At 70.6% G+C, this 57,213-nt stretch carries 51 protein-coding genes and 3 pseudogenes (2 of these 54 only partly in view); 37 read left to right on the top strand and 17 right to left on the bottom strand.

All coding sequences use genetic code 11. From position 1 onward, the window contains the following. Nucleotides 1-1,267, bottom strand: the 5' portion of a protein-coding gene (locus tag OG972_RS29995) for an oxidoreductase (RefSeq protein ID WP_266986712.1). The gene continues 335 nt to the left of window position 1, outside the view; the window shows 1,267 of its 1,602 coding nt (coding positions 1-1,267); it begins with the start codon at nucleotides 1,265-1,267; its stop codon lies beyond the left edge, outside the window. Nucleotides 1,268-1,436: 169 nt separating this feature from the next. Between OG972_RS29995 and hisD the strand changes: the two genes are divergently transcribed. The 10 genes from hisD to OG972_RS30045 all read left to right on the top strand — a co-directional run bounded on the left by hisD (nucleotide 1,437) and on the right by OG972_RS30045 (nucleotide 9,210). Beyond that, a complete protein-coding gene (gene hisD / locus OG972_RS30000; RefSeq protein ID WP_266986714.1) occupies nucleotides 1,437-2,786 on the top strand; it encodes a histidinol dehydrogenase in 1,350 nt (449 codons plus the stop codon). After that, a complete protein-coding gene (locus OG972_RS30005; RefSeq protein WP_266986716.1) occupies nucleotides 2,783-3,904 on the top strand; it encodes a histidinol-phosphate transaminase in 1,122 nt (373 codons plus the stop codon). Before hisD ends, OG972_RS30005 begins: the two co-directional genes overlap by 4 nt. Then, complete coding sequence (gene hisB / locus OG972_RS30010; protein ID WP_030919430.1) at nucleotides 3,901-4,497, top strand: imidazoleglycerol-phosphate dehydratase HisB; 597 nt, start codon at nucleotides 3,901-3,903, stop codon at nucleotides 4,495-4,497. The genes OG972_RS30005 and hisB overlap by 4 nt, the downstream gene beginning before the upstream one ends. After that, a complete protein-coding gene (locus tag OG972_RS30015; protein ID WP_266986719.1) occupies nucleotides 4,494-4,661 on the top strand; it encodes a hypothetical protein in 168 nt (55 codons plus the stop codon). Before hisB ends, OG972_RS30015 begins: the two co-directional genes overlap by 4 nt. Before the next feature lie 11 nt (nucleotides 4,662-4,672). Continuing rightward, nucleotides 4,673-5,314 (top strand): imidazole glycerol phosphate synthase subunit HisH, encoded by a 642-nt coding sequence (gene hisH / locus OG972_RS30020; RefSeq protein ID WP_266986721.1) that lies wholly within the window; start codon nucleotides 4,673-4,675, stop codon nucleotides 5,312-5,314. Beyond that, complete coding sequence (gene priA, locus OG972_RS30025; protein ID WP_266986723.1) at nucleotides 5,314-6,042, top strand: bifunctional 1-(5-phosphoribosyl)-5-((5-phosphoribosylamino)methylideneamino)imidazole-4-carboxamide isomerase/phosphoribosylanthranilate isomerase PriA; 729 nt, start codon at nucleotides 5,314-5,316, stop codon at nucleotides 6,040-6,042. Before hisH ends, priA begins: the two co-directional genes overlap by 1 nt. After that, nucleotides 6,039-6,437 (top strand): RidA family protein, encoded by a 399-nt coding sequence (locus OG972_RS30030; RefSeq protein ID WP_266986725.1) that lies wholly within the window; start codon nucleotides 6,039-6,041, stop codon nucleotides 6,435-6,437. The genes priA and OG972_RS30030 overlap by 4 nt, the downstream gene beginning before the upstream one ends. Beyond that, nucleotides 6,434-7,189 carry an imidazole glycerol phosphate synthase subunit HisF gene (hisF, locus tag OG972_RS30035; RefSeq protein ID WP_266986727.1) on the top strand — a complete coding sequence of 252 codons (756 nt, stop codon included), beginning with the start codon at nucleotides 6,434-6,436 and terminating at the stop codon, nucleotides 7,187-7,189. The genes OG972_RS30030 and hisF overlap by 4 nt, the downstream gene beginning before the upstream one ends. A 162-nt stretch (nucleotides 7,190-7,351) precedes the next feature. Continuing rightward, the gene (locus OG972_RS30040; RefSeq protein WP_266986729.1) at nucleotides 7,352-7,939 is read left to right on the top strand and encodes a transcriptional regulator; all 588 of its coding nucleotides are present in this window, start codon (nucleotides 7,352-7,354) and stop codon (nucleotides 7,937-7,939) included. A 26-nt stretch (nucleotides 7,940-7,965) separates the two neighbouring features. Next, nucleotides 7,966-9,210 carry an MFS transporter gene (locus OG972_RS30045; protein ID WP_266986731.1) on the top strand — a complete coding sequence of 415 codons (1,245 nt, stop codon included), beginning with the start codon at nucleotides 7,966-7,968 and terminating at the stop codon, nucleotides 9,208-9,210. A gap of 16 nt (nucleotides 9,211-9,226) precedes the next feature. On the opposite strand, the gene OG972_RS30050 is transcribed toward OG972_RS30045, so the two are convergent. Continuing rightward, nucleotides 9,227-9,859, bottom strand: a complete 633-nt coding sequence (locus OG972_RS30050) for a TIGR03085 family metal-binding protein (protein ID WP_266986733.1) — start codon at nucleotides 9,857-9,859, stop codon at nucleotides 9,227-9,229. 85 nt (nucleotides 9,860-9,944) lie between these two features. On the opposite strand from OG972_RS30050, the gene hisI reads away from it, so the two are divergent. The 12 genes from hisI (at nucleotide 9,945) to lgt (ending at nucleotide 20,524) form a co-directional block, all read left to right on the top strand. Further along, on the top strand, nucleotides 9,945-10,325 hold the full coding sequence (hisI, locus tag OG972_RS30055) for a phosphoribosyl-AMP cyclohydrolase (RefSeq protein WP_266986735.1): 381 nt from the start codon (nucleotides 9,945-9,947) through the stop codon (nucleotides 10,323-10,325). Nucleotides 10,326-10,336: 11 nt separating this feature from the next. Next, on the top strand, nucleotides 10,337-11,824 hold the full coding sequence (locus OG972_RS30060; protein ID WP_266986737.1) for an anthranilate synthase component I: 1,488 nt from the start codon (nucleotides 10,337-10,339) through the stop codon (nucleotides 11,822-11,824). A 14-nt stretch (nucleotides 11,825-11,838) separates the two neighbouring features. Then, nucleotides 11,839-12,492, top strand: a complete 654-nt coding sequence (locus OG972_RS30065) for a TIGR02234 family membrane protein (RefSeq protein ID WP_266986739.1) — start codon at nucleotides 11,839-11,841, stop codon at nucleotides 12,490-12,492. A gap of 179 nt (nucleotides 12,493-12,671) precedes the next feature. Next, complete coding sequence (locus OG972_RS30070) at nucleotides 12,672-12,923, top strand: HGxxPAAW family protein (protein ID WP_266986741.1); 252 nt, start codon at nucleotides 12,672-12,674, stop codon at nucleotides 12,921-12,923. A 186-nt stretch (nucleotides 12,924-13,109) separates the two neighbouring features. Next, nucleotides 13,110-13,514, top strand: coding sequence for a DUF2752 domain-containing protein (locus OG972_RS30075; RefSeq protein ID WP_266986743.1), 405 nt, complete (start codon nucleotides 13,110-13,112; stop codon nucleotides 13,512-13,514). A 115-nt stretch (nucleotides 13,515-13,629) separates the two neighbouring features. Continuing rightward, nucleotides 13,630-14,439 (top strand): indole-3-glycerol phosphate synthase TrpC, encoded by an 810-nt coding sequence (trpC, locus tag OG972_RS30080; protein WP_266986745.1) that lies wholly within the window; start codon nucleotides 13,630-13,632, stop codon nucleotides 14,437-14,439. An 8-nt stretch (nucleotides 14,440-14,447) separates the two neighbouring features. Continuing rightward, nucleotides 14,448-14,666 carry a tryptophan biosynthesis modulator TrpM gene (gene trpM, locus OG972_RS30085; RefSeq protein WP_266986747.1) on the top strand — a complete coding sequence of 73 codons (219 nt, stop codon included), beginning with the start codon at nucleotides 14,448-14,450 and terminating at the stop codon, nucleotides 14,664-14,666. A 135-nt stretch (nucleotides 14,667-14,801) separates the two neighbouring features. Further along, on the top strand, nucleotides 14,802-16,088 hold the full coding sequence (gene trpB, locus OG972_RS30090) for a tryptophan synthase subunit beta (protein WP_266986749.1): 1,287 nt from the start codon (nucleotides 14,802-14,804) through the stop codon (nucleotides 16,086-16,088). Beyond that, a complete protein-coding gene (trpA, locus tag OG972_RS30095; protein WP_266986751.1) occupies nucleotides 16,085-16,897 on the top strand; it encodes a tryptophan synthase subunit alpha in 813 nt (270 codons plus the stop codon). Before trpB ends, trpA begins: the two co-directional genes overlap by 4 nt. Before the next feature lie 76 nt (nucleotides 16,898-16,973). After that, complete coding sequence (locus OG972_RS30100) at nucleotides 16,974-17,801, top strand: thioredoxin domain-containing protein (protein WP_266986753.1); 828 nt, start codon at nucleotides 16,974-16,976, stop codon at nucleotides 17,799-17,801. A 183-nt stretch (nucleotides 17,802-17,984) separates the two neighbouring features. Continuing rightward, entirely contained in the window at nucleotides 17,985-19,424 is a 1,440-nt protein-coding gene (locus tag OG972_RS30105) for an NF041680 family putative transposase (protein WP_266986755.1), read from the top strand. Between the two features lie 134 nt (nucleotides 19,425-19,558). After that, nucleotides 19,559-20,524, top strand: coding sequence for a prolipoprotein diacylglyceryl transferase (gene lgt / locus OG972_RS30110; protein WP_266986757.1), 966 nt, complete (start codon nucleotides 19,559-19,561; stop codon nucleotides 20,522-20,524). Between the two features lie 126 nt (nucleotides 20,525-20,650). Here lgt and OG972_RS30115 read toward each other — a convergent pair whose 3' ends face one another. Genes OG972_RS30115 through OG972_RS30145 form a run of 7 tightly spaced genes read right to left on the bottom strand, consistent with a single transcriptional unit; the run spans nucleotide 20,651 to nucleotide 28,629 of the window. Then, nucleotides 20,651-21,472, bottom strand: coding sequence for a CoA ester lyase (locus tag OG972_RS30115; protein ID WP_266986759.1), 822 nt, complete (start codon nucleotides 21,470-21,472; stop codon nucleotides 20,651-20,653). Continuing rightward, nucleotides 21,469-22,668, bottom strand: a complete 1,200-nt coding sequence (locus tag OG972_RS30120) for a CaiB/BaiF CoA-transferase family protein (RefSeq protein ID WP_266986761.1) — start codon at nucleotides 22,666-22,668, stop codon at nucleotides 21,469-21,471. Before OG972_RS30120 ends, OG972_RS30115 begins: the two co-directional genes overlap by 4 nt. Continuing rightward, nucleotides 22,665-23,549 (bottom strand): ribokinase, encoded by an 885-nt coding sequence (rbsK, locus tag OG972_RS30125; protein ID WP_266986763.1) that lies wholly within the window; start codon nucleotides 23,547-23,549, stop codon nucleotides 22,665-22,667. Before rbsK ends, OG972_RS30120 begins: the two co-directional genes overlap by 4 nt. Then, nucleotides 23,546-24,922, bottom strand: coding sequence for an ADP-ribosylglycohydrolase family protein (locus OG972_RS30130; RefSeq protein ID WP_266986765.1), 1,377 nt, complete (start codon nucleotides 24,920-24,922; stop codon nucleotides 23,546-23,548). The genes rbsK and OG972_RS30130 overlap by 4 nt, the downstream gene beginning before the upstream one ends. Further along, the gene (locus OG972_RS30135) at nucleotides 24,919-26,112 is read right to left on the bottom strand and encodes an ADP-ribosylglycohydrolase family protein (protein ID WP_266986767.1); all 1,194 of its coding nucleotides are present in this window, start codon (nucleotides 26,110-26,112) and stop codon (nucleotides 24,919-24,921) included. Before OG972_RS30135 ends, OG972_RS30130 begins: the two co-directional genes overlap by 4 nt. Next, nucleotides 26,075-27,313, bottom strand: a complete 1,239-nt coding sequence (locus tag OG972_RS30140) for an ADP-ribosylglycohydrolase family protein (RefSeq protein ID WP_266986769.1) — start codon at nucleotides 27,311-27,313, stop codon at nucleotides 26,075-26,077. The genes OG972_RS30135 and OG972_RS30140 overlap by 38 nt, the downstream gene beginning before the upstream one ends. Next, nucleotides 27,310-28,629, bottom strand: coding sequence for an ADP-ribosylglycohydrolase family protein (locus OG972_RS30145; protein WP_266986771.1), 1,320 nt, complete (start codon nucleotides 28,627-28,629; stop codon nucleotides 27,310-27,312). Before OG972_RS30145 ends, OG972_RS30140 begins: the two co-directional genes overlap by 4 nt. A 204-nt stretch (nucleotides 28,630-28,833) precedes the next feature. Here OG972_RS30145 and OG972_RS30150 point away from each other — a divergent pair, with 204 nt between their 5' ends. The 3 genes from OG972_RS30150 (at nucleotide 28,834) to OG972_RS30160 (ending at nucleotide 36,365) form a co-directional block, all read left to right on the top strand. Continuing rightward, nucleotides 28,834-29,568 carry a VIT1/CCC1 transporter family protein gene (locus OG972_RS30150; protein WP_266986772.1) on the top strand — a complete coding sequence of 245 codons (735 nt, stop codon included), beginning with the start codon at nucleotides 28,834-28,836 and terminating at the stop codon, nucleotides 29,566-29,568. 775 nt (nucleotides 29,569-30,343) lie between these two features. Beyond that, on the top strand, nucleotides 30,344-34,912 hold the full coding sequence (gltB, locus tag OG972_RS30155) for a glutamate synthase large subunit (RefSeq protein ID WP_266986773.1): 4,569 nt from the start codon (nucleotides 30,344-30,346) through the stop codon (nucleotides 34,910-34,912). After that, a complete protein-coding gene (locus OG972_RS30160) occupies nucleotides 34,905-36,365 on the top strand; it encodes a glutamate synthase subunit beta (RefSeq protein WP_266986774.1) in 1,461 nt (486 codons plus the stop codon). Before gltB ends, OG972_RS30160 begins: the two co-directional genes overlap by 8 nt. 154 nt (nucleotides 36,366-36,519) lie before the next feature. On the opposite strand, the gene OG972_RS30165 is transcribed toward OG972_RS30160, so the two are convergent. Next, nucleotides 36,520-37,455 (bottom strand): rhomboid family intramembrane serine protease, encoded by a 936-nt coding sequence (locus OG972_RS30165; RefSeq protein ID WP_266986775.1) that lies wholly within the window; start codon nucleotides 37,453-37,455, stop codon nucleotides 36,520-36,522. Between the two features lie 200 nt (nucleotides 37,456-37,655). Between OG972_RS30165 and OG972_RS30170 the strand changes: the two genes are divergently transcribed. Both OG972_RS30170 and OG972_RS30175 read left to right on the top strand, forming a co-directional pair. Beyond that, nucleotides 37,656-38,375 (top strand): VWA domain-containing protein, encoded by a 720-nt coding sequence (locus tag OG972_RS30170; protein ID WP_266986777.1) that lies wholly within the window; start codon nucleotides 37,656-37,658, stop codon nucleotides 38,373-38,375. Beyond that, a complete protein-coding gene (locus tag OG972_RS30175; RefSeq protein ID WP_266986779.1) occupies nucleotides 38,372-38,968 on the top strand; it encodes a HutD family protein in 597 nt (198 codons plus the stop codon). The genes OG972_RS30170 and OG972_RS30175 overlap by 4 nt, the downstream gene beginning before the upstream one ends. Here the strand turns inward: OG972_RS30175 and OG972_RS30180 are convergent. Continuing rightward, nucleotides 38,944-39,234, bottom strand: a complete 291-nt coding sequence (locus OG972_RS30180) for a hypothetical protein (RefSeq protein WP_266986781.1) — start codon at nucleotides 39,232-39,234, stop codon at nucleotides 38,944-38,946. The two genes, OG972_RS30175 and OG972_RS30180, sit on opposite strands and share 25 nt — an antisense overlap. Before the next feature lie 161 nt (nucleotides 39,235-39,395). Between OG972_RS30180 and OG972_RS30185 the strand changes: the two genes are divergently transcribed. From OG972_RS30185 to OG972_RS30210, 6 genes and pseudogenes are all read left to right on the top strand, one after another. Next, entirely contained in the window at nucleotides 39,396-39,899 is a 504-nt protein-coding gene (locus tag OG972_RS30185) for a pyridoxamine 5'-phosphate oxidase family protein (protein ID WP_266986783.1), read from the top strand. Between the two features lie 94 nt (nucleotides 39,900-39,993). Then, nucleotides 39,994-40,095, top strand: a pseudogene (locus OG972_RS30190) (short chain dehydrogenase); the annotation flags it as partial. 54 nt (nucleotides 40,096-40,149) lie between these two features. Then, nucleotides 40,150-40,761 carry a TetR/AcrR family transcriptional regulator gene (locus OG972_RS30195; protein WP_266986785.1) on the top strand — a complete coding sequence of 204 codons (612 nt, stop codon included), beginning with the start codon at nucleotides 40,150-40,152 and terminating at the stop codon, nucleotides 40,759-40,761. 34 nt (nucleotides 40,762-40,795) lie between these two features. Then, nucleotides 40,796-41,083 (top strand): annotated as a pseudogene (locus OG972_RS30200) (acetyl-CoA C-acetyltransferase); the annotation flags it as partial. A gap of 354 nt (nucleotides 41,084-41,437) precedes the next feature. Beyond that, nucleotides 41,438-41,641 (top strand): cold-shock protein, encoded by a 204-nt coding sequence (locus OG972_RS30205; RefSeq protein WP_003969786.1) that lies wholly within the window; start codon nucleotides 41,438-41,440, stop codon nucleotides 41,639-41,641. Nucleotides 41,642-41,869: 228 nt separating this feature from the next. Beyond that, nucleotides 41,870-43,510, top strand: a complete 1,641-nt coding sequence (locus OG972_RS30210; RefSeq protein ID WP_266986787.1) for a DEAD/DEAH box helicase — start codon at nucleotides 41,870-41,872, stop codon at nucleotides 43,508-43,510. 159 nt (nucleotides 43,511-43,669) lie between these two features. Here the strand turns inward: OG972_RS30210 and OG972_RS30215 are convergent. After that, a pseudogene (locus tag OG972_RS30215) lies at nucleotides 43,670-43,858 on the bottom strand (nitronate monooxygenase); the annotation flags it as partial. 92 nt (nucleotides 43,859-43,950) lie between these two features. Between OG972_RS30215 and OG972_RS30220 the strand changes: the two are divergent. Then, entirely contained in the window at nucleotides 43,951-45,003 is a 1,053-nt protein-coding gene (locus OG972_RS30220; RefSeq protein ID WP_266990790.1) for a HisA/HisF-related TIM barrel protein, read from the top strand. On the opposite strand, the gene OG972_RS30225 is transcribed toward OG972_RS30220, so the two are convergent. Both OG972_RS30225 and OG972_RS30230 read right to left on the bottom strand, forming a co-directional pair. Continuing rightward, nucleotides 44,963-46,465: an ankyrin repeat domain-containing protein gene (locus OG972_RS30225; protein ID WP_266986789.1), complete on the bottom strand. Its 1,503-nt coding sequence runs from the start codon at nucleotides 46,463-46,465 to the stop codon at nucleotides 44,963-44,965. The two genes, OG972_RS30220 and OG972_RS30225, sit on opposite strands and share 41 nt — an antisense overlap. Before the next feature lie 48 nt (nucleotides 46,466-46,513). Further along, nucleotides 46,514-47,422 carry a hypothetical protein gene (locus OG972_RS30230; RefSeq protein WP_266986791.1) on the bottom strand — a complete coding sequence of 303 codons (909 nt, stop codon included), beginning with the start codon at nucleotides 47,420-47,422 and terminating at the stop codon, nucleotides 46,514-46,516. 189 nt (nucleotides 47,423-47,611) lie between these two features. Between OG972_RS30230 and OG972_RS30235 the strand changes: the two genes are divergently transcribed. After that, nucleotides 47,612-48,388, top strand: a complete 777-nt coding sequence (locus OG972_RS30235) for a trypsin-like serine protease (protein WP_266986793.1) — start codon at nucleotides 47,612-47,614, stop codon at nucleotides 48,386-48,388. 22 nt (nucleotides 48,389-48,410) lie between these two features. Here the strand turns inward: OG972_RS30235 and OG972_RS30240 are convergent, their stop codons facing one another. Continuing rightward, nucleotides 48,411-50,225, bottom strand: a complete 1,815-nt coding sequence (locus tag OG972_RS30240) for a beta-galactosidase family protein (protein WP_266986795.1) — start codon at nucleotides 50,223-50,225, stop codon at nucleotides 48,411-48,413. Nucleotides 50,226-50,479: 254 nt separating this feature from the next. On the opposite strand from OG972_RS30240, the gene OG972_RS30245 reads away from it, so the two are divergent. Continuing rightward, a complete protein-coding gene (locus tag OG972_RS30245; protein ID WP_266986797.1) occupies nucleotides 50,480-51,379 on the top strand; it encodes an AraC family transcriptional regulator in 900 nt (299 codons plus the stop codon). Between the two features lie 11 nt (nucleotides 51,380-51,390). Continuing rightward, nucleotides 51,391-51,726 carry a chorismate mutase gene (locus tag OG972_RS30250; RefSeq protein WP_266986799.1) on the top strand — a complete coding sequence of 112 codons (336 nt, stop codon included), beginning with the start codon at nucleotides 51,391-51,393 and terminating at the stop codon, nucleotides 51,724-51,726. A gap of 283 nt (nucleotides 51,727-52,009) precedes the next feature. Here the strand turns inward: OG972_RS30250 and OG972_RS30260 are convergent, their stop codons facing one another. Continuing rightward, the gene (locus tag OG972_RS30260) at nucleotides 52,010-56,053 is read right to left on the bottom strand and encodes a ThuA domain-containing protein (RefSeq protein WP_323135907.1); all 4,044 of its coding nucleotides are present in this window, start codon (nucleotides 56,051-56,053) and stop codon (nucleotides 52,010-52,012) included. Nucleotides 56,054-56,337: 284 nt separating this feature from the next. Then, nucleotides 56,338-57,213, bottom strand: the 3' portion of a protein-coding gene (locus OG972_RS30265) for a multicopper oxidase domain-containing protein (RefSeq protein ID WP_266986801.1). The gene runs 102 nt beyond the window's last position; the window shows 876 of its 978 coding nt (coding positions 103-978); its start codon lies beyond the right edge, outside the window — the gene reads right to left on this strand; its stop codon occupies nucleotides 56,338-56,340.

The raw sequence follows: 57,213 nt of genomic DNA on the forward strand, positions 1-57,213 counted from the left end.
GCGGCAGTGTCTCGCGCCGGCGCCGCTGTTTGGCGAGCAGCACCTCGCGGGCGTCCGCGTCCTCCCCGCAGCTGCGCAGCACCGTCGCCAGCCGTTCGTACGGCTCGGGTACGTACTCGGGGGTCGCCGCCGCCAGCCACTCCAGGCGGCGGGAGAGCGGGAAGTGCCCGTACGGGACGAGGTTCTCGTAGACGAAACCGCCCATCGCGAGACCGCCGGGCCCAGGCCAGCTGGTCGACACGTCGATCAGCGTGACGACCTTCGCGCCGTTGAGCACGACCCGGCCCTCCTCCGGGCGCTCCGCGTTGAACCGCAGCTCCGGGGCGACGATCCGGCGCAGCGACAGCTCCTCGCGGGGCGCCAGCACGAACCTGGCCTTGTGCAGGTCGACCGCGTCACCGAACCGCCCGTCGTCCAGCCGCACCCCGCCGCGGCACTCGAAGACCTGCGCCCGGGTGCCGTGTGCCGGGGCGTGGGCCATGACGATGCCGTACGGGGGAGTGGTGCCCAGGTTCCCCGTGTCGACGCTGACCCATGCCTCGGTCATGTACAAGGTCCGCTCCACCGTCAGCTGCGGGGCGTTCAGTGCGCGCCGGCCAGGCCCCGCCCGCAGCCGGCTGCCGCGCAGACTCAGCGAACCGCCGACCTTCGCGCCGCGCAGACTCAGCTCGCCACGCGTCTCGACCATCTCCGCCTGCAGGTCCTGCGCGACCGTCAGACCGTCCCCGGCGAGCGCGCGGCCCTGCCGGTCGGCCCCGAGCTCGATCTGGTTCAGCAGCAGATCGGTGCCGATATGGGCGTCGGTGAGCCGGATCCCGCGCTCGATCCGGCAGCGCGGCAGATGCAGATCGCCCTCGGTGCGCAGCCGTGCCGCCTCCAGCCGCGGCACCGCGCAGCCGACCATCCGCAACGTCGTGACGTGACACTCCGGCAGGACCACCTCCTCCTCGAAGCGGCAGCCCGTCAGTTCCACGTACGGAGCGACACGCCCGCCCGCGAGATCGAGCGTCCCGGTGATCCGTACCCCCCGGAGCTTCAGCGCGGCGACCCGTCCGGGCCGGGCGGGCGGCCCGCTCAGCAGCAGCCGGGCGACGACACGGGCGTCCACACTGCGCTCGGCTCCCCAGACCGTCGGCGCGAACGGGTCGTCCCGCATCGGGTCGCGGGCGCGCAGATCGTAGGTGCTGCCGTTCCGGAACGCCTGCCACATGCCCAGTTCCGCCGTGCTGAGGCTGCCCGGGATCTCGCTGCCCTGCGGTTCGGTCACCGGGGCCCCTTCCGCTTGCAGCTGTTATTCCCTCTGTGTTCCCTCTGGGTGACGGCGTGAACGCCGACGGTCAGTAGTGGCCGGGAGTAGTCGGCCGTGACGGCCGGGTCATGTATCAGCCAGTGATACGGGCGAACTGCCGCCGGAGGCGGTCTGAGAGAATTGGGGTGTGATTTCTCGAATCGATCTGCGCGGCGATGCCCTCCCCGAGGGCGGCGACCTGCGCGACCTGCTGCCCCGAGCCGAGTTCGACGTGGAAGCCGCACTGGAGACGGTGCGCCCCATCTGCGAGGACGTACGCCATCGTGGCTCAGCGGCAGTGATCGAGTGGGGGGAGAAATTCGACGGCGTACGGCTCGACTCGATCCGGGTCCCGGCCGCGGCCCTCTCCGAGGCGCTGGACCGGCTCGACCCCGCCGTACGGGCCGCCCTGGAGGAGTCGATCCGCCGCGCCCGTCTCGTCCATCACGAGCAGCGCCGCACGACCCACACCACGCAGGTCGTCCCCGGCGGCACCGTGACCGAGAAGTGGGTGCCCGTCGAGCGCGTCGGTCTGTATGTGCCGGGCGGGCGCTCCGTCTACCCGTCGTCCGTGGTCATGAACGTCGTCCCGGCGCAGGAGGCGGGTGTCGAGGGCATCGCCGTCGCCTCCCCGCCGCAGAAGGCGTTCGGCGGTCTGCCGCACCCCACCATCCTCGCCGCCTGCGCCCTCCTCGGCGTCGACGAGGTGTACGCCGCCGGTGGCGCCCAGGCCGTCGCGATGTTTGCGTACGGAACGGCCGAATGCCTCCCGGTGAACCTCGTCACCGGTCCCGGCAACATCTACGTCGCCGCCGCCAAGCGCCTCCTCAAGGGCCGCATCGGCATCGACGCCGAGGCCGGGCCCACCGAGATCGCGATCCTCGCCGACTCCACCGCCGACCCGGTGCACGTCGCCGCCGATCTGATCAGCCAGGCCGAGCACGACCCGATGGCCGCCGCCGTCCTCGTCACCGACTCCGAGGAACTGGCCGCCGCCACCGAGGCCGAGCTCAAGCCGCAGATCGCCGCCACCAAGCACATCACCGACCGGATCGAGCCGGCGCTGGCCGGCCGTCAGTCCGCGATCGTCCTGGTCAACGATCTGGAGGACGGCCTCAAGGTCGTCGACGCGTACGCCGCCGAGCACCTGGAGATCCAGACCGCCGACGCCGCCGCAGTCGCGGACCGGGTCCGCAACGCCGGAGCGATCTTCGTCGGCCCGTGGGCCCCGGTCTCGCTCGGCGACTACTGCGCCGGCTCCAACCACGTTCTGCCCACCGGTGGCTGCGCCTGCCACTCCTCGGGCCTGTCCGTGCAGTCCTTCCTGCGCGGTATCCACATCGTCGACTACACGCGCGATGCGCTCGCCGAGGTCACCCACCATGTCGTGACCCTCGCCGAGGCGGAGGACCTCCCCGCCCACGGCGCCGCTCTCAAGGCCCGTTTCGCCGAAGGTGAACTGGACGAGCACAGTGGCTGGAAGGTTCCGCAGCAGTGACGAACAGCAACACCACCCGTATCGACGACCTGCCGATCCGGGACGAGCTCCGTGGTCAGTCCCCGTACGGCGCGCCCCAGCTCGACGTGGCCGTGCGGCTGAACACCAACGAGAACCCGTACCCGCTCCCCGAGGCGCTCGTCGACCGTATCGCCGAGCGTGTCCGCGAGGCCGCTCGCGACCTCAACCGCTACCCCGACCGGGACGCCGTCGAGCTCCGTACCGAACTGGCCCGCTACCTCACCCGCACCGCCGGGCACGCGGTCGGTCTCGCCAACGTCTGGGCGGCCAACGGCTCCAACGAGGTGCTGCAGCAGTTGCTGCAGACCTTCGGCGGCCCCGGACGCACCGCGATCGGCTTCGAGCCCTCGTACTCGATGCACGCTCTCATCGCGCGCGGCACCGGCACAGGCTGGATCTCCGGACCGCGCAAGGACGACTTCACGATCGATGTCGACGCGGCCTGCGAGGCCATCGCTGAGCAGCGCCCGGACGTCGTCTTCATCACCTCGCCCAACAACCCCACGGGCACCGCGGTCGACGCCGCCACCGTCGTCGCGCTGTACGACGCCGCCCAGGCCGCCAGGCCCTCGATGGTCGTCGTCGACGAGGCGTACGGCGAATTCAGCCACCACCCCTCGCTCCTCCCGCTGATCGAGGGCCGGCCGAACATGGTGCTCTCGCGCACCATGTCGAAGGCGTTCGGCGCCGCCGGACTGCGCCTCGGCTATCTCGCCGCCGACCCGGCCGTCGTGGACGCCGTCCAGCTGGTGCGGCTGCCCTACCACCTGTCCTCCGTCACCCAGGCCACGGCACTCGCCGCCCTGGAGCACACCGAGACGCTCCTCGGATACGTCGCGCAGCTCAAGAGCGAGCGCGACCGGATCGTCACCGAACTGCGCGCCCTCGGCTTCGACGTGACGGACTCGGACGCCAACTTCGTCCAGTTCGGCCGCTTCGCCGACAGCCACACCGCCTGGCAGCAGATCCTCGACCGGGGCGTCCTGGTCCGGGACAACGGCGTACCGGGATGGCTGCGGGTCTCCGCAGGAACCCCGGCAGAGAACGACGCGTTCCTCGATGCGGTACGCGAACTCAAGAAGGAGCACGACGGATGAGCCCCCGCGTAGGCCGCGTGGAACGCACCACCAAGGAAACGTCGGTGCTCGTCGAGGTCAACCTCGACGGCACCGGAAAGGTCGACGTGTCGACCGGGGTCGGCTTCTACGACCACATGCTCGACCAGCTCGGCCGCCACGGCCTCTTCGACCTCACGGTCAAGACCGAGGGCGACCTGCACATCGACACGCACCACACGATCGAGGACACCGCCCTGGCCCTCGGCGCCGCCTTCAAGCAGGCGCTCGGCGACAAGGTCGGCATCTACCGCTTCGGCAACTGCACCGTCCCGCTGGACGAGTCGCTCGCCCAGGTCACCGTCGACCTCTCCGGCCGCCCCTACCTGGTGCACACCGAGCCGGAGAACATCGCGCCGATGATCGGCTCGTACGACACCACGATGACCCGGCACATCCTGGAGTCCTTCGTCGCCCAGGCACAGATCGCCCTGCACGTCCACGTCCCGTACGGCCGCAACGCCCACCACATCGTGGAGTGCCAGTTCAAGGCGCTCGCCCGCGCCCTGCGGTACGCCTGTGAGCACGACCCGCGCGCTGCCGGAATTCTTCCTTCCACGAAGGGCGCGCTGTGACAGGCCTCAACACCGTTCTGATCGTCCTCGGCCTCTTCCTGGCCGGTGGCGTCTACTCCTTCTCGAAGCAGAAGATGCCCAAGGGCGTCATCGTGCTGCTCGGGATCGCATCCGTGATGTGCCTGGTCGCAGGTGTCATGCGGATCCAGGGACTCTGGGACTGAGGGAGCGACCCGTGAGTGAGAAGAAGAAGGTCGTCGTCTTCGACTACGGCTTCGGCAACGTCCGTTCCGCCGAGCGCGCCCTCGCCCACGTCGGCGCGGACGTCGAGATCACCCGCGACTTCGACCGGGCGATGAACGCCGACGGGCTACTGGTGCCCGGCGTCGGCGCGTTCTCCGCCTGCATGGAGGGGCTGAAGAAGGCCCGCGGCGACTGGGTCATCGGCCGCAGGCTCTCCGGCGGCCGGCCCGTGATGGGCATCTGCGTCGGCATGCAGATCCTCTTCGAGCGCGGCATCGAGCACGGCGTGGAGACGGAGGGCCTCGACGAGTGGCCCGGCACCGTCGCCCCGCTGAAGGCCCCGGTCGTCCCGCACATGGGCTGGAACACCGTGCGGTCCCCCGAGGACTCCGAGCTCTTCGCCGGTCTCGACCCCGAGGCCCGGTTCTACTTCGTGCACTCGTACGCGGTGCACGACTGGAGCCTCGAAGTCACGAACGCCAGGATCAGGGCCCCCCGGGTCACCTGGGCCACCCACGGCGAGCCGTTCGTCGCCGCCGTGGAGAACGGCGCCCTGTGGGCCACCCAGTTCCACCCCGAGAAGTCCGGCGATGCCGGCGCCCAGCTGCTGACCAACTGGATCGGAACACTCTGATGTCCACCACGCTTGAGCTCCTCCCCGCCGTCGACGTCCGCGACGGCCAGGCCGTCCGTCTCGTGCACGGCGAGTCCGGCTCCGAGACCTCGTACGGCGACCCCCTGCAGGCCGCCCTCGCCTGGCAGAAGGCGGGCGCCGAGTGGCTGCATCTCGTCGACCTGGACGCCGCGTTCGGCACCGGTGACAACCGGGCGCAGATCGCCGAGGTCGCCCGCTCCATGGACATCAAGGTCGAGCTGTCCGGCGGCATCCGTGACGACGCCTCGCTCGCCGCCGCCCTCGCCACCGGCTGCACCCGGGTCAACCTCGGCACCGCCGCCCTGGAGACCCCCGAGTGGGTCGCCAAGGTCATCGCCGAGCACGGCGACAAGATCGCCGTCGGCCTCGACGTCCGCGGTACGACGCTCCGCGGCCGCGGCTGGACCCGCGACGGCGGCGACCTCTACGAGACCCTCGCCCGCCTCGACTCCGAGGGCTGTGCCCGCTACGTCGTCACCGACATCGCCAAGGACGGCACGCTCCAGGGCCCCAACCTGGAGCTCCTGAAGAACGTCTGCGCCGCCACCGACAAGCCGGTCGTCGCCTCCGGCGGCGTCTCCTCGCTGGACGACCTGCGGGCGATCGCCTCGCTCGTGCCGGACGGTGTCGAGGGCGCAATCGTCGGCAAGGCGCTGTACGCGAAGGCGTTCACCCTCGAAGAGGCGCTGCAGGTGGTCTCCGGATGACCGACTCCGTCAATCGCATCTCCTCCGGCGCACCCTGGGAGGACAAGTTCGGCTACTCCCGCGCGGTGCAGCTGCCGAACGGGCTGGTCCTGGTCGCCGGCTGCACGTCGGTCGTCAACGGACAGATCTCCGCGGGCGGCCCGTACGAGCAGGCCGTCGTCTCCTTCAACGTCGCCTTCGACGCACTGAAGCAGGTGGGGCTGGGCCGCGAGGACGTCGTCCGTACCCGGATGTACATCACGCACGCCCGGGACGTGGACGAGGTCGGCCGCGCCCACAAGGAGCTGTTCGATGACGTCCGCCCCGCCGCTTCCATGATCATCGTCTCCGGTTTCGTCGATCCCAGCCTGGTCGTCGAGGTCGAGATCGAGGCCTACCGGGAAGGTGCGCAATGAGTCTCGCGGTACGAGTCATCCCGTGCCTGGACGTCGACAACGGCCGGGTCGTCAAGGGTGTCAACTTCCAGAACCTGCGCGACGCGGGTGACCCCGTCGAGATGGCCAAGCTGTACGACGCCGAGGGCGCCGATGAGCTGACCTTCCTCGACATCACCGCGTCCAGCGGCGACCGGGAGACGACCTACGACGTGGTGCGCCGCACCGCGGAGCAGGTTTTCATCCCGCTCACCGTCGGCGGCGGTGTCCGTACCGCCGACGACGTCGACAAACTGCTGAGGGCCGGCGCCGACAAGGTCGGCGTCAACACCGCGGCGATCGCCCGCCCGGACCTCATTCGGGAGATCGCCGAGCGGTTCGGCCGACAGGTCCTCGTGCTGTCCGTGGACGCCCGGCGTACCCCCGCGGGCACCTTCGAGGTCACCACGCACGGCGGCCGCAAGGGCACCGGCATCGACGCCGTCGAGTGGGCGCACCGGGCCGCCGAGCTGGGCGCGGGCGAGATCCTGCTCAACTCGATGGACGCCGACGGCACGAAGGACGGCTACGACACCGAGATGATCGCGGCGGTCCGCACTCATGTCACCGTCCCCGTCATCGCCTCCGGCGGCGCGGGCCGGCTCACGCACTTCGCACCGGCCATCGCGGCAGGCGCCGACGCGGTGCTCGCCGCGTCCGTCTTCCACTTCGGCGATCTGCGGATCTCCGAGGTCAAGGGCGCCCTCAGAGAGGCCGGACACCCGGTCCGCTGACCGCAGTACTCCATCGATCGCCGGACGAGCCGTTGTGGCCCGTCCGGCGATCGGCGTTTTGCGGGCCGCTCCCTCACGGCATCAGGGCGGTATCCGAGATTCCGCAAATTTTATTGCACAATAAATATTGTGCAAGTTTTCTTTTCTGTCTACGGTGAGGGCATGGCAAGCAATGAATCCCGCCGGATCTCGGACCTGGAGACCCTGAAGGCGTTCGGGCACCCCCTGCGGATGAAGCTCTACCGGGCGCTCTACATCTCCCGTAAGGCCACCGCCTCCCAGCTCGCCGAGCAGGTCGACGAGGCGGTCTCGCTGGTCAGTTACCACCTGCGCAAGCTCGCCGACCACGGCCTGATCGAGGAGGCCGAGCAGCAGGGCAAGGACGGCCGCGAGCGCTGGTGGCAGCCGGCCTCGAAGGGGCTGAACGTCCATGCCGAGGATTTCAGTGACGCGCCCGAGAAGGTCGCCACGCATACCGCCATCGGTCGGCTCTCGTTCGACCAGCACGTCGAGCTGTACCGCAGCTACATCGACTCGGCCCAGAGCTGGCCACTGGAGTGGCGCAGCGCCGCCTCCGGCTCCGAGTACCTGGCCCGGCTCACCGCCGACGAACTCGCCGCGCTCGGCCGTGAGGTGCACGAACTGATCGACCGGTACGAAGAGCTCGGCCGCGCCCGCGACGAGGCCGGAGACACGGAAGGCCGCGAGAACGTCGCCATGCACCTGTACGCATTCCCGTTCCGCACCTGAGTCGCCGCCCCGGGAGGACGACCCTCATGACCGTCACCGTCACGGCCACGAAAGCACCCGAACGCCCCGCCCACCGCGACGGCAACGTCCTGCGCTGGCTCGGCGCCTACACCGCGTCGATGATCGGCGACAGCGTCTACTACATGGCGCTCGCCTGGGCCGCCGCCCGCAGCGGCAGCGCCACCCAGACCGGCCTCGTCCTCGCCGTCGGCTCCATACCCAGGGCTGTGCTGATGCTCGGCGGGGGAGTGCTCGCCGACCGGCTCGGCCCGCGCCGCGTCGTCATCGGCAGTGACGCCGCCCGCTGCCTGGTCGTGCTGGGCCTGGCAGGCGCCCTGCTCGCCACCTCGCCCGCCGTGTGGATGCTGGTCGCCGTCGCGCTCGTCTTCGGCGTGGTCGACGCCCTCTTCCTGCCCGCGGTCGGTGCCCTGCCGCCCCGGATCACCGCCGCCGGACAGCTGGCCCGCGTCCAGGGACTTCGCGGACTCGCCTCCCGTGCCGCCAATGTCGTCGGAGCCCCGCTCGGTGGCGCCGCAGTGGCTTTCGGCGGCCCGACCCTCGCGTTCGCCGCGGCCGGGGTGCTCTTCGCCGTGTCGCTGCCGTTGCTCCTTGCCCTGAGGATCAGCCCGCTGCCCACCGAGGAAGCCGCCGAACCGTCCGGCACCGCCTGGCACGACCTGACCGACGGGCTGCGCCACATCCGTCGTCACCCGGTCCTCGGGCCGCTGATGCTCGTGACCGCCGTCAGCGAGCTGGGCTTCACGGGGCCGCTCAACCTCGGCCTGATCCTGCTCGCCGGGCAGCGCGGCTGGGGGGCGTCCGGCATGGGCTGGATCGTCGCCGCGTTCGGCATCGGGGCCGGTGCGTCGGCCCTGCTGCTCGCGGTGCGGGGCCGGGTGCCGCGCGCCGGGCTCGTGATGTGCCTGACGGTGCTGATCGGCGCGGTCGCCATAGCGGCCCTTGCCCACGCCCCCTCGGTGGGCCTCGCCGTCGCCGTCGCCGTCTGCATCGGGCTCTTCGCCGGCCTCGGTGGCGCCCTGTGCGGCGCTCTGACCCAGACCGTCACCGACCCCGCCTACCTGGGTCGGGTCACCTCGGTCTCGACGCTCTTCACCCACGCGATCGCGCCGCTCAGCTACCCAGTCACGGGAGCCGCGGTCGCCGCCTGGGGGACGGGTCCGGTCTTCGTCACCAGTGCAGTGGTGTGCGCGGCCGGGGCGACGACCGGTCTGGCCTTCACCCGGCTGCGCCGCGCGGAACTTCCGGACTGACCCGCACCCGTACGCCCTACATCCCCAGCTCCGCCGTCCGCAGCCGGGCCACCGCCTCCTTGTCGCCCTCGACCTCCACCCGGGCACCGTCCTGCCGCCCGGACGCGAACAGCAGCAGTTCGCCCGGCTCGCCGGTGACCGTCACCACCGGAGTGCCCTTGTGCGCCACCGCGGTCTGCCCGTCCGGGCGGCGCAGCACAAGACCCACCGGCGCCTTGCGCCCCATCAGCCGCGCCGCCTTCTCCATACGCGACCAGAGCGCATCGGCGAAGACCGGGTCCAGCTCCCGCTGCGACCAGTCGGGCTGCGCCCGGCGCACATCCTCTGCGTGGATGTAGAACTCCACCGTGTTGGCCGCCTCGTCCACCTGCTTCAGCCCGAACGGCGACATCCGGGGCGGTCCCGTACGGATCAGCTGGATGAGTTCCTCGTACGGCTTCTCGGCGAACTCGGCCTGCACCCGCTCGAGCCGGTTCTTCAGCGGGCCCAGCAGCACCCCGGCCGCCGCGTCCGGTCGGCGCTCGCGCACCACGACATGGGCCGCCAGGTCCCGGGCCGTCCAGCCCTGGCACAGGGTGGCGGCTTCGGGGCCCGCCGCCTCCAACAGGTCGGCAAGCAGAAGACGTTCGCGCTTCGCATGGGTCGACATGCTCGCCAGCGTACGACCGGGTCCCGCGGTCCGCCCAGTGGACGCCTCACGGAACCGCCCTCGCGGCCACGGCAGAATGGGACCCATGACCAGCATGCCCGCGCCCAGCACCCCGCCCGCCAGCAGCCTGGACCCCGCCATCGCCGCCCGCCTCAAGCGCGGCGCCGACGGACTGGTCCCGGCCATCGCCCAGCAGTACGACACCGGCGAGGTGCTCATGCTCGGCTGGATGGACGACGAGGCCCTGCACCGCACCCTGACCACCGGCCGCTGCACCTACTGGTCGCGCAGCCGCCAGGAGTACTGGGTCAAGGGCGACACCTCGGGCCACATCCAGGTGGTCAAGTCCGTCGCCCTCGACTGCGACGCGGACACCGTCCTCGTCAAGGTCGACCAGACGGGTGCCGCCTGTCACACCGGTGACCGGACGTGCTTCGACGCAGACGTACTCCCGCTGGGGCAGTAGGGTCAGCCGCCATGGATCTTGAGACCTTCCGCAAGCTGGCCGCCGACCGGCGTGTCATTCCCGTCAGCCGCCGACTCCTCGCGGACGGCGACACCCCGGTCGCGCTCTACCGCAAGCTCGCGGGCGAGCGCACCGGCACGTTCCTCCTCGAATCCGCGGAGAACGGCCGCACCTGGTCCCGCTACTCCTTCATCGGCGTCCGCAGCGCCGCCACCCTCACCGTCCGCGACGGGCAGGCGCACTGGCTCGGCACCCCGCCCGTCGGCGTCCCCGTCGACGGGGATCCGCTGGACGCCCTGCGCGCCACCGTCGAGGCCCTGCACACGCCGCGCGACCTGCACTCCGGCATGCCGCCGTTCACCGGCGGCATGGTCGGCTATCTCGGTTACGACATCGTGCGCCGACTGGAGCGGATCGGCGAGCACGGAGGCGACGACCTGCAGCTCCCCGAGCTGACGATGCTCCTCACCTCGGACCTCGCCGTCCTCGACCACTGGGACGGCAGCGTCCTGCTGATCGCCAACGCGATCAACCACAACGACCTGGAGACCGGGGTCGACGAGGCGTACGCCGACGCCGTCGCCCGGCTCGACGCCATGGAGGCGGACCTCTCCCGTCCGGTCGAGAGCGCCCCCGCGGCCCTTCCGCCGTCCGAGCTCCCGCCGTACACCGCGCTCTGGGGCGGCCAGGCCTTCCAGGACGCGGTCGTCGACGTGAAGGAGCGCATCAGGGCCGGCGAGGCGTTCCAGGTCGTCCCGTCCCAGCGCTTCGAGACCCCGTGCACGGCAAGCGCGTTGGACGTCTACCGGGTGCTGCGCGCGACCAACCCGTCGCCGTACATGTACCTCTTCCGGTTCGACGGTTTCGATGTCGCGGGCTCCAGCCCCGAAGCCCTCGTCAAGGTCGAGGACGGACGCGCGATGGTCCACCCGATCGCCGGGACCCGGCCCCGCGGCGCCACCCCGCAGGAGGACCAGGCACTCGCCGACGAGCTCCTCGCCGACCCGAAGGAACGCGCCGAGCACCTGATGCTCGTCGACCTCGGCCGCAACGACCTGGGACGGGTCTGCGTGCCCGGCAGCGTCGAGGTCGTCGACTTCATGTCGATCGAGCGGTACTCGCACGTGATGCACATCGTCTCCACGGTCACCGGCCGCGTCGCCGAAGGCCGTACCGCCTTCGACGTCCTGACCGCGTGCTTCCCGGCCGGGACTCTCTCCGGCGCCCCCAAGCCGCGCGCCATGCAGATCATCGAGGAGCTCGAACCCACCCGCCGCGGACTGTACGGAGGCTGCGTCGGCTACCTCGACTTCGCCGGGGACTCCGACACCGCGATCGCGATCCGTACGGCTCTGCTGCGCGACGGCACCGCGTACGTCCAGGCCGGAGCGGGAATCGTCGCCGACTCGGACCCGGTCGCCGAGGACACCGAATGCCGCAACAAGGCCGCCGCGGTCCTGCGCGCCGTCCATACCGCCAACCGCCTCCGCGAAAGCTGACCGGGTAAGGGATAGTGGGGTACGTGAGTGCTGTCCCCGTACCCCAGCCCCGTGCCCGAGCCGCCACCGCGCCCGACGCCACGGGAAGCCGCCGCAGCCTGGCCGCCGGCCTGCTTCTCGGGGCGGCCGGTGCCACCGTCGTCCTCCTCGCCTCCGGCCAGACGTGGGCCGAGGGCAAGGCCGCCGTCGGCGGTGGCTCCCTGCCTCTGACCGTCGACGGCCAGGACGTCACCGGACTCCCGGCCGCCCTGGCCATCGTCGGCCTGGCCGCCCTCGTCGCCGTTTTCGCCGTCCGCAGCGCCGGCCGGCTGCTCGTCGCCGGGCTGCTCGCCCTCAGTGGCCTCGGTGCCGGACTGAGCGCCTACCTCGGCGCCTCCGACAGCGCGGCCCTCGACGAGAAGGCGGCGCAGACCACCGGCGACACCTCCGCCACCATCGACGCCCTCAGTCACACCGCCTGGCCGTACGTCACGGCCGCCGGCGGACTGTTGATCCTCATCGCCGGGCTGCTCGCCCTGCGGTACGGGAAGCTCTGGCCGACCATGTCGGGCCGGTACGAACGCGACGGCACTCCGCGCCCCCGCAAGGCCCCCCGCACCGCCCCGGACCCGGACCGGCCCGAGGACCTGTGGAAGGCCCTGGACCGCGGCGAGGACCCGACGCACTGAAGGACCTCCCGGCGCGAGCGGGGCGTGACCGGTGGGACACACCCCGGGTACGACCCCCAGCTCACGTCGTACCCGTCCGTACGGGACAATGGGCGTGAGCTTTCTGCACAGCAGCAGCACAGCGCCACCAGCTTTGCGTACAGCGATACCCACAGCGCAACACCAACGAGGAGCAACTCATGGCGGGCAGCAGCCACGGACACACCCCGGCCGCCTGGACCGGTGTCATCATCTCGTTCATCGGCTTCTGCGTCGCAGGCGTCTTCATGGTCGCGGCCAACCCGCTCGGCTTCTGGGCCGGTGCCGCCGTCATCCTCATCGGCGGAGTCGTCGGTTTCGCGATGAAGGCCGCCGGCCTCGGCATGCCGAAGGAGTCGGCCGAGATGGCCGCCGCCCGGGCGGCGGCCGGACAGGCCCAGACGTCTTCCTGACGCCGGTCGGAACATCGTGAAAGGCGCAGCCCGGGCCGGGCTGCGCCTTTCCGCGTGAGCGGGGACAATCACCGGGTGGACGCCTCGCCTTCTCCCGCAGCCGCACCGGGCCCGCCCGGTCAACAGCCCGCGCCGGTCTTCGTGCCGGCGCCGGGTCACCCCGCGTCGGCCTTCCCGCCGGCACCCGTGCCCGCATCACCCTTCCGGCGGCTCGTCACCCCGGTGGCGGTCATGGCGGCCGTCATCGGGGCCTTCGGCTACGTCGGCGCCGTCGACCCCAACCAGCCGGGCCACTACCCGGTCTGCCCGATGCTGCAGGTCACCGGCCTGTTCTGTCCCGGCTGCGGCGGGCTGCGCAGCGCCCACGCCGTTGCCCACGGCGATATCGCCGCCGCCTTCGGCTCCAATGCCCTCGCCGTCGTCGGCTACGCGATCTTCGCCGCCGTCTGGGTGGTCTGGATGGTCCGCGCGAGCAGAGGAATGCCCGTACGGATCAATCTCGCACCGGCCTACTGGTGGGGGATCGGCGCCGTGCTGCTGATCTTCACCGTGGTTCGGAATCTGCCGTTCGGATCAGTATTGGCACCATGAATGCCCAGCTAGTGGGACATTCGGCGGCCGGATGCGGGCCCTCGGCCCTCCTACGGATACCATCGAGATGGCTGATCCTGTTCCCTCATCACCGTCCCGGAAGGGGGCCGCTCGCGTGAGTGTGCTCGACGAGATCATCGACGGCGTCCGCGCCGACCTCGCAGAGCGGCAGGCGCGTGTCAGCCTTGACGAGCTGAAGGAGCGCGCGGCGCGCGCTCCGGCGGCCAAGGACGGAGTCGCCGCCCTGCGCGGCGAGGGCGTGACCGTCATCTGCGAGGTCAAGCGCTCCAGCCCCTCCAAGGGGGCCCTGGCCGCGATCGCCGACCCGGCCGCGCTCGCCGCGGACTACGAGGCCGGTGGCGCGTCCGTCATCTCCGTCCTCACAGAGGAGCGCCGCTTCGGCGGTTCGCTCGCCGACCTGGAAGCCGTCCGCGCCAAGGTCGACATCCCGATCCTGCGCAAGGACTTCATCGTCACCTCGTACCAGCTCTGGGAGGCCCGGGCCTACGGCGCCGACCTCGCCCTGCTGATCGTCGCCGCCCTCGACCAGGAGGCCCTCGTCTCCCTGATCGAGCGCGCCGAGTCCATCGGCCTCACGCCGCTGGTCGAGGCGCACGACGAGGAGGAGGCGGAGCGCGCCGTCGACGCCGGAGCGAAGATCATCGGTGTCAACGCGCGCAATCTGAAGGACCTCAAGGTCGACCGCTCCACCTTCGAGCGTGTCGCCCCCGAGATCCCGGCGGGCATCGTCAAGGTCGCCGAGTCCGGCGTCCGCGGCCCGCACGACCTCATCGCCTACGCAAACGCCGGCGCCGACGCCGTACTCGTCGGCGAGTCCCTGGTCACCGGCCGCGATCCGCGGGCCGCTGTCGCCGACCTGGTCGCCGCGGGCGCCCACCCGGCCCTGCGGCACGGACGGGGCTGACCCGCACCATGTCCGCCGACCGTCCCCTGCCCCGCACCCGGCCGCGCCTGCGCCTGGCCATGGTGACGGCCGCCCGGGACCCGCACGCGCCGCTGGCGCGCGGCTGCCGCCCCCGCGGCTGCCGCGCCCCCGCGCGCCGCGTGCACGGACGGCGGGTGCGGTATGTGATCGGCGACGAGCCCGGCCAGGTCAACGGCATGCGATGGCGCACGGGGACCGCGCTGTAGCGAGCCCCGGCCGACGTACTCGCACCACCCACTCGTACGTACGACCGCACCGTCCGACCGTCCCCGGTCGCGGCGGCGCTCTGCTGACGGCGCATACGGTGAACCCACCCGTTGCCATGACGAGGAGCACGTCGGATGTCATCTGACTTCTTCATTCCGGACCCCGAGGGTCTGATCCCCAGCGCCGAGGGCTACTTCGGCGCGTTCGGCGGCAAGTTCATCCCGGAGGCGCTCGTCGCCGCCGTGGACGAGGTCGCCGTCGAGTACGACAAGGCCAAGGCCGACCCGGCCTTCGCCGCCGAGCTCAATGAGCTCATGGTCAACTACACCGGCCGGCCCAGTGCGCTGACCGAAGTGCCACGCTTCGCCGAGCACGCGGGCGGCGCCCGGATCTTCCTCAAGCGCGAGGACCTGAACCACACCGGCTCGCACAAGATCAACAACGTGCTGGGTCAGGCGCTGCTCACCAAGCGCATGGGCAAGACCCGGGTCATCGCCGAGACCGGCGCCGGCCAGCACGGCGTCGCAACCGCGACCGCCTGCGCCCTCTTCGGCCTCGAATGCACCATCTACATGGGTGAGATCGACACCGAGCGGCAGGCGCTGAACGTGGCGCGGATGCGGATGCTCGGCGCCGAGGTCATCGCCGTGAAATCCGGCTCCCGCACGCTCAAGGACGCCATCAACGAGGCGTTCCGCGACTGGGTCGCCAATGTGGACCGCACGCACTACCTCTTCGGTACGGTCGCGGGCCCGCACCCCTTCCCGGCGATGGTCCGCGACTTCCACCGCGTCATCGGCGTCGAGGCCCGACGGCAGGTCCTGGAACGGACCGGCCGGCTGCCGGACGCCGCGATCGCCTGTGTCGGCGGCGGCTCCAACGCCATCGGCCTGTTCCACGCCTTCATCCCGGACGCGCACGTCCGGCTGATCGGCTGTGAGCCCGCCGGACACGGCGTGGAGACCGGCGAGCACGCGGCGACCCTGACCGCGGGCGAGCCCGGCATCCTGCACGGGTCGCGCAGTTACGTCCTCCAGGACGACGAGGGCCAGATCACCGAGCCGTACTCCATCTCGGCCGGTCTGGACTACCCGGGCATCGGCCCGGAGCACTCGTACCTCAAGGACATCGGCCGCGGCGAGTACCGCGCGGTCACCGACGATGCCGCCATGCAGGCGCTGCTGCTGCTCTCCCGCACCGAAGGGATCATCCCGGCCATCGAGAGCGCCCACGCGCTGGCCGGAGCCCTGGAGGTCGGCAAGGAGTTCGGCAAGGACGGGCTGCTCGTGGTCAACCTGTCCGGCCGCGGCGACAAGGACATGGACACGGCGGCCCGGTACTTCGGGCTGTACGACGTGGACGCGACCGTCGAGGCGGACGCGGGGAACGGCGACGCCGAGATCGAGGAGGACGCCAAGTGAGTGGCAACATCGAGCTGTTGAGCGCCGCTCTCGCCGGCGCCAAGGCGGAGGACCGTGCCGCGCTCATCGCCTACCTGCCGGCCGGGTTCCCGACGGTCGACGGCGGCATCGAGGCCGTGAAGGCCGTCGTCGCCGGTGGCGCCGATGTCGTCGAGGTGGGCCTGCCGCACAGCGACCCCGTGCTCGACGGGCCGGTCATCCAGACCGCCGACGACATCGCTCTGCGCGGCGGCGTGAAGATCGCCGACGTGATGCGCACGGTCCGCGAGGCGTACGAGGCGACCGGCGCCCCGATCCTTGTCATGACGTACTGGAACCCCATCGACCGGTACGGCATCGAGCGGTTCACCGCCGAGCTCGCCGAGGCGGGCGGCGCCGGGTGCATCCTGCCCGACCTGCCGGTCCAGGAGTCCTCGGTGTGGCGCGAGCACGCCGACAAGCACGGTCTCGCGACCGTCTTCGTCGTCGCACCGAGCAGCAAGGACGAGCGCCTCACCACCATCACCGCGGCCGGCTCCGGCTTCGTCTACGCGGCCTCGCTGATGGGGGTCACCGGCACCCGCGAATCGGTCGGCGAGCAGGCCCAGGACCTGGTCCGGCGCACCCGCGCCACGACCGAACTCCCGGTCTGCGTCGGCCTCGGCGTCTCCAACGCCCAGCAGGCCGCCGAGGTCGCCGTCTTCGCCGACGGGGTGATCGTCGGCTCCGCCTTCGTCAAGCGGATCCTGGACGCCCCCGACGAGGCGTCCGGTCTCGCCGCGGTCCGCTCATTGGCGGGCGAATTGGCCGAAGGCGTTCGAAAGCGCTGACATCGGGTGTAATCCATCCGGGTGGACCTGGGGCCGGGGAGGCACGCACGTGCCTCCCCGGTTCGTTGCTGCGGGTGTGAGCGAGAACAACCAAGAGGGAAAAAGGGCCGCGCGCGACCGGCTCATCCAGCAGCGTGAGCAGGAGAAGGCGCGCGAGCGCCGCCGGCGCACGCTGATCGTTTCCACCGCTGTGGTGGGTGTGCTGGCGCTGGCCGCCGTCATCGGCGTGATCGCCGCGAATTCGGGGGGCAAGGGCAACAAGGCGAGCAAGTCGGGGCCTGCCGTCGCACCGTCGGGGGCGACGGGCAAGGACAGCCTGGCCATCCAGGTGGGCGCGAACGACGCCCCGTCCACGCTCACGGTCTGGGAGGACTTCCGCTGCCCGGTCTGTGGCCAGTTCGAGAATGCGTTCCGGGACACGATCCACGAGCTGGAAAACACCGGACAGCTCAAGGTCCTGTATCACCTGGTCACGCTCATCGACGGCAATCTCGGCGGCAGCGGATCGCTGGACGCGGCCAATGCGGCCGCCTGCGCACAGGACGTCGGGAAGTTCTCCGCCTATCACGACGTCCTGTACCGCAATCAGCCGCCGGAGACCGACGACGCCTTCGGTAAGAGCAGCAAGCTGATCGAGCTGGCGGGCAAGGTCGAGGGCCTCGATACGCCCGACTTCCGCAGCTGCGTGGAGGACGGCACGCACAACACCTGGGTCCAGAAGTCCCATACCGCCTTCCAGAACGGCGGATTCCAGGGCACGCCGACCGCGCTCCTCAACGGCGAATCTATCTTCCCGAAGAAGGGTAACGAACCGATCACCGTGGCGAACCTGAAGAAGTGGGTCGCCGAGGCGAACAAGGGCAAGAAGCCGGGGAAGGTCACCCCGTCGCCCTCCGGTTCCTAAGAGTGCCCGGCAGTAGGCAGCCCCGCGACGCCGCGAAGCCTACTGCCGGGCACTCTAAGCTTGACTATTAACCCCACCAAGATCATGTCTTGGTGGGGTTCGTCGTTCGCCTGACAGCTGGGCGGCCTTTGCGTGATCGTGTCTTCTCGCTGAAGTCGACAGTCGATCAACCCAAAGGCCGTGATGGACAGTCTGCAAGACGACGCTGCGCGCGTCGAGGCATTGACCGGGTTATCCCGGTTTCGCCGCGAGTTCTACGAGTGCCTGACCCTGCGGGCGGATGCTCTGTTCGAGCTGGCGGACGCGGTGCTGTGTGCCGGCGGGCCGGTGGTCTCGCTGCCGGAGTTGTCGCTGGAGGCAGTGCACCGGCGTGGGCACGGGGCGATGTACGACGCGCTGGCCCAGGGCCACATCGCCGTGTCCCGCCTGCGGATGGCGCTGGCAGGCCTTGAGCTGCCGCGCGGGGCGGACCGGCAGCTGTCGATCGCGCTGGACGTCACTCCGTGGCCGCGTCCGGACGCCGAGTGCTCGCCGGAGCGCCTGCACTGCCACCGTCCGTGTCGCTGCGACGGGGTTCGCCAGACCATCCCGGGCTGGCCCTACCAGGTGGCCGCGGCCCTGGGCGGTGGCCGCTCCTCGTGGACAGGGCCGCTGGACGCAGTGCGGCTGGGGCCCGAGGACGATCCCACCGAGGTCACCGCGACTCAGATCCGTGACCTGCGCGCCCGCCTGCAGCGGGCCGGGCAATGGCGACCGGGCGACCCGCCGGTCCTGTTCGTCCTGGACTCCGGCTACGACCTCGTGCGCCTGACCTGGCTGCTGCGCGATGAACCACTGCGGCTGCTGGGCCGCATCCGCGCGGACCGGGTGATGTATGCACCGGCTGGCAAGCGCCGCGGAACCAACCCCGGACGCCCGCCCCGCCACGGAGCGCAGTTCCGCCTCGCCGACCCCGCCACCCACCCGGCCCCGGTCCAGGAGTCGGCCGGCGTCCACGACCGCTTCGGCCAGGTCCTCGCCCGCTGCTGGGGCCGCCTGCACCCCAAGCTGGACCGGCGCGGCTCCTGGGCCGACCATGAAGGCGAACTACCCCTCGTCGAGGGCACGTTGGTCCATCTGGCCATCGAGCACTTACCCGGCAACCGCGCCCCCAAGCCGCTATGGCTGTGGCACGGCGACCCCGACGCCACCGCGCACGACGTCGACCGCCTCTGGCGGATCTTCCTTCGACGGTTCGATATCGAGCACACATTCCGCTTCTTCAAGCAGACCCTCGGCCTCACCCGACCCCGCCTGCGCACCCCCGAACAGGCCGACCGGTGGGTGTGGCTGATCCTCGCCGCCTACGCGCAACTCCGTCTCGCCCGCCCCCTGACCGAGGACCTCCGGCGCCCCTGGGAAAAGCCCCTGACACCGGATCGGCTCACCCCCGGCCGGGTCCGGCGCGGCTATCCCCGCATCCGGCGGACCGTGGGCACTCCAGCCCGCGCGCCGAAAGCCTCCCACCCCGGCCCAGGCCGCCCCAAGGGCCGCACCTCCACACCCGCACCCCGCCACCCAGTCGGCAAGAAACAGCGCAAAACGGATATGCCTAGACGCGGCGGGGCCGAGCAGCAGCCTTAAAGATCAAGCTAAGTCACCCCGCTGACGTGGGCTGCGGGCCGGCCGGGGCGGGGAATCGATGACCGGCTCGTTACCCAGAAGTTGTCGGGCGGGTTGCCCCACTTCCCGCCCGGCAGGGTAGCGTCGACCCTGTCATGGACCTTGCCTACATTCCCAGCCCGTCGACCGGCGTGATCAATCTCGGCCCGATCCCGCTTCGCGGCTACGCGTTCTGCATCATCATCGGTGTGTTTGTCGCCGTCTGGTTCGGCAACAAGCGCTGGATCGCCCGGGGCGGCAGAGCCGGCACGGTGGCCGACATCGCCGTCTGGGCGGTGCCCTTCGGTCTCGTCGGCGGCCGGCTCTACCACGTCATCACCGACTACCAGCTGTATTTCAGCGACGGTGAGAACTGGGTCGACGCCTTCAAGATCTGGCAGGGAGGCCTCGGTATCTGGGGCGCGATCGCGCTCGGCGCGGTGGGCGCCTGGATCGGCTGTCGTCGTCGAGGGATCCCGCTGCCCGCCTGGGCCGACGCGCTCGCCCCCGGCATCGCCATCGCCCAGGCGTTCGGCCGTTGGGGCAACTGGTTCAACCAGGAGCTGTACGGCAAGCAGACGGATCTGCCGTGGGCACTGAAGATCAGCGAAGGTCCCAACCGGGTCGCCGGAACGTACCACCCGACGTTCCTGTACGAGTCGCTGTGGTGCGTGGGCGTCGCCCTGCTGGTGATCTGGGCCGACCGCCGCTTCAAGCTCGGACACGGGCGGGCGTTCGCGCTGTACGTCGCGGCGTACTGCACGGGTCGCGCCTGGATCGAGTACATGCGGGTCGACGAGGCGCACCACATCCTGGGCCTGCGCCTGAATGTGTGGACCGCGCTCATCATGTTCGTGCTGGCGGTGACGTACATCGTGATCTCGGCGAAGGTACGGCCGGGGCGCGAGGAGGTCGTCGAGCCGGGAGCGGCCGAGGACGCCGAGGGCGTCGAGGACGCGGCACCCGACGCGGATGCCGCCGGTGAAACGGACCGTGACGGCGACGCCGTCGGCGATACGCAGGCGCCCGATGCGGAGGCGCCGGAGAAGAACGGCACCGCAGAAGCAGCGAAGAACGCCTGACGCCACCCATCTGTACGAGGGGCCCCGAACCAAACGGCTCGGGGCCTTTCGCTGTTCCCCCCACCGAGGTCTCGGCCCCCGGCCCCCCCGCTCCTCGGTCGCCGGAGGTGCCTGGTCTTTCCCCCGTCACCCCACCCGTTCCGCCAGCGCCAGCGTCCGGCGGGCCGAGGCCACCACCGCCGCGTCCACGAAGCGGCCGTCCGGCAGCGCCAGCGCACCCGCATCCGTCAGCGCCGCCGCCACGATCTCCTGCGCCGCCTCGATCTCCTCCGCCGTCGGCCGGAATGCCCGTTCGATGACCGGCAGTTGCCGGGGGTGGATCGCCGCCCGGCCGACGAAACCCAGCGCCCTCCCGTGCACGCAGGACTTCCACAGCCCGTCCAGGTCCAGGACGTCCGGGAACACCGACTGGGTCGGCGGGGCGAGCCCCGCCGCGCGGGCGGCAACCACCACCCGGCTGCGCGACCAGTCCAGGCCCGTGTCGTCCCGTACGCCCAGATCGGCCCGGAGATCGATCTCGCCGATGGCGATGGAGCGGACCTGGGAGTGGGACGCCGCGATCGTGTACGCGTGCTCGATGCCGAGCGCCGACTCCAGCAGCGGACAGAGTGCGACGCCGGGGGCCAGAGCCGCGATGTGATGGACGGTCGCGGCATGCGTGATCTTGGGCAGCCGTAGTCCGGCCAGGCCGGGCAGTCCGGCCAGGGCCAGGATGTCGGCTTCGGTGTGGACCCGGACATGCACCGGCACACCGTCCGTGCCGGCGAGCGGTTCGGCGAGGAGTTCGGCGGTGGCGGACCGTGCATACGCCTTGCGGTCCGGCGCGACCGCGTCCTCCAGGTCGACGATCACCACGTCCGCGCCCGAATCACGCGCCTTGCGCACCACGTCCGGCCGGTCCCCGGGGACGTACAGCCAGGTCAGAGGCACCGCTGCCGCCGCCGTCACAGCACGCTCCCCGCCCGCAGCGCGGCGATCTCCGGATCCGTCAGACCGAGCCCGGTGAGGATCTCGTCGGTGTCCGCGCCGTGCGGCCGGCCCGCCCAGCGGATCGCCCCCGGGGTCCCGGACAGCCGGAAGAGGACGTTCTGCATACGCAGCGGGCCCAGCTCCGGGTCGGGGACCTCGGTGATGGAGTCCAGGGCCCGGTACTGCGGGTCCTCCATCACGTCCCGGATGTCATGGATCGGCGCGATGGCTGCCTCCGCCTTCTCGAACGCGGAGATCGCGTCGTCACGGGTGTGCCGGGCGATCCAGTTGCCGACCGCCTCGTCGAGTTCGTCGGAGTGGTCGGCGCGGGTGGCGCCGGACGCGAACCACGGCTCGTCGATCAGTTCCGCGCGGCCGACCAGATGCATCACCCGTTCGGCGATCGACTGGGCGGACGTGGACACGGCGACCCACTGACCGTCGGACGTGCGGTACGTATTGCGTGGGGCGTTGTTGCGCGAGCGGTTGCCGGTGCGTTCCTGGACGTATCCGAGCTGGTCGTACCAGAGCGGTTGCGGGCCGAGCACGGTCAGGATCGGCTCGATGATCGCCATGTCGACGACCTGCCCCTCCCCGGTGCGGTCCCGCCCGGCCAGCGCCGCCATCACGGCGTACGCGGTGGCGAGCGCCGCGATCGAGTCGGCGAGCCCGAAGGGCGGCAGGGTCGGCGGCCCGTCCGGCTCCCCGGTGATCGCGGCGAACCCGCTCATGGCCTCGGCGAGAGTGCCGAAGCCGGGGCGGTGCGCATGCGGGCCGAACTGGCCGAAGCCGGTGACCCGGGTGAGCACCAGCCGCGGGTTGACGGCGTGCAGTTCCTCCCAGCCGATGCCCCACCGTTCCAGTGTCCCCGGCCGGAAGTTCTCGATGATCACATCGGTGGACGCGGCCAGCCGCAGCAGGACGTCGCGCCCGCCGGGAGCGGAGAGATCGAGGGTCAGATTGCGTTTGTTGCGGCCGAGCAGCTTCCACCACAGACCGATGCCGTCCTTCGCCGGGCCGTGCCCGCGCGACGGATCGGGTTTGCGCGGATGCTCGACCTTGATCACCTCGGCGCCGAAGTCGCCGAGCATGGTGGCCGCGAGGGGGCCCGCGAAGAGCGTGGCGAGGTCGAGGACCCGCAGACCGGTGAGGGGGGCTTCCCCGGGCGCGGTCATGCGGCGTCGATCTCGCTGCGGTACGGCATGGAGGTCGAGGCGCCCGGCTTCTGCACACAGAGTGCGGCGGCCGACGACGCCCAGGCCAGCGCCTCCGGTACGGAACGCCCCTCGCCGAGCGCCACGGCGAGCGTGCCGACGAAGGTGTCCCCGGCGCCAGTGGTGTCCACGGCGGTGACCTCGGGCGCGGGGAAGTGGATCTTTTCTGTGCCCCGGGACGCGTACAGGCAGCCCTTCGCGCCGAGCGTGATGACCACCTCGGGGACCTGCCGGAGCAGGATGTCCGCCGCCGCGTGGGGTTCGAAGTGCCCGGAGAGCGCGGCGGCCTCGTGCTCATTGGGAATCAAGAGATCGATGGCGTCGAAGAGTTGGTCCGGCAGCGGTTGCACGGGGGAGGGGGTGAGAATCGTCCGTACACCCTGCGCATGGGCGACCCGCGCCCCTTCCAGCACAGCGGACAGAGGCAGTTCCAGTTGCAGGAGCAGCAGGTCGGCGCCCGCGATGGCGGCCATCTCGCCGGGGCCGAGGGAGGTGACGGTTCCGTTGGCGCCGGGGATCACCACGATGGCGTTGCCGCCCGCGTCGTCGACGACGATGTGCGCGGTGCCGCTGGGGCCCTCCGCGGTGTGCAGCAGGTCGGTGGCCACGCCCGCGTGCTCCAGCCCGGACCGCAGCTGCGCCCCGTACGCGTCGTCACCGACCGCGCCGATCATCATCACGTCGGCCCCCGCGCGGGCGGCGGCGACGGCCTGGTTCGCGCCCTTGCCGCCGGGGACGGTGCGGAACTCCCGTCCGGTGACGGTCTCCCCGCGCTGCGGAGCCCGTGCGACGTAGGCGACAAGGTCCATATTGGTGCTGCCGAGCACCGCGATGCCGGTCATGGGCGGCGTGCCTCCTCGTGGATGAGCCGGTGGGTCATTTCGGCGAGTGCGTCGAAGCCGATGGAGTCGAATCCGGGAACGGATGTGGCGAGCCGGTTCCCCAGCGGGGTGGTCCATCGGTCGGGCAGTGCCTCGGGCCGGCCGGCCAGCAGACCGGTCAGTGAACCGGCGGTCGCACCGTTCGAGTCGGTGTCCCAACCACCCGCCACCGCACGGCAGATGGAGCCGGAGAAGTCGCCGTCGGCGTGGGTGAGAGCGGCCGCGAGCAGCGCGGCGTTGGGCAGTACATGGACCCAGTGGTACGTGCCGAACTCGGCGTGCAGCCGGTCGACGACCGCGTCGAAGTCCTCCTCACCGCGGGCCGCGTCGATCCCGGTGCGGACCGCGTGTGCAAATCGCGAGCGGGGCGGTACGACGTGCAGACCGGCCGTCAGACAGCCGTGCACATCCGCGGCGCCACCGGCCGCCTCGGCGAGCGCCGCGGCGGTGAACATCGCCCCGTACACACCGTTGCCGGTGTGTGTGAGGACCGCGTCCCGGTGTGCCTGCTCGGCCGCGGCCGCCGGGTCGCCGGGGTGGGTCCAGCCGTGCACGTCGGCGCGGATCCGGGCGCCGATCCACTCCCGGAACGGGTTGCGGTGCCGGGCGGTGTCCGGCGGTTCGATGCCGTCGAGCAGATTGCGGTACGCGACCCGCTCGGCGGTGAATGTACGGCCCGCGGGGAGTTCGTCGAGCCAGAGCCGGGCGAGATCGGCGGTATGGAAGGACGGCCCGTACCGCTGGATCAACAGTACGGTCAGGAGCGGGTAGTTGAGGTCGTCGTCCTCCGGCATCCCGTCGATGTTCTCGGCGAGCGAGGTGGGTGCGGAGCGACGGTTCCAGGGGTGGGCGGCTGCCAGTTCGGCGGGCAGGCCCTTCGCGGTGAACCAGGTGGCGAGCGGCCAGTTCCCGGTGGCCCGGGCCAGCGCACGGATCCCCGCGAGGGGCAGTTTCTCGACGGGTTTGCCGAGCACGCAGCCGGCCGCACGCCCCAGCCACGCCGCCTCCAGCGGGGCCGTGCCGGCCGGTGAGGGGTTCGTGCGGGGCGCCGGCCAGTACGGGCAGGCCGCCCGGATCGCGGCGAGATCCGTCGGCTCGTCGACATGCAGCGGCGAGGTGAGCCCGGCGAGTTCGTCGAGCAGGCCCTCGGCGAGCGCGCGCAGGGCGGGTGGCGCGGGGGACTTCGACGCGCCCGCGCGCTCCGGGGCGGGTGCGCCGCCCGCCGCGTACCACCGGCGCTCGATGTGCCGCGCGTCCCGGCCGTCCTCGGCCGCCTGGCGCAGCTCGTGTCCGATCAGGTCCTCGGGCTGCACCCAGGTGACCCGCACGGTCATGGCGTGCCTGCCAGCGTCGCGAACGCCGCCTCGTGCGCACGCCGCTGGGCGGTGTCCCGTGCGAATACCTCGCGGGCGACGTCCGTCAGCGTCCGCGCCGGTGCGTGCAGATCGAGGCGGCTGGCCTCGGCGACCGTTTTCACCCAGGTGGCGGGGATCGCCGCTTCGCCGTGCAGCGCGCCCGCGAGGGCGCCGCTCATCGTGGCGATCGAGTCGCAGTCGCGGCCGTAGTTCACCGATCCGAGCACCGCGTGCCGGTAGTCGCCGTCCGCGACGAGCAGCATCCCGAGGGCGATCGGGAGCTCCTCGATGGCGTGCAGCCGGGACGGCCGGCGGGCGCCGAGGGACGGGGAGCGGTAGTCGGGTCCGACGGTGTCGAAGGGGGCCACCGCGGCACGCAGCGGTGCCAGCGCCGTCTCGAATTCCTGGTGCCGGACGGCCACTTCGCACACGGCCTCGATGGCGGCCCGGGTTCCGTCCTTGGCGAGCGACAGGCAGGTGTCGACTACGGTGGCGGGCGTCGCGTCCGGGGCACAAGCGGCGGCGACGGCCGCCGCGAAGACCCCGGCCGCCTCCCTCCCGTACGACGACTGATGGGCGCCCGCGAGGTCCAGCGCCTCGGCGTACGCGGCCCGCGGATGCGCGGCGTTGACCAGACCGACCGGCGCCATGTACATCGCCGCACCACAGTTCACGATGTTTCCGGAGCCCGCCTCGCGCGGATCGACATGGCCGTAGTGGAGCCGGGCGACGATCCACTTCTCGGCGAGGAAGACCCGTTGCAGTGGCAGCGCCTCGGCCTGCAGCTCCGGAATCCAGCGGGGGTTCGCGATCAGCTCCGGTACGAGGTGGTCGGCTACGGAGTACGCGTCGAGGTGGTCCCGTACGGCGCCGTACACCCGTACCAGCGCATGGGTCATCAAGGTGTCGTCGGTGACGTGTCCGTCGCCCTTGTAGTAAGGGGCGATGGGGCGGGCGGTGCGCCAGTCGTCGCCGTCCCACGGGCCGACGATGCCGGTGACCCGGCCGCCGTGGCGTTCGGCGATCTGCTCCGCGGACCGGCCCTCGACCGGGCCGCCGAGCGCGTCGCCGACGGCGGCGCCGACGAGGGCGCCGCTGATCCGTTCATCGAGGATGAGTGCGGTGGGCGGTCTATTTCCTGTGGGCGTCGTGAGCGTCATGGGCGTCATGTCGGAATTGTCCACCCGGAGGGGCTGGTTCCGTGTCTGTCAGCAGCCCGGCGAGTTCGATGAGATCCGTGCCCGCGAGTCGGGGCAGCGCACACCCGGCGAGGGTGCGGCAGGCCTCGCGCCAGCCGTCCGGGACGGCGGCGATACCGCCGAGTGCGCCGGTCAGCGCACCGGCCAGGGCGGGCGCCGAGTCCGCGACCCGCGACAGGCAGGCCGCCGCCGGAATGGCCTGGGCGATCTCGCCCCGGGCGGCGGTGGCGAGGGCGAGCGCGACCGGCACGGTCTCGGCGGCGGCGATCCCGTAGCTGTACACATGATCGACGATCTGATGCTCCAGCACCGGTACGAGCGCGAAGGCGCCCGCCGCCTCGCCGACGAAGTCCCGAGCGATCCGGACGGCGTGGGCGGCATTGCGGGCGATCTCGGTGCCGTCGGGGAGCTGGGCGAGTGCGGCGTTCACCACGGTGTCGACATCGGCCCCGCCCAGCGCCTCAGCGATCGCGGCGGCCATCGCACGGGCGCCGTGCACACCGTCGCCGTCCTGGGTGTATCGGGCATCGAACTCGGCGAGTTCGGCAGCAGGTCCGGGCTCACCGGGGTGGACGACCGCCAGCACGGCGGCCCGAACACAGGCCGCGTCGTCGAAATAGTGCGGGTTGTCGTGGCCGGTTGCGGGCGGCCGCAGCCCGGCGGCGAGATTGCCGAGCCCGGCCCGGACCGAGATCCGGGCGCGCAGGGGGAGGACCGCCGACTCGACCTCCGGCGCCTGCGCGGCAGCCGCGGCGACCTCGGCGGCCAGCGCGTTCCAGGAGAGGTCGATGGCGGCCCGCATCCGGCGCTCGGGGGAGAGACGGTGCAGCGACCCTGCCTCCGAGGCGAGCACGGTCCCGGCGGCGAACGCGGCCCATTCGGCATCGTCCGACGGCCCGAGCCGCAGCGGTTCGGGCGGCTGGTTGAGGGCGATCGGCACGGGCAGCGTGGTGGTGGCGTTCTGCTCGGCGAAGGTGTCGAGCTCCCGGGTGAGGCGCCGGGTCCACTCCGGCATCCGGGCCGCCCGGTGGCGTGCGGCGGGCCACCCCGCGGCATCCCCCGAGGCGAGCCCGAGGAGCAGTCCCTCGATCCGGGCGCGGCGCCCGGGCAGGGGCCGGGCGGGGAGGGAGGCGGGGTCGCTGGTGCGGCGAGTGTCGCGTGCGGTGGTCATGACGCAACCACCGCCGGTTCGCCGGCGCCGCCGTCTGCCCCGGCTGCCGGTTCGCCTGCGCCGCCGACCGCCCCGCCCGCCTTGCCGGTCCCGCCCATCGGGTCCGCCTCGTCCGTCTCGTCCGGCGTGAGCAGCTCCGCGATGTCCAGGACGTGGTAGCCCCGCATCGACGGCAGACAGCTGCCCCGAACCGGTCCGATCGCCTCGCCCCAGATCCGCGGGATCGCGGACACCCCGTGCAGTGCCCCGGCCAGCGCTCCCGCCACGGCCGCCGTCGTGTCCGCGTCGCGGCCCATGTTGACCGCGGTCAGCACCGCCGTACGGAAATCGCCGCGTGCCGCCGCGAACGCGCCGAACGCCAGGCCGACCGCCTCCGGCGCCAGGTCCGTCCATGGATATCCGCCGACCACCACCGCGGAGCGCACGGCCCGCTCCGTGGTGAGTCGGTCGGGATGGGCGCGCTGGGCGGCAGCTACCGCGCGGCGCAGCGAGCGTGCCGTCCAGGAGTCCATCGGTACGACGGACAGCGCGGCCGCGATCACGGAAGCGACCCCCGCACCGACCATCGCGGCGGCCACTCCGGCCGCCACCGCCTGGCCGCCGTAGATGCCCTCGCCGTCGTGGCTCACCCGGCCGTCGACCGCGACCAGGCGCGCGGCCTCCGCGGGCCGGCCTGCCGCGAACACACCGAACGGCGCCGCCCGCATCGCGAGTCCGTCGCTCCAGGCGTGCCTGTGCTGGGCGGAGATCGGGGCGGCGAGACCCCGGCGCAGGTTCTCCAGCGTGCCGCGCTCGCTGAACCCGGCGCCGCGGAACGGCCCCTCGTCCAGGTCGGCGATCCACAGGTGCCAGGCCCGCTCGACATGGGTGACGGTCAGAGCCGAACCGTGCCGGGCGAGCAGCAGACCGGAGAAGATCGCATACTCCGTGTCATCGGTGCCTGCCGGGTCGTCGCTGACGAAGCCCTCGATCCGACCCCAGCGGCGGCGGATCTCGGACGGCCGAAGGTTCTCCGCCGGTGCGCCCAGGGCGTCACCCACGGCGAGCCCCAGGAGCGCGCCGCGGGCCCGGTCGGCCCGGTCGAGGCGCTCGGCGTGGGCCGTGTGGTCCGCATGGGTTGACCGGCCCCTGCCGCGGGCGTCCGGGGCGTGCCGTGCGGCCTCCGCCGCACGGCCTGCGTCCGCACCGCCCGTGTCCGTTGCGCCCGCGCTCGTACGGCCCGTCCGCCGCTCTGCCGGGTTACCCGCAATCGACTCCATCGCGTCGACCCTTCGCTCGTACCGAGCCAGTTCTCGTACCTGTCCGATCTGTGCCACGCGGAGACCCGAGAAAGGCCGATAAGCGTGACAAAAGAGCCAGTCGGATGACGGGATACCTCTCCTGAGGCAGGCCTTGCTTACCTGGTCAGGAGGCAGGTAAGTACGGCCTGGCTTGCTGGCGGGGGGCTCTTTTCGTGCGTACTTTCGAGGGTGTTGAGGGGGCGGAGTGAGTGAATCCCGCTGCCGGAGAAGGGGAGAGCTGTGTCCATCATCGAGTCCGATGCCGTCCTGCATGAGGCGCACCGTGACAACCACACCCACCGTGATGTGAACGGCGGCTGGCTGCGCCCCGCGGTCTTCGGTGCGATGGACGGGCTCGTCTCCAACCTCGCGCTGATGACCGGTGTGGCGGGCGGCTCGGTGTCCCAGCAGACGCTCGTGATCACCGGTCTGGCGGGTCTGGCCGCCGGCGCGTTCTCCATGGCGGCCGGTGAGTACACCTCTGTCGCTTCGCAACGAGAGCTCGTCGAGGCCGAACTCGACGTCGAGCGCCGCGAATTGCGCAAGCACCCCGTGGACGAGATGGAAGAGCTCGCCGCGCTGTACGAGTCCCGTGGTGTCGAGCCCGGGCTCGCCCGCGAGGTCGCCCGGCAGCTGTCCCGCGATCCGGAGCAGGCCCTGGAGATTCACGCCCGCGAGGAGCTCGGCATCGACCCGGGCGATCTGCCGTCGCCGCTCGTCGCCGCTGTGTCGTCGTTCGGTGCGTTCGCGCTGGGTGCGCTGCTGCCCGTACTGCCGTATCTGCTCGGATCACACGCCCTGTGGCCCGCGGTGCTGCTGGCGCTCATCGGGCTCTTCGGCTGTGGCGCGGTGGTGGCCAGGGTGACGGCGCGCAGCTGGTGGTTCAGCGGGCTGCGGCAGCTGACGCTCGGTGGTACGGCTGCGGCGGTCACGTACGGGCTGGGCACGGTGTTCGGTGTGGCCGTCGGGGGCTGAGAGCCTGACGGGCGCACGACGACAGCTGCGGCACCTCGCCGCGTCGTCGGAACGTCCGAATGCATCCAGCATGCGGACGCCCCTTCGCCCTGCGATGCACCGCATCCGAATCAGCGCGCCGAGCCGTTGGGGATGACGGGACAACCCCTGGGGTCGCTCGTTCGGATCATGCTGGGCCCGCGGGTTCGGCACGCACATCTGCGGCGTTGCCGTCGGTCTTCCCCGAGCTCTCGGCTTCGCTCGAGCGGGCGAGACCCCCATTCGCTCCGCGTGGGAGCGTGACCGGGCCCGCGTTCGCCGTTTGTCCGCACTACGCCCTCACGAGTCGGACAGGACCGACTGCGCCGCCTGTCCGGCATCGCGCGTGGACGGTCCGGTTCCGGGGTGTATGCGGGGATCATGCCCGTAACCTGGGCGCCATCCGTGTGACGTACGTCTTGGCCGACGCCTCTGGGCGGAACCCCTCCGCGGACGTAAAATGAGTCTCTATACAGGGCTCCACATAAGTAGCCGTTACTCGGCGGTTTCGATTCCTTTTCCGCCGGGCATGAGCCGTAGACACCGCAGGCAACGACGCCTGCTCTCTGCGGTTCCCCCGGGCGCCGATCCTCCGACTGCGACCCAAACCCCCGCCGCTCCGCGAGCGGTGTCCGCATGTTGGAACGGACTATCCGCTTCTTGAGAAGCGCCCCATTATGTAACCTGCATGAAATTTCGCAGAGGGCCAACGTCGTCCCTCGGCACTGCATATGCCACGACGACGACGGGAGAGCCGATGCGTTCCGACGCCTGGTCGCCCATGGACGGTCGCCCCGCCCAGCAGGGGATGTACGACCCTCGTAACGAGCACGACGCCTGTGGCGTCGGGTTCGTGGCCACTCTGACCGGTGTGGCCAGCCATGAGCTGGTCGAGCAGGCGCTTACCGTGCTGCGCAACCTCGAACACCGCGGCGCCACCGGATCCGAGCCCGACTCGGGTGACGGCGCCGGAATCCTGCTCCAGGTGCCCGACACCTTCCTCCGTGAAGAGGTCCCCTTCGACCTCCCGGAGGCCGGTGCCTACGCCGTCGGTATGGCCTTCCTGCCCGCGGACGACTCCACCGAGGCCGTCCAGAAGCTTGAGAAGATCGCCGCCGAGGAGGGCCTCAAGGTCCTCGGCTGGCGCGAGGTCCCGGTCACCCCCGATTTCCTCGGCAACGGCGCCCGCGCCACCATGCCCGAGTTCCGGCAGCTCTTCGTTGCCGACGGCACGAGTGCCGGCATCGCCCTCGACCGCAAGGCCTTCGTGCTGCGCAAGCGCGCCGAGCGTGAGGCCGGGGTGTACTTCCCCTCGCTCTCCGCCCGCACGGTCGTCTACAAGGGCATGCTCACCACCGGGCAGCTGGAGCCGTTCTTCCCGGACCTCTCCGACCACCGCTTCGCCACCACGGTCGCGCTGGTCCACTCGCGTTTCTCCACGAACACCTTCCCGAGCTGGCCGCTCGCCCACCCGTACCGCTTCGTCGCGCACAACGGCGAGATCAACACGGTCAAGGGCAACCGCAACTGGATGAAGGCCCGCGAGTCCCAGCTGGCGTCGAGCCTCTTCGGCAGCGAGCAGCTCGACCGGATCTTCCCCGTCTGCACCCCGGACGCCTCCGACTCCGCCTCCTTCGACGAGGTCCTGGAGCTGCTCCACCTCGGCGGCCGCTCGCTGCCGCACTCGGTGCTGATGATGGTCCCCGAGGCGTGGGAGAACCACGACTCCATGGACCCGGCCCGCCGCGCCTTCTACCAGTACCACTCCACGATGATGGAGCCCTGGGACGGCCCGGCCTGCGTCACCTTCACCGACGGCACCCAGGTCGGCGCGGTCCTCGACCGCAACGGTCTGCGCCCGGGCCGGTACTGGGTCACCGACGACGGCCTCGTCGTCCTCTCCTCCGAGGTCGGGGTCCTGGACATCGACCCCGCGAAGGTGGTCCGCAAGGGCCGCCTGCAGCCCGGCAAGATGTTCCTCGTCGACACCGCCGAGGGCCGCATCATCGAGGACGACGAGATCAAGGCGGGCCTCGCCGCCGAGCAGCCGTACCAGGAGTGGCTGGAGACCGGCGAGATCGAGCTGGAGGATCTCCCCGAGCGCGAGCACATCGTGCACACGCACGCCTCCGTCACCCGCCGCCAGCAGACCTTCGGCTACACCGAGGAAGAGCTCCGCGTCATCCTCGCGCCGATGGCCCGCACCGCCGGCGAGCCGCTCGGCTCCATGGGTACGGACTCGCCGATCGCCGCCCTGTCCGAGCGCCCCCGGCTGCTCTTCGACTACTTCACCCAGCTGTTCGCGCAGGTCACCAACCCGCCGCTGGACGCCATCCGCGAGGAGCTGGTCACCTCGCTGCGCTCCACGCTCGGCCCGCAGGGCAACCTGCTGGAGCCGACCGCCGCGTCGTGCCGCAGCGTCACGCTGCCGTTCCCGGTGATCGACAACGACGAGCTGGCCAAGCTGATACACATCAATGCCGACGGCGACATGCCGGGCATGAAGGCCGCCACGCTCTCCGGTCTCTACCGGGTCAGCGGCAGCGGTGAGGCCCTCGCCGCGCGGATCGAACAGATCTGTACCGAGGTCGACGTCGCCATAGAGGACGGCGCCCGCCTGATCGTCCTGTCCGACCGGCACTCCGACGCCGAGCACGCGCCGATCCCGTCGCTGCTGCTCACCTCGGCCGTCCACCACCACCTCATCCGTACCAAGCAGCGCACCCAGGTGGGCCTGCTGGTCGAGGCCGGGGACGTCCGCGAGGTCCACCACGTCGCGCTGCTGATCGGTTACGGCGCCGCCGCGGTCAACCCGTACCTGGCGATGGAGTCCGTCGAGGACCTGGTCCGGGCCGGCACGTTCATCGAGGGCATCGAGCCCGAGAAGGCCATCCGGAACCTGATCTACGCGCTCGGCAAGGGCGTCCTGAAGGTCATGTCCAAGATGGGCATCTCCACCGTCGCCTCCTACCGCGGCGCCCAGGTCTTCGAGGCCGTCGGCCTGGACGAGGCCTTCGTCGCGAAGTACTTCAACGGCACCGCCACCAAGATCGGCGGCGCCGGACTCGACGTGGTCGCCAAGGAGGTCGCGGCCCGGCACGCCAAGGCGTACCCCGCCTCCGGCATCTCCGCCTCGCACCGCGCGCTGGAGATCGGCGGCGAGTACCAGTGGCGCCGCGAGGGCGAGCCGCACCTCTTCGACCCGGAGACGGTCTTCCGCCTCCAGCACGCCACGCGCAACAAGCGGTACGACATCTTCAAGAAGTACACGGACCGGGTGAACGAGCAGTCCGAGCGCCTGATGACGCTCCGCGGCCTGTTCGGCTTCAAGTCGGACCGTGAGGCGATCCCGGTCGGCGAGGTCGAGTCCGTCTCCGACATCGTCAAGCGGTTCTCCACCGGCGCCATGTCGTACGGCTCGATCTCCCGCGAGGCGCACGAGACCCTCGCCATCGCCATGAACCAGCTGGGCGGCAAGTCCAACACCGGTGAGGGCGGCGAGGACGCCGACCGGCTGTACGACCCGGCGCGCCGCTCGTCCATCAAGCAGGTCGCCTCCGGCCGCTTCGGTGTGACCAGCGAGTACCTGGTCAACGCGGACGACATCCAGATCAAGATGGCGCAGGGTGCCAAGCCCGGCGAGGGCGGCCAGCTGCCCGGCCACAAGGTCTACCCGTGGGTCGCCAAGACCCGGCACTCCACCCCGGGTGTCGGTCTGATCTCCCCGCCGCCGCACCACGACATCTACTCCATCGAGGACCTGGCTCAGCTGATCCACGACCTCAAGAACGCCAACCCGGCGGCCCGCATCCACGTGAAGCTGGTCTCCGAGGTCGGCGTCGGCACGGTCGCCGCGGGTGTCTCCAAGGCGCACGCGGACGTCGTCCTGATCTCCGGCCACGACGGCGGAACGGGCGCCTCCCCGCTCACCTCGCTCAAGCACGCGGGCGGTCCCTGGGAGCTCGGCCTCGCCGAGACGCAGCAGACCCTGCTGCTCAACGGCCTGCGCGACCGCATCGTCGTGCAGACCGACGGACAGCTGAAGACCGGCCGCGACGTCATCATCGCCGCGCTGCTCGGCGCCGAGGAGTTCGGTTTCGCGACCGCGCCGCTCGTCGTCTCCGGCTGCGTCATGATGCGTGTCTGCCACCTCGACACCTGCCCGGTCGGCATCGCCACCCAGAACCCGGTCCTGCGGGACCGGTTCTCCGGCAAGGCCGAGTACGTCGTCAACTTCTTCGAGTTCATCGCCCAGGAAGTCCGCGAGCTCCTCGCCGAGCTCGGCTTCCGTACGATCGAAGAGGCCGTCGGCCACGCCGAGCTGCTGGACACCGACCGTGCGATCACGCACTGGAAGGCGCAGGGCCTCGACCTGGAGCCCCTGTTCTACGTCCCGGAGCTGCCCGAGGGCGCGGTCCGCCACCAGCTGATCGAGCAGGACCACGGTCTCGCCAAGGCCCTCGACAACGAGCTGATCAAGCTCGCCGCCGACGCCCTGAACGCGGACAGTGCCGAGGCCGCCCAGCCGGTCCGGGCCCAGATCGCGATCCGGAACATCAACCGGACCGTCGGTACGATGCTCGGCCACGAGGTGACGAAGAAGTTCGGCGGCGCGGGACTGCCGCAGGACACCATCGACATCACCTTCACCGGCTCCGCCGGCCAGTCGTTCGGCGCGTTCGTGCCGAGCGGTGTGACGCTGCGACTGGAGGGCGACGCCAACGACTACGTCGGCAAGGGCCTCTCCGGCGGCCGCGTCATCGTCCGCCCGGACCGCGGCGCCGAGCACCTCGCCGAATACTCCACCATCGCGGGCAACACCATCGCCTACGGCGCGACCGGCGGCGAGCTGTTCCTGCGCGGCCGCACCGGTGAGCGGTTCTGCGTCCGCAACTCCGGCGCGACGGTCGTCTCGGAAGGCGTGGGCGACCACGGCTGCGAGTACATGACCGGCGGTCACGCCGTCGTCCTCGGCGAGACCGGACGCAACTTCGCCGCCGGTATGTCGGGTGGTGACGCGTACGTCGTCGACCTGGACCGCGACAACGTCAACGTCGGCAACCTCGGCGCGATCGAGGCGCTCTCCGACAGCGACAAGCGGTGGCTGCACGACGTCGTGCGCCGCCACCAGGAGGAGACCGGCTCCACGGTCGCAGAGAAGCTGCTTGCCGAGTGGGACAGCGCCGACGGCGGTGTCTCCCGCTTCAGCAAGATCATCCCGTCCACCTACAAGGCAGTGCTCGCCGCCAAGGACGCCGCTGAGCTCGCCGGTCTCTCCGAGCAGGAGACCACCGAGAAGATGATGGAGGCGGCGACCAATGGCTGACCCCAAGGGCTTCCTGACCACCGGGCGCGAGGTCGCCAAGACCCGCCCCGCGGGCGAGCGCGTCAAGGACTGGAACGAGGTCTACGTTCCGGGCTCGCTGCTCCCGATCATCAGCAAGCAGGCCGGCCGCTGCATGGACTGCGGCATCCCGTTCTGCCACAACGGCTGCCCGCTGGGGAACCTCATCCCCGAGTGGAACGACTACGCCTACCGCGAGGACTGGACGGCCGCGTCCGAGCGCCTGCACGCCACGAACAACTTCCCGGAGTTCACCGGGCGGCTGTGCCCGGCTCCCTGTGAGTCGGCGTGCGTGCTCGGCATCAACCAGCCGGCCGTCACCATCAAGAACGTCGAAGTCTCGATCATCGACAAGGCGTGGGACAGCGGCGACGTCACCCCGCAGCCGCCCGAGCGCCTCTCCGGCAAGACGGTCGCGGTCATCGGCTCGGGTCCGGCGGGTCTCGCCGCCGCCCAGCAGCTGACCCGGGCCGGCCACACGGTCGCCGTCTACGAGCGTGCGGACCGCATCGGAGGCCTTCTCCGGTACGGCATCCCCGAGTTCAAGATGGAGAAGTCGCACATCAACCGCCGCATCGAGCAGATGCGCGCGGAAGGCACCAAGTTCCGTACGGAGGTGGAGATCGGCAAGGACATCGACGCCGCCAAGCTCCGCCGCCGCTACGACGCGGTCGTCATCGCCGCCGGTGCCACCGTCTCCCGCGACCTGCCCGTCCCGGGCCGCGAACTGAACGGCGTGCACTTCGCGATGGAGTACCTGCCGCTCGCCAACAAGGTGCAGGAGGGCGACCTGACGGTCTCCCCGATCAGCGCCGAGGGCAAGCACGTCGTCGTCATCGGCGGCGGCGACACCGGCGCCGACTGCGTCGGCACCGCTCACCGGCAGGGCGCGGCCTCCGTCACCCAGCTGGAGATCATGCCGAAGCCGGGCGAGGAGCGGAACGCCAACCAGCCCTGGCCGACCTTCCCGATGCTGTACAAGGTCACCTCGGCGCACGAGGAGGGCGGGGAGCGGGTCTACTCCGTCTCCACCACCCACTTCGAGGGCGACGAGGACGGCAACGTCCAGGCGCTGCACCTCGTCGAGGTGGAGTTCAAGGACGGCAAGCTGGAGCAGAAGCCCGGCACCGAGCGGCGGATCCCCGCGCAGCTGGTCACCCTGGCCATGGGCTTCACCGGCACCGACCAGGCCAACGGTCTGGTCCAGCAGTTCGGCCTGGAGCTCGACGGACGCGGCAACGTCGCGCGCGACGGCGACTACGCCACCAATGTTGACGGTGTCTTCGTCGCCGGTGACGCGGGCCGCGGCCAGTCCCTCATCGTGTGGGCCATCGCCGAGGGCCGCTCCGCGGCGCGTGGCGTGGACCGCTTCCTGACCGGGGCCAGCGCACTGCCGGCCCCGATCCGCCCGACGGACCGTTCCCTGATGGTCTGAGCACCACCAGCAGTACGCACCACCACAACAGACGTCCCGTACAACGGCGTACGGAACTGAACGCGGCGCCTGCCCGTCCCCGACCGGACGATTCGGCAGGCGCCGTGGCGCGTCCGGGCCCGGGGCGCCGGCCAGGACCGGGCAGGCGGAAGGCTCACGCCACGGCGCCGCCGGTCAGCTGCGAGGTCTTCAGAACGACCAGGGCGACCAGCACCACGAAGACCACCCCGCACGCAGCGATCTGCACGGCGGTACGGCGCTTCGCCGGGGCGTACGCGAGCGCGGCCATGACGACGCCGCCCGTGAGGAGCCCGCCCAGGTGCCCCTGCCACGAGGTGAACCACGCGGATATCAGCATCCAGATCAGGAACCCGGCCATGAACCGGTTGACCGCCTCCATGTCCCGGCCCAGCCGCCGGTTGATGACGTAGAACGCCGCCGCCAGACCGAAGACCGCCCCCGAGGCGCCCACCGTCAGGGCGCCCGGTGCGATCAGATACACCAGCACCGAGCCGCCCAGCGCCGACAGCAGATACAGCGCGAGATACCGGCCCCGGCCGAGCTGCTGCTCGACGACCCGGCCCAGATTCCACAGGCCGTACATGTTGAAGAGGATGTGCAGCACCCCGAACGGCAACGCACCGAAGGACGACTCGCCCGGCGGAAGATGAAGGAAGGCCCCGGTCAGCAGCCGGTACCACTCGCCGTCGACCACCCCGACCGCGTGGAACCCGTGGAAGTCCCCGCTCTCGTACATGTACTGGCCGCCGTGGGGTCCGACCAGAACCGCGCCGAGCATCCCGAACCGGTCGACGATCCCGGGGCGTACCAACTCGCCCAGATACGCCGCTATGTTCAGGCCCATGAGGACGTACGTCACCACGGGCACCGCCGTCCTCGACACCGCACCGCCGAAGACCGTGCGCGCCTGCCGGATCGACCGCTGCCCCTCCTTCACGCACTCCACGCAGTGGTGGCCGACCGCGGCCTCACGCATGCAGTCCGGGCAGATGTAGCGGTCGCAGCGGGTGCAGCGCACATACGTCTCGTACGACGGATGGCGGTAGCAGGTGGTGACAGCGGCCTCCATGGCCGGCTCCTTCACGGGGGGACGGTGGCGGGCGGCCGGTGGGGGTCGGCGGCGATCAACATAGCGAACGCGGGCCGCGCGGAAGCGGCCGGGTGCGGGGACGGACCAGGTGCGGGTACGGCCAGGACGTCCACGACGCCGCAGCCGGTCCACCACGGTGACGTAACCTCGTAACTCCCTTCTCAGGAACGGAGCCCCGTATGGTCGGCATCAGTCTCCGCAAGGTCGAGGAGACCGCCCCCGCGCTCGTCAGCCTCTACCGGAGCGCCGGGGTCTCCCTGCAGAAGCACCGGCTCAGTGGAGAGCGCGCGGCCGTCTATCTCGTGCTCGACTACTCCGGTTCCATGAAGGAGTACTACAAGGACGGCAGCGTCCAGGCCCTCGCCGACCGGGTGCTCGGCCTATCGGCGCACCTCGACGACGACGGCCGCGTGCCGGTCGTCTTCTTCTCCACGGACATCGACGCCGTCACCGACATAGCCCTCGACAACCACCTCGGGCGCGTCGACCGGATCGTCGCCGGACTCGGACACATGGGGAAGACCAGCTACCACCTGGCCATGGACGCGGTCATCGACCACTACCTCGACAGCGGTTCGACCGCACCCGCGCTCGTCGTCTTCCAGACCGACGGCGGCCCGATCAACAAGCTCGCGGCGGAGCGCTATCTCTGCAAGGCGGCGAAACTGCCGCTGTTCTGGCAATTCATCGGCTTCGGCAACAAGCGAAGCTCGCAGTTCAACTTCCTGCACAGGCTCGACGAGCTGGCCGTGCCCGCACGGCGCCCCGTCGACAATGCCGGCTTCTTCCACGCCGGACTCGATCCGCGACAGGTTCCGGACTCCGAGCTGTACGACCGGCTCGTCGCCGAATTCCCCAGCTGGCTGACCGCGGCCCGGGCGCAGGGGATCGTCAAGTGATGCCACGGGTACTGAGGGCGGCCGACCGCACGGCCGTGCCCTGGAAGAACGGTGGGGGAGTCACCCGGGAGATCGCCGCTTCCCCCGAGGGCGCACCGCTGGACGACTTCGACTGGCGGGTCAGCCTCGCCGATGTGTCCGCGGACGGGCCGTTCTCCTCGTTTCCCGGGGTCGACCGCACGCTGACCGTGGTCGAGGGCGCCGGGATGGATCTCATGGTGGGCGGCGAGCACCACATCGTCGACGAGCAGTACTGGCCCCACGACTTCCCCGGGGACCTGGAGACGGACGGGCAACTCCTCGGCGGCCCCGTCGTGAACCTCAATGTGATGTACCGCAGGAAACGTACGGCGGCGGAGGTCGCGGTCGTACGCGGCACCCTCCGGCTGCAGGCACCGGAGGGCGGCACGGTCCTGGCCGTCGCACTGGAGGACGGTGCGGCGCTCGACGGCCAGGACATCGAACTCGACTGCTACGACGCGGTGTTGATGGAGGGTGCGGCGCCCGTGGTGCTCCGCACCCAGGGCTGGGCGCTGGTGATCACCCTGTCACCGGCCGGCGGGCAGGGCTATGCGGCTTCGGGCACCCGGTAATGGTGGGTCCGTGCGGTCCTCGGCGGTCCGGACGGCATCGGCAGGCCAAGCCTCCGGGCGATCGGCAGCATGGCCGCGCCGAAGTTCTCCACGGCCTCCGGCGACTCCCACAGGTCGAAGAGCTCCACGCCCGAATCGGTCGTGACGCAGACGTGGGAGAGGCATCCGGCGAAGGCGTCGCCGGGAAGCGCCTGGAGTTCTTTGTCGAGAGCGTCGTACTGGTCTGCCGTGACGCCCGACAAAGTGGCATGCACGAAGATTGCCATCGGATTCCACCTCGGGTCGCGGGAACAGTCCCTCCCCGCCGCCACGATGACGGCCAAGTGCCTCGTACAGCACACCACGATCATGGCGGTACGGCATCCGAACCAGTGGCGGCCCGGAAATCCGGACAGAAGATGTCGGGTTTCAAGGGTTCGATGGACCCATGACATCGAGTTCATGGGCAGCGTTCCAGGTGGCGGAGCCGGGCTTCGCCGAGACCGTTCAGGCCCGCTTCGAGCAGCACAAACACCACATCCTGGCCACCCTCCGCAAGGACGGTTCACCACGCGTGACCGGACTGGAAGTGAACTTCCGCTTCGGTGAACTGTGGCTCGGCATGATGCCGAACTCACGCAAGGCGCTGGACCTGCGGCGCGATCCGCGGTTCGCGGTGCACGCGAATCCGGGACCGGACGACGCGATGGAGTACGCCGACGTCCGGGTCTGCGGCCACGCGGTGGAGGAGACCGACCCCGACGTCCTGGCCCGCTTCATCGGGGAGGTGAAGCCGCCGGAGCCGTTCCATCTCTTCCGCACGGAGCTGACGGAGGTCGTCAGCACGGGGGTGGAGAACGAGGATCTGGTCGTCAGGGTCTGGCGCCCGGGCAAGCCGCTGCGCACGATCCATCGCGGATCGGACGACGGCAACCCGCGCGAGGCCACCTGACGCCCGAACGGGTGCCTGCCGGGCCGGCCGGGCCCGGCAGGCACCCGTTCGGCCCGGGGACCGGGGACAGAACGACCGCCGGACGCCCCCGGCCGCCGAACCATGGGACGTCGCCAATGTCATCGCCTTCCTGGCCGGCGGCTACTCCCCGTACATGACGGGCGAAGTCGTCCCGGTCAGCAGCCAACATGCCTGACCGGGCCCGCGCCGACGCGTCCGCGGGGGCATCGCTCGGGCGGAGAATGGGCGGGTGCCTACCAAGAAGAAGCCCCAGGTGACCCCCTCGCCCGAGCGGCGCCGCGAACTCCTCGACACCGCCGCAGAGGTCTTCGCCGCGCAGGGATACAACGCGACCACGGTCCGCAGGATCGCGGACGAGGCCGGGATGCTCGCGGGCAGCCTCTACTACCACTTCGATTCCAAGGAATCGATGATCGACGAGATCCTCTCCACCTTCCTCACCGAACTCTGGGAGGGGTACGACGCGGTGCTCGCCGCCGGACTCGGCCCCCGCGAGACCATCGAGGCCCTCGTCACCGAGTCCTTCCGGGAGATCGACCGGCACCGCGCCGCCGTCGCCATCTACCAGAAGGAGTCCAAGCACCTCGCCACCCAGCCGCGCTTCGCCTATCTCGTCGACTCCCAGCAGAAGTTCGAGAAGGCCTGGCTCGGCACGCTGGAACGCGGCGTCGCCGCCGAGGTCTTCCGCGCCGACCTCGACATCCGGCTCACCTACCGGTTCGTCCGCGACACCGTCTGGGTCGCGGCCTCCTGGTACCGGCCGGGCGGACAGCACAGCCCCGAGGAAATCGCCCGCCAGTACCTCTCGATGGTCCTGGACGGCATCGCTCTGCGTACGTAACCCACACTCACGGACCTCTCAAGGAGCGGCCGTCATGGCCGAGGCCTGCATCGTCGAAGCGGTACGCACCCCGGTCGGCCGCTGCGGGGGAGGCCTCGGAGCCGTCCACCCCGCCGACCTCGGCGCCCATGTGCTGAGGGCCCTCGTCGAGCGCACCGGCATCGACCCGGCGGCCGTCGAGGACGTCGTCCTCGGCTGCCTCGACACCGTCGGACCGCAGGCCGGCGACATCGCCCGGACCTGCCGGCCGGCGGCGGGACTGCCCGAAGAGGTCCCCGGCGTCACCGTCGACCGGCAGTGCGGCTCCTCGCAGCAGGCCGTCGCGGCGCGGCCCCCCGGCGAGGATCCGATCCGGATGCTGTCGGCCTGCAGACCATGTGCGAGGGCGGCGGCCAGGCGAACGCGATGATCATCGAATGGCTCTGAACCGGTTGCCGCCAAGGCTTTTGCGGAAGCCCGCCGACCGGCGAGCGTGGCAAGACCCACCGCTGGTCGGCAGAACGTGCTACGGTGGTCCGGTTGCAGTTTTGGTACCCATGAACTTTATGTGCGCCTGACGGGAATGCTTCCTCAGGCGCATTATTGTTTTCCGGCTTTCTCCGGATGGGGCTCAATGCGGCGACTTGGAATTCGTAAAGTGCGGATTTCCGGCACTGCACCTCTTGAGGAGAATGACATGGCTACTGGAACCGTGAAGTGGTTCAACTCGGAAAAGGGCTTCGGCTTCATCGAGCAGGACGGCGGCGGCGCCGACGTCTTCGCCCACTACTCCAACATCGCCACCTCGGGCTTCCGTGAGCTCCAGGAGGGCCAGAAGGTCTCCTTCGACGTCACGCAGGGCCAGAAGGGCCCGCAGGCGGAGAACATCGTCCCGGCCTAATTGCCGCGACGCGTACCTCGCAGCCGGGGCCCGCACCGTGAAGGTGCGGGTCCCGGCTTGTGCTGTCCCGGGGAAGTGTGCCGAGAGTCCCACGCGTACGAGCGCACACGCACATACCCACCGGAATTCTCGAACATTCACTGAGAATTCACGAGCCGGTACGCGCGCTCCGTAGAGTCCCCAGCAGTCCCAAGTAGTTCCCAGGAATCCCCAGGAGGGCAATTCCGTATGACCCGCTCCGAACGCCAGGACCGACCCGCCCGCACCCGCCCGTCGAGGGGGCGCGGCACGGCCCCGGCACAGGCAACCGCTAAGGGTTCCGGCAAGGGATCCGGCAAGGCGTCGCCCCGTCGCAGGGCCACGCCGCCGCAGGGCGAATTCGCCCTGCCCGAAACCATGACCCCCGCACTGCCCGCCGTCGAGGCGTTCGCCGAGCTGGACATGCCCGCCGCCCTGCTGAAAACCCTTGCCGCGCAGGGCGTCACCGATCCGTTCCCGATCCAGGGCGCCACCCTGCCGAACTCGCTCGCAGGCCGGGACATCCTCGGCCGCGGACGCACCGGCTCCGGCAAGACCCTGGCCTTCGGCCTTGCGCTTCTCGCCCGTACCGCCGGACGCCGCTCCGAGCCGCGCGCCCCGCTGGCACTCGTCCTCGTCCCGACCCGCGAGCTCGCCCAGCAGGTCACCGACGCGCTCACGCCGTACGCGACATCCGTGAACCTGCGGCTCGCCACCGTCGTCGGCGGCATGTCGATCGGCAAGCAGGCCGGCACGCTGCGCCGCGGCGCCGAGGTGCTCGTCGCCACGCCGGGCCGGCTGAAGGACCTCATCGAGCGCGGCGACGCCCGACTCGACCAGGTGTCCATCACCGTTCTCGACGAGGCCGACCAGATGGCCGACATGGGCTTCATGCCCCAGGTCGTCGGGCTGCTCAAGCAGGTCGAGCCGGACGGTCAGCGGATGCTGTTCTCCGCGACCCTGGACAAGAACATCGACCGGCTGGTCAAGATGTTCCTGACCGACCCGGTCGTGCACTCGGTCGACCCCTCCGCGGGCGCCGTCACCACCATGGAGCACCACGTGCTGCATGTGGCCGACGAGACCGACAAGAAGGTCATCGCCACCAGGATCGCGGCCCGCGACGGCCGGGTGATCATGTTCGTGGACACCAAGCGTGCCGCCGACCGCTTCGCCAAGCGGCTGCTGGCCAGCGGTGTCCGCGCTGCCGCGCTGCACGGCGGGCGCTCCCAGCCGCAGCGCAACCGGACGCTCGACCAGTTCAAGAACGGTCAGGTCACCGCACTCGTCGCGACGAACGTGGCCGCCCGCGGCATCCACGTCGACGACCTCGACCTGGTCGTGAACGTGGACCCGCCGACGGACCACAAGGACTATCTCCACCGCGGCGGTCGCACGGCGCGCGCCGGGGAATCCGGCAGCGTCGTCACACTGGTGCTGCCGGAGGAGAAGCGGGAGATGACCCGGCTGATGGCCGACGCGGGCATCGCGCCGCGAACCACCCGGATCAAGTCCAGCGACGAGGAACTCAGCCGGATCACCGGGGCGCGCGAGCCGTCCGGCATCGCGGTCGTCATCGAGGTCCCCCAGCCGACCCAGCCGAAGCCGCGCACACGGTCGGGCGGGGCCGGTGGAACCGGGGGCGGTGCGCCGTTCCGTTCCGGCACCCGAGGCCGGGGCCGACGCGGTGGGTCCGGCGCCGGAAGCGGAGCCGGGGCCACGCAGGGGGGCGGCGCGGCACGGGCCGGCGGCGCGGGCCGTGGCAACGGTTCGGGCGCGTCCTCGGGGCGTGCGGGAGGCTCCGGGCGAAGCAACGGCAGCGCGGCCGCGCGGGGTCGCAGGGCGGCGTAGCCGCGTACGAGGTGCGGTGACCGGTCGACCCGGTCACCGCACCGGGGCTCTGCCCCGAACCCCGGTCCGGGGTCGCCGGACAGGCTGGATTCATCAGCCTGTCCGGCTTTTTCGTTCCGCATCGTGGAGAGGCCCCCGAACGGACCGGGCACCCCGCCCCTACACCCGCGGCAGTCCCTTCAGTGCCTCCCGCGCCTCCTCCATCACCCGTTCCACCAGCACCGCGGAGTTCGGCAGGTCCTCGATCAGGCCCGCCACCTGACCCGACGCCATCACACCCAGATCCGTCCGGTCGTCGACCATCGACGCCTTCAGCAGCATCGGTGTGTTCGCCGCCAGCAGCACCTGGAGGTGGAGACATCCATGAGCGGATCAGCTACGTTCCACCAAGCATTTGTTAGGTGGCCTACCACCGCAGACCCGCCGCGGGCGGCGTCGGCATGACCACCCTCGCGTACTGCGCCGTCGCCCCCGAAGGCCGCACCGAACGACGCCAGATCCGGATGCGCCGAGAAGCCCTGCCCGGGCTGCGCCGCCTCACCGACGCGGTCCACGACGAGGGCGCCGCCGTCAGCGCACAGCTCGGACACGCCGGTCCGGTCGCCGACGCCCGCTCCAACCGGCTCCCTGCCCTGGCGCCTTGCCGCTTCCTCAGCCCGCTCGGCATGCGGATGACGAAAGCGGCGACGCCCGCCGACATCGACCGGGTGACCCGCGCACGCGCCACCGCCGCCCGCCTCGCCGTCGAGTCCGGATTCGACGCTGTCGAACTGTACTTCGGCCACAACTACCTCGCCAGCTCATTCCTCAGCCGGCGCCTCAACCACCGCGACGACGCCTACGGAGGAAGCCTCGCCGACCGGGCCAAAGTGGCCCTCGGCATCGCCCGCGCCGTCCGCGACGAGGTCGGCGACCGGATCGCCATCACCGCCAAACTCAACATGGACGACGGCGTACCCGGCGGCTTCTGGCTCGACGAGAGCCTCCAGGTCGCCCGCTGGCTCCAGGACGACGGCACAGCCGACGCCCTTGAACTGACTGCGGGAAGCTCCCTGCTGAACCCCATGTACCTCTTCCGCGGCGACGCACCGCTCGCCGAGTTCGCCGCGGTCTTCCCGCAGCCGATGCGCCTCGGTGTACGCCTCGCCGGCGGCAGATTCCTGCGCACCTACCCGTACGAGGAAGCGTTCCTGCTGCCCTGTGCCCGACAGTTCAGGGCGGAGCTCAGCCTCCCGCTGATCCTCCTCGGCGGCATCAGCCGCCGCGAAACCGTCACACGGGCCATGGCGGAAGGATTCGAGTACGTGGCCATGGCCCGGGCGCTGCTGCGCGAGCCGGACCTGGTCAACCGGATGGCCGAGGACGCCGGAGCGCGTTCCCTGTGCATCCACTGCAACAAGTGCATGCCGACCATCTACTCGGGCACTCGCTGCCCGCTCGTCACCGCGCCGCTCACGGCAGGCGCGGACACATCCGTTCCAGACGCTCCCTGACCGGGCCGTCCGTCACGTACGCCGCCGCGTCGACCGCCACCGACCGCGCATAACCGTCCGGCTCCGACTCCCGCAGCAACCGCTCCAACACCGGTACCGCCCGCGGGTCCTGACGGCGCGCCAGGCCCTGTGCCGCCTCCGCGACCGTGTCCGGATGCGCGTCGTCCAGCCGCTCCGCCAGCGCCGTGCGGAGCACCGGAGTGTCCGCGTCCAGCGTGGCCAGCGCCGTCGTCGCCCAGTCCCGCACCTCCGCATCGGTGTCCCGGCTCAGCCCCACCAGTGCCGCGACCCCCTCCGCATGGCCACCGGAGACCAGGTCGAACAGCGCCAGTGTCACCGCACGGCGCACCACCCGCTCCGGATTCCGCGCATGCCGCAGCACCTCCGGCAGGGCCACCGGATCGCCATGGTGCCCCAGCCCCAGCACCGCCGACCGGATCAGCTCCGTATCCGCCGCCTCCCGCGCCAGCTCCCGCAGCAGCGGAACCGAACGGGCGGCAAAAGGCTTCGACCCGGTGCGGAAACCGAGCTGGGCCAGCACATCCGCACCGAACGCCTGCCGCAACGGCTCACCGTCGCTCGCGCACCACGCGGCGCCCGCCTGGAACGTCTCCTCGTCGCCCCGCTGCCACAGCACCTCGACCGCCTCGTGCCAGTTGTCCAGATCCGGGTTCCCGCCGCGCAACGCCCGCGCCGCCAGCTCCGCGTACGGCGTCCGCAGACCCAGCTCCCCCTCCAGGACCGTGGCGATCGCACCGTGCCCCGTCTGCTGCTCCTGCCCCGCGAACGGCTCCCCGTCCCGCACCAGTTCGACGGTCACCGTCTCCCCGCCGTCCACCGCCGTGCGGCGCACCACCATCCCCGGCCCGTCCCCGTACATCTCCCGGAGCGCGCGCCGCATCTCCTGCTCCACATCCAGCGCAAGCATCCCCTGCGCCTCCCGCAGCGCTTCCTCCAGCGCCCTGGCCCGCGCACCCGCCCCGTACCGCAGCAGCGCCCGCACGGTCTCCAGAGACCCGCGCCGTACCGCGAACACCAGCGGCGGTTCATGCCCCGGCCCCGGTCCCGGCAGATCGGGGTCCGCACCATGGGCGAGCAGCGCCTCCGCGATCCGCGTATGACCCAGACCCACCGCCCATCGCAGCGCCGTGAACCCGAACTGCTCCCGCAGATCGGGCTGCGCCCCGGCCGCCAGCAGCGCCGCGACGACCTCCGTGTGCCCGCCGCACACCGCCCCGCAGATCGGCAGATCGCCGGCCTCGGGCCCGCACGCCCGGTCCGGATCGGCGCCCGTCGCCAGCAGCAGCCGCACCACACCCGGCCGGTCCGACACCGCCGCCAGATAGAGCGCCGTCGTACCGTCCTCGTCGACCGCCTCGGCGGGAGCCCCCGCGCGCAACAGCCGCACGACGGCGTCCTCACCCTCGTGCACGGCCTCGAACAGGTTCCGTGTGTCGGTCACCGGATCTTCTGCCACCCATCGACTCTACGACGGAGGGCCCCGACGGGCTCAGGTATTGCAGTCCAGTACGGTGCGGCACAACCCGCACCGCGCCCGCACCCGGCCGCGGACCGGTACCCGGATGCGCTGGTGGCAGGTCGGGCAGGCGAACGAGACCCGCCAACCCCCCGGACCCCCCTCGAACCGGTACGGGACCCCGGGGGTCGCGGCGGCCCCCGCATGGTCCTGGGCGTACCGCCGGTCCTTCGCGTAACGGTGCCGGCCGGCCCAGCCCGCCGCCACCAGCGGAGGCTGCTGCGCGTCCCGCAGCGCCAGCGCCCGCCCTTTCACGTACGCCGTATACGCCTGCGGACTCGTGAACCACGGCGACGGATCCTCGTCGAAAACCAACGCCCGCTTGGCCAGCACGTACCCGAACTCCTCCGGGGTGAGATAGCCGAGCTTCTGACTGGAGGCGGCGTCCTCCCGGAACGCGTCGAGCAGCAGCCAGCCCGCCCCCAGATACGCCGCCGCCGTGTCGGTCAGGATCTCGTTGTCCCGCGTACCGGGGAACTCCAGACCGAGCCGGTGCAACAGCACATGCATCACCTCGTGCGACAGCGCGGCACCGATGTCCCTGCGATGAGTGCGGAAGCGGTCGTTCAGCTCGATGAAGTACTCGGGCCCCGCCGCGAGTTCGACACTCCCCGCATGCTCCATCGCCCGGAACCCGACGATCATGCGGGCATCAGGCAGATGCAGATGCCGGACCATCGCCCGCGCCACGCGCTGCGCCCCCAGATGCAGATCGTCCTGGTCGGAGAAGGCCGCGTCGGCGGGCAGCAGGCTCGGGGCGTACCTGAGCACACCGTCGTACGACAGCCTGCGGTACAGCGCTGTGATCGCAGACCGGACGATGTCCATATGAGGGAAGCCATGCACCACCGGGCTGCCGTCCGGCACGTCCGCACCCCCCATCCGTGACGCTCAACCGGCTTCCACTGTAAGCGGATGCGCGCGCAACAGCGGCGAGGACAGCCCCGTTCACCGCTCGCGATCTTGGCCGGAATGCGGACCTTGTGAGGACTGCGAGCGCTTCCCGATAATCCGGCCCATGCCTTTGTCAGGCACATGCCCAAACGACCCCCCACGAAAGAAGGCACCCCGTTGAAGCAGCTTCTGCGCGCCCTGAAAAGATGTTCCGTCATAGCAGCGGTGGTCCTCGCCGCCGTCAGTCTCCAGCCCGCCGGAGCATCCGCGGCACCCACCCCCGTCGTCGGCGGCACCCGCGCCGCCCAGGGCGAGTTCCCCTTCATGGTCCGGCTCTCCATGGGCTGCGGCGGCGCCCTCTACGCCAAGAACATCGTCCTCACCGCCGCACACTGCGTGAACGGCTCGGGCAAGAACACCTCCATCACCGCCACCGCGGGCGTCGTCGACCTGCAGTCCACCGGTGTCATCAAGGTCAAATCGACCAAGGTCCTCCAGGCCCCCGGTTATACCGGCGTGGGCAAGGACTGGGCACTCATCAAGCTCGCCAAGCCCATTGACCTGCCCACCCTGAAGATCGCCACCAACACCGCGTACAACACCGGTACCTTCACCATCGCAGGCTGGGGCGCCGCCACCGAGGGCGGCGGCCAGCAGCGCTACCTGCTGAAGGCCACCGTCCCGTACGTCTCCGACGCCGACTGCCAGGCCGCATACGGCAGCGACCTCGTACCCGGCGAGGAGATCTGCGCCGGATACATCGACACCGGCGGCGTCGACACCTGCCAGGGCGACTCCGGCGGCCCCATGTTCCGCAAGGACGACGCCGGGGCCTGGATCCAGGTCGGCATCGTCAGCTGGGGCCAGGGCTGCGCCGAACCCGGCTACCCCGGGGTGTACAGCGAGGTATCGACCTTCGCCGCGAACATCGCCTCCGCGGCAGCCACACTCTGACGCCCCGACCGGCCCCACCGCATCAGCTCTGAGCACCCCCGGGTGTGCCCGTCCGGACGGGCACACCCGGACCCAGCTCCACCCACGGATCCCCGGCGCCCTCCACCTCCAGCACCCACACCTCGTTGACGCCCTCCCGCAGCACCGGACCCGGTACATACAGCGTCCGCTGCGGACCCGCCGACCAGTACCGGCCCAGACAGAAACCGTTCACCCAGACGAACCCGCGTGTCCAGCCCGGCAGTTCGAGCCCCGCGTGATCCGCAGGACCCGCGTCCGCCGAAACCACCGACTCGAACCAACCCCGGTACAGCCCGGCACGACCCCTCTCGGCGACAGCCCCGAACGGCACCGCGTCCACCGCACCCGGCTCCTCGAAAGCGGCCAGCCGCAGCGCCCGCGCGCTCACCCCGTGCAGATACTGCCGCTCGTGCAGGACGCCGCCCGTGATGCCCTTCGGCTCACCCAGCCGCGGCCCGTAATTGACCCGGCCCAGCGACTCCACCCACAGCTCGACCCACGCGGGCCCGGCCACCGGCTCGTCGAGGGTGGCGTTCTCGCCGCTCAGCACGCCCTCCCGGACCCCGTTCACATACACCACCGCCCGGTCCCGGAGCCCGGACACACCCAGCGCATACGGGCGTCGCAAACCCGGAACGGCGACCTCGTACCGCACCAGCCCCCGGTCCACGCCCAGCTCCTCGAACGTCGGCGGCACACCGGACTCCGCCCGCTCCGCGTCGCCCAGTACCTCCAGCACCACGGACAGCGGCGCCCACCCGGTCAGCTCCGCCCGCACCGGCGCCGCAAGCCCCGTCGGCTCCGGCGGCAACTCCGGAAGCGGACCGTCCGCGAACTCCGACAGGACCTTCCGGAACAGCCAGAACTTCTCCGTCGGCCGCCCGTACTCGTCGATCGGCGCATCGTAGTCGTACGACGTCACCGTCGGCTGAAGATCCTGGTCCTGCACCGGACCCGAGCGGTTCGCCCCCGCCCAGCCCGCAAAATTCGTCCCCCCGTGCGCCATGTAGACATTCACCGACGCCCCGCACTCCAGAATCTCCCGCAGGGCCTCCGCGGCCTCCGCCGGATCCCGAACCACCGGCGCGGCACCCCAGTGCTCGAACCAGCCGCACCAGAACTCCATACACATCAGCGGACCCTCCGGCTGATGCCTGCGCAGCACCTCGAACGCCTCACGTGCCCCCGAGCCGAAATTCACCGTCGCCAGCAACCCCGGCACGGAACCACCGGTCAGCATGTGGTCCTCCGCCCCGTCCGACGTGAACAGCGGCACACTCACCCCGTGCTCGCGCAGCACCTCCGCCAGCCGCCCCAGATAGACCTGATCGGTGCCGTAGCTCCCGTACTCGTTCTCCACCTGAACCATGACCACCGGGCCGCCGCGGTCGATCTGCCGCTCCACCACCTGCGGCAACAACTCGGCGAACCACCGCTCGACCGCCTCCAGATACCCGGCGTCCCGCGTCCGCACCCGCCGCCCGAACCGGCCCGTCACCCACGCGGGCAACCCGCCGTTCTCCCACTCGGCACAGATGTACGGACCCGGGCGCACGATCGCCCACAGCCCCGCCCGGTGCGCCGCATCCAGGAACCGGCCGAGCGCCGCCACCTCCCGGAACACCCCGGGCTCCGGCTCATGCAGATTCCACGGAACATACGTCTCCACACAGTTCAGGCCCATCGCCCGCAGCATCGACAGCCGGTGATCCCACTGCGCCTCATGCACCCGGAAATAGTGCAGCGCCCCCGACAGCAGGCGTACGGGCTTCCCGTCGAGCCGGAAGTGGTCGTCCCCCACGGTGAAATCAGCCATCGTGCTCGTACTCTCCTGTTGCGCCGGTCCCACCCCCGGGCCCGCACACCCCGGGGCCGCACAACGGCACGCACCACGGAGCGGGCGAACCCGGGAGGAATGTTCCATCCAGCCTCGCCCCCTGGCGTGCAGCCGGTCCATGGACAAAGATCACTGCTGTTTGGACACAATGCGCAGATCACCGCGGCCGACCGAGCCGAAGCGAACCCGGCGGAGTCGAGCCCGGCCGAGCCGAGCGGAGGAAGGAAAAGCCGATGCCGACGTACCACACCTGGATGCGATTCTTCACGCCCAGCCCGCTCCACCACCGCCTCGGCCTCGTCTGCCTGGGCGTCGGCCTGCAACACGGCGCCCTGCCCACCGTCGGCCCCCGCACCCTCGACCACCACGTCGCCGTCGTCATCAACTCCGGCAGCGGCTGGTTCAGCGGCCCCGACGGCCGCCGCATACCCGTCACCGCCCCCAGCCTCATCTGGCTCACCCCCGGCACCCCGCACCACTACGGCGCCGACCCCGGCACCGGCTGGGACGAAGCCTTCGTCGACTTCACCGGCCCCGCCACCACCACCTACACCGAACTCGGCTACATCGAACCCGACCGCCCCCTCGTCCCCCTTGCCGACACCGCAGGAGCACGCGCCGCCGTCAGCCGCATGGTGCGCGCCGCCAGACGCGGCAATCCCCTCCTCGAAGTCGAGACCGGCGCCGCCGTCCACGAACTCCTCGTCGCCCTGCGCCGCGCCCGTGCCGACGTCAGCCCCGACGGCGACCCCGTCCTGCAGGCGCTCGCCCGCGACGCATTCCAGCCCCTCTCCGTCGCCGAACACGCGGCCCGCCACAGCATGACCCCCGCCGAACTGCGCACCGCCGTACGCCGCGGTGCCGGCTGCAGCCCCAAGGACTACCTCCTCGGCATCCGCCTCGGCCGAGCCAAAGAGCTCCTCGCCGCAACCGACCTGCCGGTCGCCGCAGTCGCCCGCCGCGTCGGCTACGACGACCCCGCCTACTTCTCCCGCCTCTTCGCCCGCCGCGTCGGCACCGCCCCCGTCCGCTTCCGCGAACAACAGGGCCGCGCCGTTCCCGGCGGCTGGAGCGACCAGGTCCCCGACCCCGAACACCCACCGACGATCACCGCGTGGACCCCGGGCGTCTAAGCTCGACGACCATGACCCCGAGCGACATCGACGAGTCCGTACGCGCGGAACTGAACCGGCTCCGCGAGAGCATCGACAACATCGACGCTGCTGTTGTCCACATGCTCGCCGAGCGCTTCAAGTGCACCCAGCAGGTCGGCCACCTCAAGGCGAACCACAAACTGCCCCCGGCCGACCCGACCCGCGAAACCGAACAGATCGCCCGCCTGCGCCGCCTCGCCGAGAACGCGAAACTCGACCCCGCCTTCGCGGAGAAGCTCCTGAACTTCATCATCGCCGAAGTGATCAGGCACCATGAGCGGATTGCCGGTGACCCCCCGACCGGCGACGCAGCCTCCGAGAGCTGATCCTCTGCACCCTGCGCCGTACGGCGGGCCGAGCCCGCGCGCCCCGTCCCCGCGGGTTCGGGGCCGTCATTGCTGTAGCGGCACTTACGGGCCTCCATCACGTCCTGAGCCGGCGACGTTCACGAAGATCACCCACTCCACGAAGCCCTGGCGAACATCAGTCAGGTACGAGCACGCAGCGAGGGCCGCGACCTCAAGGCCGCGACCCTCGCTTCCGTGCCGCTGCAGCGAGTGTCCGAGGGGGTAGGCCCCCGGAGTCACGCTTCGGGTTGACCGCTCGCGACTACAGGTTCCGCACCCGGATGTTGCGGAAGTCGATCAGGTCGTTGTTGCTGTGGTTCTGCAACCCCACGTACCCGCTGAGGAACTGACGCAGGTCCGTGGGCGGGTCACCCGCCCGGGACGACGACTTGCCGGGCGTGTTGTCGAACTCGTTGATCACCACACCGTTGCGGATGATCGTGTAGTGCTGCCCGACCGCGCGGATCTCGTAGTCGTTCCACTGGCCCTTCGGAGTCACCCCCGCCTTGTCCAGGCCCACCGGCTTGAAGTTGTACACCGAGCCGGTCTTCTGGACCTCGCCCGTGGCCCCGTCGTAGATCTGGATCTCCTGACCGCAGTAGATCGCGAGCCACTCGGGGGCGGTGCGAGCCGAACCGACCGTCCCGCAACTGCCGGCCGGGCGGTCGGCCAGCGGCGTCCGCGGATCCGGGAACCGGATGAAGACACCGCTGTTGGCGTTGCCGGTACCCGGAGCCATGTCCCGGAACTGGAGCCTGACCGAGAAGTCTCCGAGCTCCTGCTTGGCGTACCACAGCATGCCCAGGCCACCTGAGCTGCGGATGGTGCCGTCGGGCTGGAGGGAGAATTTCCCGGGGCCGGCCTGCCGCCAGTCGGCGAGGCTCGCCGCGGTCCCGTCGAAGAGGGGCCGGTACCCGGCGATCTTGCCGATCTCGCTCTGCGCCGCCGCCTTGCTGATCGCCGCCGACTCGCGGTTGTCGAGGACGTCCTCCTTGCGGAGGCTGTTGACCACGCCGTTGACATGGCTGACGAACTCGCCGTGGTTCGGCCAGGACGCCTCGTCGTCGATCAGGTCATTGACGGTGCAGCCGCCGCCCGCGCGGTGGTTGGCCACGCCGGTGTCGGTGTCGAGCAGCTTGACGGTCGGACGGGCGTCGGGCGCGGGGCAGCCGGCCTTGACGTCGAACGTCGCGGTGGCCTTCTCGCCGTCGGCGTAGGTGACCGTCAGCTTCGCTTGGTACGTGCCGTAGTCGGCGTAGGTGTGCGTGGGGTTGGCCTCGTGCGACGGCGCGCTGCCGTCACCGAAGTCCCACTCCCAGGCCACACCGCCGACCTTGGCACCGGAGAACGCCACCGTCTTGGGCTTGCTCTGGGTGACCACCCGTGCTCCGGCGTCCTGCGGCTTCGGGGTGGCCGGGCCACCCTGGTAGGTGATGCGGATGAGCTTCTGGTTGGAGTGCAGGCTGAAGAAACCGCCCGCGTAGTCGAGCATGTACAGCGCACCGTCGGGGCCGAACTTGGCGTCCATCCAGCTCTGCAGCTGGGTGGAGCCGCTTCCGGGCGCGATGATGCTGCGCAGGTCCTCGCCGAAGGCCGGCGCGCCCGCGTCCTTGACCCGGTCGGGGTCGACGGTCACCGCGACCCGGTTGTTGGAGTTGGACTCGTCACCGATGAACCACTTGTCCTCCCAGTACGCCGGCCAGGCGACACCGCTCTTGGTGTCCACCTGGGAGCGGTGGTAGGTCGGACCGGACATGATGGCCTGGCCGCCGCCCTTGAGGTACGGCTGGGTGTAGGTGGCCTCGCTGTCGACGTAGCTCGGGACACCGCTGCCGTCGGAGCGCTTGGGGAAGACGGGGCCGCCGCCCTGGGGTGAGTACCAGATCATGTTGTCGCGGGCCGGCGGGATGTCCACCAGGCCGGTGTTGCGCGGCGACTCGTTCTTGAGGTGGTCGCAGTCGTACCAGCCGGTGAGGACACTGGCGTCGGTGTTGCTGCGGTCACGGTACGGCTGCCGGTTGCCCATGCAGTACGGCCAGCCCTGGTTGCCCGCGGAGGTGATGATCGTGGCCGTCTCGTACTTGGCCGGGCCCAGCTCGGGGCTCGGCGTTCCCGCGTCCGGCCCGACCCAGCCGGCGTTCAGCCAGTTGTGCACCGGGTCGACGGAGAGTCGTGCGATGTTGCGGACACCCATCACATAGATCTCGGGACGGGTCTTGGCCGTGCCCGGCGCGAAGAGGTTGCCCTTGGGGATGGTGTAGGTGCCGTCGGCCTCGGGGTGGATGCGGATGATCTTGCCGTTGAGGTCGTTGGTGTTGCCGGCGGTGCGGCGGGCGTCCTGGAAGGAGACACCCTTGTAGTCCTGGGTCCAGTTGTTCCCGGAGTAGCCGCTGGAGCCGCCGGAGGAGTTGCTGTCACCGGAGCCGATGTAGAGGTTGCCGTCCTTGTCGAAGGACATGCCGCCGCCGGCGTGGCAGCAGCTGTGGATCTGGGTGTCCCAGTGCAGCAGGTCCTTGCGGGTGGACTGGTCGATGGACTCGGTCGCGAAGTCGTAGGTCAGCCGGGAGACCGTCCGCTGGCCGATCCGCTTGTCGCGGTCGATCGACTCGTGCGGCATCCAGTAGATGTAGATCCACCCGTTCTTCTCGAACTTCGGGTCGAGGGCGATGCCGACGAGGCCTTCCTCGTTCTTGACCAGTTCGTCACCGCTGCCCCGGTTGCCCATCACGTCGAGTGTGGTGAGCAGCTTGACCTGTTTGGTCTTGGAGTCCCACTGGTGGATGGTGCCGCAGCCCAGGCCGACCTTGGGGTCGTTCCAGGAACTGATCGGGCCGGACGGGCAGGCGGCCTTGCCGATGTAGAAGGCCTTGCCGTCGGGGGCCATGGTGAGGCCGTGCGGCTCACCGATCTGGTCGAGCTTCCCCGCCTGGTTCTGGGCGGTCAGCCGCTCGGTCTTGTAGTTGGACGCGATGGTCGCCTGGCAGTCGCCGCGGACCATGCCGGTGGTCCACTGGATGGCGCCGAGGAGGTGGCTCTGGAACTTCGTGTCGGTGGTGTAGCTCTCCTCGGTGCGGCCCATGCCGGTGTAGAAGGACCGGCCGCCCTCGTAGTCCCGGCACCACGAGATCGGGTGGAACGGGCCGTTGGCGCTGAGCCCCGGCTTGTACTTTTCCTCCTCGACCTGGGCAATGGTGTGGACCTTGCCGATCGGGTTGGGGTCCCAGTTGATCCACTGGTCGGAGCGGGTCCAGTTGAGCGGAAGTCCCTTGTTGGCGGGATGCTGACGGTCCGTCACGTCAACGACGGACTGCTGGACCTTGGAGTCCTGCGGGGGCGTCGGCTTGGCGCTGAAGAGCCGCAGCTCGGCCAGCTGGGTCAGCGGCTCACCGCTGTTGGCGGTGATGTCCAGCCGGTAGTGCTGGTAGGCCGTGCTGTTGGTGAACTGGAACTGCCTGGTCTGGAACCGCGACGAGAAGGTCTCGCCGGTCCGGGTGTCCAGGGTCTTCCAGGTCTCGCCGTCCTCCGAGCCCTGCAGCTTCCAGTCCTTCGGGTCCCGTCCCGAGGAGTCGTTGGCGGAGGTCAACGCGTAGTTGACCACCGCGACGGGCTTGTCCAGCTTCATGGTGACCCAGCCGGTCGGCGTACGGGCCAGCCACTTGGTGTCGTTCTTGCCGTCGAACAGCTTGTCCTTGGTCTCGTTCGGCGGATTTTCCCCGTTGGCCGCGCTCTCGACGACCTTCTCGGGGTCGGGGAGGCCCAGGGCCGGGCGGGTGCCGATCAGCCCGGTGAACCAGGAGGAGTCGGACTGGGCCCGGGCGGCGTCGTGGACGCCGACGAAGCCGCCGCCGTTGTTGATGTACGACTGGAACGCGGCTTCCTGCTCGGCGTTGAGCGTCACGCCGTCGGCCGACAGGAACACCACCCCTCGGTACTTGGCGAGGTCGGCGGTGTTGAACACGCTCGCGTCCTCGGACTCGACGACCTTGAACCCGTTCTTCTCGCCGAGGTTCTCGATCGCCGCCGTGGCCTTGTTGACCGGGTCGTCCTGCTTGGCGGCCGGTCCGTGGAAGACCAGGACGTTCACCTGGGTTTCGGTGGCGGCGCCCTGGTCCTGGCTGGCGCTTTCGACGGGCGGCTGCGCCTGTGCCTGCACGGAAGGCAGCGTGGACAGCCCCACGGTCAGTGCGGCGCTGGACAGCAGAACGACCGCGCGGCGCCAGGGCCACGCGTGACGAGAGGTCCGCGCAGGACGCGACGGCGGTGATCCGCTTCGTCTCGACAGTGCGAACCGGTCTCTCTTGCCCATGTGTGCTCCTTGACTCGATCCGGAAACGGAAGAGTGATCAGGGGATGGAGCGAGGGCTGCCGCAGGTGCCCCGCCCGGCATGCGCCGGGCGCGACGGCTTTCGGTGGGCGGTCACGCTGCCCGGGAAGGACAGGGTGCCGGAGCAGGGAGGCCAGGTTCGCCTCCGGTCCTGGCGGGCGAGGACCGACCGGCGGCAGGTTGGTACACGCCCGTCAGGCCGTCAGGCAGGCCTGACGGGCGTGGCTTCGGGGGCGGAGCCCCTATCAGGACCCCGCCGCTGCCTTCTAGTGGTGGGGCATGCCGCCGGGGACCGAGCCGTCGGCCTCGGTCACGAGGAAGATCCCGGCCATGCCCATGTCCGCGTGGCTCTGGACGTGGCAGTGGTACATCCAGGCACCTGCGCCGACCCGGGCACCCGCGATCACCTGGAACCCGAAGGAGTCCGCGGGGCCGACGGTCTTGGTGTCGATGACCCGGCTCACGTCCTGCGGACCCTGCAGGATCCCGGTGCGGTTGTCCGCCCAGCGGTGGCCGTGCACATGGAAGGTGTGGAAGAAATCCCCGTGGGTGATGACGATGAACTCCACCCGCTCGCCGCGGACGGCCGTGAAGGTGGGGGTGTCGTGGTGGGCCTTGTTGTTGATCGTCATGTCGTTGAACACGACCGTGAACTGCTTGTCGGGCAGCACGTCGCCCTTGCGGCGCACGATCACGGGGCCGTACAGGCCCTTCTTGAGGCCGCCCGTGCCGTGTTCGGTCCCCACGTTGTGATCGTGATAGTGCCAGTAGCCCGCGCTGCCGGCCTCCCACGTCCCGTCGCGATTCGGCCCCGGGGCGTGGGTGCGCCAGACGTAGGTCCGTCGGCCGCCCGGCTCGACAACGCTGTCATTCATCTTGGTGCCGTCGCTGGCGACGTCGTAGTCCACACCGTGCACGTGCAGACTCGCGGCGACGTCCAGGTTGTTGACGACCTGGATGCGCATCGTGTCGCCCTCGGTCAGCTCGATGAGCGGGCCGGGAATCGACGCCTTACCGGGCTCCAGGCCGTAGCCCATCTCCCCGTTCGGCAACTTCTCCATGTACAGCGTCAGCTCACGGACGGTGCCCTTGTCGTTTCCTTGACCGCTTCCTTCACCGGGCTTGTCCTTCGGCGCGGCGGC

The sequence above is a fragment of the Streptomyces sp. NBC_01669 genome, from assembly GCF_026339735.1.
GTDB lineage: Bacteria > Actinomycetota > Actinomycetes > Streptomycetales > Streptomycetaceae > Streptomyces > Streptomyces yanii.

Coding starts and splice junctions, on each gene's coding strand:
- priA (WP_266986723.1), top strand. CDS start 5,314: ATGTCCACCACGCTTGAGCTCCTCCCCGCCGTCGACGTCCGCGACGGC.
- trpB (WP_266986749.1), top strand. CDS start 14,802: ATGTCATCTGACTTCTTCATTCCGGACCCCGAGGGTCTGATCCCCAGC.
- OG972_RS30185 (WP_266986783.1), top strand. CDS start 39,396: ATGACATCGAGTTCATGGGCAGCGTTCCAGGTGGCGGAGCCGGGCTTC.
- OG972_RS30030 (WP_266986725.1), top strand. CDS start 6,039: ATGACCGACTCCGTCAATCGCATCTCCTCCGGCGCACCCTGGGAGGAC.
- lgt (WP_266986757.1), top strand. CDS start 19,559: ATGGACCTTGCCTACATTCCCAGCCCGTCGACCGGCGTGATCAATCTC.
- OG972_RS30230 (WP_266986791.1), bottom strand. CDS start 47,422: ATGGGGGGTGCGGACGTGCCGGACGGCAGCCCGGTGGTGCATGGCTTC.
- OG972_RS30135 (WP_266986767.1), bottom strand. CDS start 26,112: ATGACGCCCATGACGCTCACGACGCCCACAGGAAATAGACCGCCCACC.
- OG972_RS30250 (WP_266986799.1), top strand. CDS start 51,391: ATGACCCCGAGCGACATCGACGAGTCCGTACGCGCGGAACTGAACCGG.
- OG972_RS30120 (WP_266986761.1), bottom strand. CDS start 22,668: ATGACCGCGCCCGGGGAAGCCCCCCTCACCGGTCTGCGGGTCCTCGAC.
- OG972_RS30170 (WP_266986777.1), top strand. CDS start 37,656: ATGGTCGGCATCAGTCTCCGCAAGGTCGAGGAGACCGCCCCCGCGCTC.
- OG972_RS30050 (WP_266986733.1), bottom strand. CDS start 9,859: ATGTCGACCCATGCGAAGCGCGAACGTCTTCTGCTTGCCGACCTGTTG.
- OG972_RS30160 (WP_266986774.1), top strand. CDS start 34,905: ATGGCTGACCCCAAGGGCTTCCTGACCACCGGGCGCGAGGTCGCCAAG.
- OG972_RS30130 (WP_266986765.1), bottom strand. CDS start 24,922: ATGACCGTGCGGGTCACCTGGGTGCAGCCCGAGGACCTGATCGGACAC.
- OG972_RS30105 (WP_266986755.1), top strand. CDS start 17,985: ATGGACAGTCTGCAAGACGACGCTGCGCGCGTCGAGGCATTGACCGGG.
- OG972_RS30060 (WP_266986737.1), top strand. CDS start 10,337: ATGGATCTTGAGACCTTCCGCAAGCTGGCCGCCGACCGGCGTGTCATT.
- hisB (WP_030919430.1), top strand. CDS start 3,901: ATGAGCCCCCGCGTAGGCCGCGTGGAACGCACCACCAAGGAAACGTCG.
- OG972_RS30140 (WP_266986769.1), bottom strand. CDS start 27,313: ATGACCACCGCACGCGACACTCGCCGCACCAGCGACCCCGCCTCCCTC.
- hisI (WP_266986735.1), top strand. CDS start 9,945: ATGACCAGCATGCCCGCGCCCAGCACCCCGCCCGCCAGCAGCCTGGAC.
- OG972_RS30245 (WP_266986797.1), top strand. CDS start 50,480: ATGCCGACGTACCACACCTGGATGCGATTCTTCACGCCCAGCCCGCTC.
- OG972_RS30045 (WP_266986731.1), top strand. CDS start 7,966: ATGACCGTCACCGTCACGGCCACGAAAGCACCCGAACGCCCCGCCCAC.
- hisF (WP_266986727.1), top strand. CDS start 6,434: ATGAGTCTCGCGGTACGAGTCATCCCGTGCCTGGACGTCGACAACGGC.
- OG972_RS30205 (WP_003969786.1), top strand. CDS start 41,438: ATGGCTACTGGAACCGTGAAGTGGTTCAACTCGGAAAAGGGCTTCGGC.
- OG972_RS30070 (WP_266986741.1), top strand. CDS start 12,672: ATGGCGGGCAGCAGCCACGGACACACCCCGGCCGCCTGGACCGGTGTC.
- OG972_RS30220 (WP_266990790.1), top strand. CDS start 43,951: ATGACCACCCTCGCGTACTGCGCCGTCGCCCCCGAAGGCCGCACCGAA.
- rbsK (WP_266986763.1), bottom strand. CDS start 23,549: ATGACCGGCATCGCGGTGCTCGGCAGCACCAATATGGACCTTGTCGCC.
- OG972_RS30210 (WP_266986787.1), top strand. CDS start 41,870: ATGACCCGCTCCGAACGCCAGGACCGACCCGCCCGCACCCGCCCGTCG.
- OG972_RS30165 (WP_266986775.1), bottom strand. CDS start 37,455: ATGGAGGCCGCTGTCACCACCTGCTACCGCCATCCGTCGTACGAGACG.
- OG972_RS30260 (WP_323135907.1), bottom strand. CDS start 56,053: ATGGGCAAGAGAGACCGGTTCGCACTGTCGAGACGAAGCGGATCACCG.
- OG972_RS30040 (WP_266986729.1), top strand. CDS start 7,352: ATGGCAAGCAATGAATCCCGCCGGATCTCGGACCTGGAGACCCTGAAG.
- OG972_RS30180 (WP_266986781.1), bottom strand. CDS start 39,234: ATGGCAATCTTCGTGCATGCCACTTTGTCGGGCGTCACGGCAGACCAG.
- OG972_RS30240 (WP_266986795.1), bottom strand. CDS start 50,225: ATGGCTGATTTCACCGTGGGGGACGACCACTTCCGGCTCGACGGGAAG.
- trpM (WP_266986747.1), top strand. CDS start 14,448: ATGTCCGCCGACCGTCCCCTGCCCCGCACCCGGCCGCGCCTGCGCCTG.
- gltB (WP_266986773.1), top strand. CDS start 30,344: ATGCGTTCCGACGCCTGGTCGCCCATGGACGGTCGCCCCGCCCAGCAG.